A 57,671-nucleotide genomic window follows, 5' to 3' on the forward strand; every position below is an offset into this window, starting at 1 on the left:
ATTGGAAAGGCTACCATTGCAACCATTCAGCCGCATCGGCGAACTACTGCCACACAACTGGAAGCTTGCTCAATAATTTCCATCATCCATATCAGAACCGGTCAACCTGTGATGACCGGGCGCTTACAGAAAATCAATGAATTTGCTCTTTGTTTTATGGCGGTCCGGCACATCAAGCGACGTAAAAAGCTAGCAGCAGATTTCTGGCCCCGATACTCAGCTCAACACGGTAAGGTGCAATCCTAAAGTAGGGCGCATCACGATGCGCCGTATGAGGATGAGGTTTACAGCTACCCAGTTACACATGACTGAGTCGATAGCGTTTCAGATCGGCTTTATTTGAGTTTTCAGCGTTTAGTGGAAGCTGGCGTTTTTCATTACGACAGGGCGGGCTGTGGTTTGAAAAAACTTGGTGACAATAGCTAATGCATGCGGCGCATCGCGATGTGTCCTAGGTGCTGTTTTCTCTTCAGCTGCCGAAGAGGGAAGCATAACAAAAAAACAAAGAAGATTAGCAGGAATTTAAATGTCCCACATGTTACTCAGGCTTCCATACGGCGCATCTTGATGCGCCCTACCAAAGGCTTATGCCTTACGGCCTTAAGTTCCGGAAGATGGGTGACTGTCTCAACGTTATGACCGCAGTTGTGCACCCACACACCATACTTGCCCACAAAATAGGTATGAAATTCGTCGACTTTGATATTGTAAACTCGCGCCGTCCCATTGATTGGTTTGTTCTTACCTAGAATAACATTACCCCAATAACCCAACATCAGGACATGCCCGTACCTTAAGTCTTTAGCTGCCATCCAGCCATGTTTTTTCACCATAATCGGATGACTTGGCGTTACCTGCAAGTAACCATATTCTCCATCGGGTTGCACATAACGCAATTCAACAATTGGCATATCGTCAGTGACGAACGTTTCAATAACCTGACGATATATTGGATCCTGTGCATCTACTTGAAGCTTCGGCATAACGGAGTCCTCAGCATTCGTCATCACCCAATCACCAACCTCAATTTCCTCGATTGGTTTCAAACCTTCCTTCGTGTGCACCAATGTACCTGCAACAAAACAAGCTTCCGAGAGATTTTCCTTCGCAATATCTTTTGTAATCGCACCGCCAACACTCTCTTCCTGGCAATTCGAGTTATGCACCCAAACCCCAATCTCCCCAACATAGTAGGTATGCAGATCCTCTACTTCAAAGTTAAATACAGGCGAGGCAAACTCTTGCTGGCTCTCTAAAGTCGGCAAATCATAGTCGTTGTTATCAATCAGTGTGATTTCATTCTGACTCAAATCCAGAGTGACTTCCCACGCATTGTCGATATCACGGGCAACGCCAACGTTTGGTATCTGCGTTGTGAATATCTGCGCTGCGCCAATGACCTTCGCCGCGCTACCATCGGCCAGTTGAACAGACTGCCCAGCACGCAAAGACTCTGCTGCTGTCCAACCCTGTCCCTCAATCCAATAGGGATGGTCGTGCGTGGAAACCAAATAATCCAAGGTGTGCTGCTGCCCATACACATATTGAACCGCGTAGACTGATTTGGCATGGCTGATCATGGTATTTAAGACTGAGCTTCTCTCGGTAATTAGTTCACTATCAGGTGAAAGTTATGCACCCAAATTCTCTTGATTTTGTTTCTTCATCCAGTCCTCCAGATATTGAACTGGCGAACGATAGCCTAATGTTGAATGTTGCCGTGTTCGACTATAAAACACCTCAATATATGCAAAGCTCGCTGCCTTCATTGCATCACGGCTTGCATATCGAATTCCATGATAACGCACATTCTTGAAGTTGTTAAACCAGCTCTCGGTGGGCGCGTTGTCCCAACAATTTCCTTTGTGACTCATGGCGCAAACCATGCCGAATTCCTTGAGCTTGCCCTGAAATGCTTTGCAGGCATATTGACTGCCACTGTCTGAATGGTGCAACGCGGTAAGGTGCAATCCTAAGGAGGGCGCTTCACGATGCACCGTATGCGGATGAAGTTTACAGCTACCTAGTTACACATGACTGTGTCGATAGCGTTTCAGATCGGCTTTATTTGAGTTTTCAGCGTTTAGCGGAAGCTGGCGTTTTTCCTTACGACAGGGCGGGCTGTGGTTTGAAAAAACCTGGTGACAATAGCTAATGCATGCGGCGCATCGCAATGCACGCTATTTGTTGAGCTAAGACTCAGCGCGGCGCAGTAAACAGCAAACCAATCCACTGAAATCCTTGCCGTTCGCGCAGGCGATAAAACAGTACCGGTAACAGCACTGCAAACAGGCAGCCTAGTAGGAGGTGTAACTGGGCGGACTGTAGGTGGAATATTTTTTTAAGCACGATGCGTATGCCGCTGCCGGCCAGGATGTGCATCAGATAGATGGGCATGGAGTAGCTGCCGCATAGCAGCAGTGCTTGTGTGAGATGCGTGCGCAGACCGGGTTGGCCGGTGTGGCTGCGCTCCAACAGCATGGAGGCGCTGATCACCAGCAGTATGCCGCTCAGACTGAGTGGCAGTTTCAGCCAGTGGTTGCTGTCATAATGCAGGCCTAACTGGCTGTGATAAAACCAGGCCAGCGTACTAAAACTCAGCCCGCTGATTAACAGCGCGCTGAGTGCATGTTGCCGGAATAGTGAGCGGTATTGCTGAAATAGCGTGCCTGCGAGGAAGAACAGTAAAAAGGACGCGACAAAATCGAATGGGAATAACAATTGCCATTGGGTTTGTGCCCACCAGCCCGCCAATGCGAGCAGGAGGCCGGCCTTCAGGCGGGCTGGGTGGCGCTGCAATAATAGTACCGCCACCACAAACACGATGAACAGCACGTACAAAAACCAGAATTGCGCGCGTGGTTGCCAGAACAGGCGCAGCACCTCCGCCATGCTGGTCTGGCTGGTGGTGTAGCGCGACAGGAAGACTTCTACGCTACCCTGCAGTAGCGACCAGACCAGATAAGGATAGATCAGGGTGTCGAGTTTACTGCGGATCAGGCCGCCAGCGCCGTATTTTTGCAGCGAGCTCAGTAAGTACAGCCCGGACAGCCAGAAAAACAGCGGCATGTGAAAGTCATAGATCAAATTATCGATCAGCCGGAACCAGCCTGCATCCATGCCTAAGTCTGCATTGAATACGCCACGCGCCACGTGGCCATACACCACCAGCAGTATGCCTATACCTTTGGCGATATCTGCCCAATGGTCACGCGCTGTGCGTAGTTCGGTATCTTGCATAATCGTTCGGAGTTAGAAGCGGTAGCCGGGCATTGTATAGGATGGTGTAAAGATTTCCAGAATTAAAGTTTGTGGCGGTGAAATTGTTGCAATTCAGTAAAAGCAAGTGGGGTAAGCAAATAAAATTAAGGTAAATTATGCTTGTGACTAAGTCAAACTAGCGATAACTGACCAGGCTTAGCTTGACCTAATAAAAAAAACGGAGACCACTATGCAACAAAACCAGCCTTGGCTGTCCTCGTATCCCGCCGGTGTGCCGGCCGAGATCGATACCAGTCAGTACACATCGTTGACCGCCTTACTGGAAGAATCATTTCAACGCTATGCGACTCGTGATGCCTATTTGTGTATGGGGCAGCGGCTCAGCTATCGTGACCTGAATCTGTTTTCCGCCCGTATTGGCGCCTGGTTGCAAAGCCGTGGCCTGGCACCTGGTGCGCGGGTGGCAGTGATGATGCCCAACGTACTGCATTACCCTGTGTGCGTGGCTGGTATCCTGCGCGCCGGATATACCGTGGTAAATGTGAATCCACTGTACACGCCGCGTGAACTGGAACATCAGCTCAGCGATTCCGGTGCGGAAGCCATCGTGATATTAGAAAATTTTGCGCATACGCTGGAAAAAGTCCTGAGCCAAGTCCCTGTGCGCCACATCGTCGTTGCCAGTATGGGCGATCTGCATCCGGGACTGAAAGGACATCTGCTGAATTTTGTGGTCAGGCACGTCAAAAAAATGGTGCCCGCATTTCAGTTAGCTGGTGCAGTCAGTTTTACCCAGGTGCAGAAAGAGGGAAAGGGGTTGCATTTACTCAAGCCCTTGCAAACACATGAGGACATCGCCTTCCTGCAATACACCGGCGGTACGACGGGCTTATCCAAAGGCGCGGTGCTGACGCACAGGAATGTGATTGCCAACATCCTGCAGAATGATGCCTGGTCGCAGCCCGCGTTACAAAGCTTGCCTGCAGACCGGCCCTGGACGACGGTGTGTGCGCTGCCGCTGTATCACATCCTGGCGCTGAATGCCTGCATGATGATGGGTGCGCGCTGGGGCGCGATGAATATCCTGATTCCCAATCCGCGTGATATCGCAGGCTTTTTGAAGGTGCTGAGCAAGCACAAAGTGAATTTCTTCCCCGGCGTGAATACCCTGTTTAATGCCATGTTGAATCATCCTGACATCAAACAGGTGGATTTTTCTGAATTGCAGATCACGCTCGGCGGTGGCATGGCAGTACAGCAAAGCGTGAGTGAGCGCTGGCAAAAACTGACAGGAAAACCTATCCTCGAAGGTTACGGCTTGTCCGAGACTTCGCCTACCGCCACGCTGACACCACCGGATGCAAAGCAGTTTTCCGGCACCATAGGCTTGCCGGTGCCATCGACCGAGGTGGCGATACTGGATGATGCAGGCCAGCCAGTCGCACCAGGTATGCCGGGTGAAATTGCGATCCGTGGTCCGCAAGTCATGCGTGCTTACTGGAACCGCATCGATGAAACAGCCAAAGTAATGACTGCCGATGGCTATTTCCGTTCCGGCGATATCGGTACGATGGATGCGCGTGGATTCGTGCGCATCGTCGACCGTAAAAAAGACATGATCCTGGTGTCCGGTTTCAATGTTTATCCGAATGAGGTGGAGGCGGTGGTGGCTGCGCATCCGGGTGTACTCGAATGTGCATGCGTGGGCGTGCCGGATGCAGCTTCCGGTGAAGCAGTCAAATTATTCGTAGTGAAAAAAGCCCCGGCGCTGACAGTCGATGTGTTGATGGATTATTGCAAAGAGCAGATGACGGGATATAAAAAACCGAAATACATAGAATTCCGCACTGAACTGCCGAAAACCAATGTGGGCAAAATCCTGCGTCGTGAATTGAGAGATGAACAGAGAGGCTGATGACCGGGCCCCGTTCGTGTCGCACCTGGTCAAGACAAAATCACCACAAATCAGTAAAAAACGAAACGCGCTGCGGAGTTCACAGTGCGTTTTTTTGCATTCTACAGAGCGGCGTCAGGCTGAACGCGTTCTCTTCCTCACTTCATCGCGCGCCATACCATTGCGCTGTCGACGATTTGCTCGAAGGCGCTGATACGGCCATCGCGCAGGGTCCACAAATGCGCAACGCGGGCGCTGAATGGTAGTCCGGTTTTCAGATAGATACCGCTATAAGTGCCAATCGCAACGACCTGGTCTTGATGAGCAAAATACTGCTCTATCGTGACGCGGTAATTTTGCCATTCGCTAGCCAGGCGGGCGAACACATGCTGCTGTATCTCATCCCAGCCAATATAGGTACCGGCATAAGGAAAACCGGCGGCTTCAGTCCAACGTATGTCGCTGGTGACCGCATCGCGCAGACGCTGCGCATTTTCTGCTGCGTTGCGTCCTTCGTAAGTGCTGCGTACCAGTGCCAGATGCTGTGCAGTGTGTGGTGCATTGCTTGAGGTGTTCATCGCAAACTTTCCGACAGGGGTTAAGGTATTTGGAATTGCGTAATCAGCCAAAGGGGCTTCACTAAATGGGCTTCACTAATGGGACTTCCGCTAAGGGGACAGCAGCTTCCCGGCTGATGTATGGGGCGGCTGCTGTGTTCATAGGAATTGCCAGTCACACGGAGGCGAACGCTAATCGCTGAAGTTTGACTGCGTCCTGAATTACCACTTCATTTCGCCTTTAGTGACCTTGGCACCGATATCCAGCGACAGCGCACCATCTGCATCCGGATAAGCTTGCTGCATCTGACGGATCAGCTCTGCGCTGTTGGCTGATTTGGCTGCAAATTGCTCAAACTTTTGCAAATAGGTTTTGGTGTAGCTGATAGCACTTGCATCTAAAGCGCTGCCTGCACGCATATGGCCAGGCACGACCAGTGTCGGTTTCAGCGCTTGCATCTCGTCGAGCTGGGCGATCCAGGCCTGACGCTCTGCCACGCTCTGAGTATCTGCGGTCCATACATGCATATGGTTGAACACACCGATATCACCCACTATGGCGCGGATAGACGGTACCCACAGATACGGACGATGCGCGAGCAGGCCCTCGTTGCCACGGATTTCTATGGTTTGTCCATCCAGCGTCAGCGTATTTGCTGTATACGCAACTGGCAACACAGGTTTGACCGGTGCATTGACACCCATTTTCGGGCCCCAGAAAGCGACTTTCGCAGCGACTTTGGATGTCAGCTTTTCCAATACTGCTGGCGTCGCCAATACCTGAGCCTGCGGGAAATATTGCTTGAGCGTTTCCACACCAAAGTAGTAATCCGGATCTGCCTGGCTCACGAAAATCACTTTCAGTTCTTTGCCGCTGTCGAGCACATTGGCCGCAATACGCAGCGCGTCCGCACGGGTGAAACCGGCATCGATCACCATCGCTTCTTTTTCACCGGTGATCAGGGTGGAATTGACGTTGAAACTCTTGGCATCGGCGTTATACACACGCACTTGCAAAGCCTGTTCAGCCTGGGCTGCTTGTGCAGCATTAACGGTAAGGGCGATGGTGGCGGCGATCAAAGTCTGACGTAACATGGTTGGTTTCCTTTTTCAATAAGAGGATGCAGCGTTGGTAGATCTGCTTAATATTTGCTGTTAGTTGTATTCAAGGTTTTTTGAAACTGATGCCAGTGTATAGCGCTCTATTTGCACGATAAATCCCTTAAAATGCGCATCATTGTTTCAAAAAACGTGCGAATTCAAACCAGTGGGGGGCAGCATGGACAGATTGACGGCGATGCAGGTATTTACCGAGGTAGCGGCCAGTGGCAGTTTCAGCGCTACTGCTGACAAGCTCGATATGTCGCGTGCGATGGTCACCCGCTATGTGGAAGAGTTAGAAGAGTGGCTGGATGCGCGCCTGTTGCAAAGAACGACACGCCGTGTCAGTTTGACCGACGCGGGAGAACGCTGCCTGGCCCGCAGTCAGCAAATGTTGGTGATGATGCAGGACTTGCAGCAAGAGACGGCCAGGCCAGATGGCGAGTTGCATGGGCAATTGCGCCTGACCTCCAGTGTCTCGTTTGCGTTTGCGCAGTTAGCAGCCGCGGTCAGCGCCTTTTTACAATTGCATCCGCGTTTGCAGATTGATTTGAGTCTGGGCGATGGTGCCTTGAATCTGGTGGAGTCGCGCATCGATCTGGCGATCCGTATCAGCAGCGATCCTGACCCCATGCTGATCGCGCGCCCGCTGGCGCAGTGCGACTCGGTGCTGGTCGCGAGCCAGGCGTATTTGCAGCACATGGGCAAGCCCTTGCATCCTGAGGATTTGTTGCAGCATCGCTGTCTGAGTCATAGTAGTTTCGCCAAATCACCATGGCAACTCAGTCAGGGTGAACAGCATCTGGCGCTCAACATCAGCAGTCGTTTCACCGCTAACGATGCCACCACTCTGATGCAGGCGGCGCTGGCCGACGCCGGTATCGTCATGCTGCCCACTTATCTGGTCAGTCAGCAACTTAGCGAGGGGCGCTTGCAGCAAATACTGCCGCAATGGCAGTTGCCCAGTTTTACCATCAGCGCTCTGTATCCTTCGCGTCGTCACCTGTCGCCTGCAGTGCGTGCCTTGCTGGATTTTCTGGTGCAACGTTTTGCTGGTACGCAGTGGTGATCATGGAAGGGGGGAACCAAATTCTGTGCTGTGACTCCAAACAGCAATGAGTAAAAAGAATGTGGTAGCTAAGTATGAAATTGAATGAACAACGTCGCCAGTGGATGGGTTGGCTGGCAGCTGCGCCGCTGGGGATGGCCTTGCCAGCCTGGGCGCTGAATGATTCTCCGTTGATGGCTAGTCGTCAGGAGTTAGCCAGACTGGAAAAGAGTTTTTCGGGATCGATAGGGGTGTATCTGCTCGATACGCAAACGCGGCGTCACTTCAGTTATCAGGGCGAAAAGCGCTTTGCATTTTGCAGTACGTTTAAAGCCATGCTGGGTGCCGCGATTCTGCATAAAAGCAGTCAGGATACGGATTTACTGGAGCGTGAAGTTACGCTCAATAGCAAGGATTTGGTCAGTTATTCACCGGTTACAGAAAAGCATCAAGATGGAAGTATGCGCATTGCCGATTTATGTGCAGCGACCATACAAACCAGCGATAACACGGCCGCCAATCTCTTGCTGCGCGAGCTGGGTGGCCCAGCGGAGCTCACCACCTACATGCGCAGTATAGGGGATAACACATTCCGGCTGGATCGCTGGGAAACCGAACTTAACAACGCGTTGCCGGGTGATTTACGCGATACCTCCACCCCGTCAGCGATGGCTAACAGCCTGCATAAACTGGTGTTGGGTAGTGCGCTGACCGAGCCGCAAAGACAACTACTCAAAGAATGGCTGATCGGGAATACTACAGGGAATACACGTATCCGTGCGGGTTTGCCGCAAGGCTGGACTGTTGGTGATAAGACCGGTACCGGTGACTATGGAAACGCGCATGATATCTCAGTGGTCTGGCCCCCATCACGCGCGCCGTTTGTACTTGCGATTTATACCAGCCGTAAGAAAAAAGACAGTGAAACGCGCAGCGATATCATCGCCGAAGTGACACGTGTAGTTGTGCAGCAATGGCTGCTGAAGCAGGGCTGAGTGCCAGGCAGCTAAGCTCGCTAAGGGGCAGCGCATAGCGCTGCCACGGTGTGGTTTAGCTTGCTGTCACTTACATCAAAATGATGTCGTACTGCTCCTGATGGAACATGGTTTCGACTTGCAGAGAAATCGGCTTGCCGATGAAGTCACCGAGCATGGCGAGGTGTTGCGATTCTTCTTCCAGGAACATGTCCACGATTACTTGCGAAGCCATGATACGGAATTCCTTAGGGTTAAATTGCTTGGCTTCGCGCAGCAGTTCACGCAGGATTTCATAGCAGATAGTGCGCGCGGTTTTGACCTGCCCCTTGCCGCTGCAGGCAGGGCAGGTTTCGCATAACACATGGGCCAGCGATTCACGTGTGCGTTTACGCGTGACCTCGACCAGACCCAGGGCTGAGAAGCCGGATACCGACAGTTTGGTACGGTCGCGTGACAAGGCCTTATTCAACTCGGCCAGCACGGCGTTGCGGTGCTCTTCATTCTCCATATCGATCAGATCGAGGATGATGATACCGCCCAGATTACGCAGTCTGAGCTGGCGCGCAATCGCGTGTGCCGCTTCCAGGTTTGTTTTGAAGATGGTGTCATCGAAATTGCGGCCGGCGACAAAACTGCCGGTATTCACGTCGATGGTGGTCATTGCTTCGGTCTGATCGACGATCAGGTAGCCACCCGATTTCAGATCGACGCGTCGGCCCAGCGCGCGTTCAATTTCTTCTTCCACACCATACAGATCAAACAGCGGACGTTCGCCCGTGTAATGCTGCAATTTCGGCAGCACTGAAGGCATGTAGTGTTGAGCAAATTCCAGCAGCATCTGATAATTTTCACGCGAATCAACCTGGATATTGCTGGTCTCTTCATTCACGAAATCGCGTAACACGCGCTGCGCCAGATTTAAATCCTGATACAGCAAGGTCGTCGGCGGCTGAGTCTTGGCCAGCTGGGTGATGGTAGACCAAGTGCGACGCAGGTAATCGACGTCGGCTTTCAGATCTTCATCGGAAGCATCCTCCGCCATGGTGCGTACGATGAAACCACCTTTTTCATCGGCTTGCTGCAAGCTTTGTACTTTGCTGCGCAGGGCTTCGCGTTCCGTCTCATTTTCAATTTTTTGAGAGATGCCGATGTGGGTATCTTGCGGTAAAAACACCAGCATGCGTCCTGCGATAGAAATCTGGGTCGACAGGCGTGCACCCTTGGTGCCAATAGGATCTTTGATGACTTGCACGGTAATCGCCTGGCCGTCGTATAACAGCTTTTCTATCGGCGTCGGTCCTTGCGCAGTACTACCTTCCTGAGGTTTTGCATCCCAGATATCGGCGACATGCAGGAACGCAGCACGCTCCAGACCAATATCGATAAATGCTGACTGCATGCCTGGCAGCACACGTACGACTTTGCCCAGATAGATATTGCCGACCAGACCGCGCGACAAGGTTCGTTCTATATGCAATTCCTGGACTGCACCCTGAAAAATCAAGGCAACCCGGGTTTCCTGCGGAGTGATGTTGATGAGGAGGTTTTCGCTCATAATGACCTGTCTGTGGTGGTGCGAACGCCAGCTGCTTCCAGCAACTGACATGTTTCGAAAATGGGTAAGCCCATAATGCCAGAATAACTGCCGCGTATGTTTGCGATATAGCGTGCTGCAGCCCCTTGTATGCCGTAGCCACCGGCTTTATCGTAGGGCTCGCTGGTGTCGCAGTAAGCTGCAATTTCAGCCTGATTCATGGCTGCAAAGCTGACGTCTGAGCATTGCGTGACGGTGTGCAGGCCCAGTGCCGAACGCACAGCGATGCTGGTTAATACCTGATGGGTTTGTCCGGCTAACTGGCTCAGCATGGCAATGGCGGCGTCGCGGTTAGCTGGTTTTCCGAGAATTTGCTCACCCAGCACCACCGTGGTATCGGCCGCCAGCACGGGACGTTGCGGCAAGCCGCGCAACTGGATGACTTTCCAGGCCATGTCGGCTTTTTCCTGCGTCACACGCGCCACATAGGCCTGCGGTTTTTCGCCGGGCAAAACAATTTCAGTGACATCCGGGCCACGTGGCGGGGCATCACGCAGCAGAAGAACTTCATAGGCGATGCCGACTTGTTGCAGTAATTCTTTGCGGCGCGGACTTTTGGATGCAAGATAAATGCGGTTTTCTGACATAGTTTTTACACTTTCATGTAGCAGGAATTCGGGACCGGCCAGTGGTTTTGCAGCGCTTGTCGTCAAACCCGGTGATAGGGATGATTCTGCGTGATAGACCAGGCGCGGTAAAGCTGTTCTGCCAGCAAAACACGTACCATGCCATGTGGCAGGGTCAGGCTGGAGATGCGCACCAGAGTATCGGCTTTGGCTTTAAATTCGGCATCCAGGCCATCGGCACCACCGATCACAAAAACCACGTCGCGCCCGTCCTGCTGCCAGTGCGTCAGTTGTTGGGACAGCGCGACGCTGGTCCAGTCTTTACCACGTTCATCCATTGCAATCACACGTGCATTTTTAGGGATGACGGCTTCAATTTTGGCTTTTTCCAGCGCCATTACGGTTTCAGCTGTTTTGCTGCCCGAGCGTTCGACAGGTTTAATCTCTTTTAAATGGATGCGACATTCAGGCGGCATACGTTTGGCATATTCCTGAAAACCGGTTTCTATCCAGTCCGGCATTTTGTGGCCTACGGCCGCGATTATCAATTGCATAGCTGTTTTGCGTGAAAGATCACTGACAAACAAATGGCTGCCCAGGGCAGCCATTGTCGGGATTTGCGAGGCAGGCATGTGCCGCCTCGCAGCAGCGCAGCTTATTCAGCCGCTTTTTTGCGTGGACGCTTGGCTGCTGCTTCTTTGGCAGAAGCAGTTGCTGTTTTTGTTGCTGCCACTTTGACGCGTGCACCGGTCGGTACTTTAGCAGCCTTAGGCGCAGCAGTTTTACGTGCCGGTTTGGCTTCTGCATCAGCCGCTTTGACGGTACGTGGTTTACGCGTCTTTTTAGGCTCGTCGTCCAGCGTCGTCTGGATCGCCATCATGTCATGCGTAACTTCTACCGGAGCTGCTTTAGCCGCCGTTTTACGCGGTGCGCGCTTAGGCTTGTCTTCAGCATCTTCGCTGACTTTTTTGGTGGTGCGTTTAGCTGCGCCCAGTTTGACTGGCTTATCGCCCCAGATTTCTTCCAGACGATAGTAAGCGCGGATCGCTGGCTGCATGATGTGCACGACCATGTCGCCCAGATCAACCAGTACCCATTCACCGGTGGTTTCGCCTTCCACGCTGACGATTTCGCCGCCGGCTTCTTTGACTTTATCGCGTACCGAAGCCGCTAACGCCTTAGTCTGACGGTTAGACGTACCGGAAGCGATCAGCACGCGGTCAAACAGGCTGGTCAGGTGAACCGTGTCGAACAATTGGATGTCCTGCGCTTTAACATCTTCGAGGGCATCAACGGCGAGGGCTTGTAATTTTTTAATATCCATTTTTTCAGTAAATTGAATGTTGTTGTATGTAGTCTAGCACCTTGTGAGGAACTAGTGATCTCATTGTCGGGTTATGCTGATGTAATCCTGCGCGCAGTTGGGTCGCTGACACATCCACCGCCAGATCCGGCTCCAGAAAACTCCCGCCACACGGGGTGTTCTGTATGGTGAGTGCACTGCTCGCCCTGCATCTCCATTCCTGTGCTACTTCCGGTGCGGCTATCTCCAGGCTGAATCCGGGGCGGGCTGCCGCACACAGATGAGCCAGGCCAAACAGTTCGCGCCACTGCCGCCAGGTATGTAAGTTCTGCAGCTGATCTGCACCCATCGCAAAGCTAATGGATGCCTGACTGCCTGATTCCTGCCGCAAAGCGCGCAGCGTGTCTATGGTGTAACTGACTTGCTGCTGCTTTGCTCTCTGGATTTCCTGTTCGTCGATGATGACCGGACAGAGGGTCCATGTTTCAAAAGCCAGTTTCAGCATACTGACTCTTTGCTCTGATGTAGCCGTCAGAGCGCTTTTTTGCCACGGCTGTCCTGCCGGGATAATTCTTAACTGTTGTGGTCTGAGTTGCAGACACAGACTGTGTGCAAGCGCCAGATGACCGGCATGCACCGGATCAAAGCTGCCGCCCAATACCAGCAGACGTGGTTCGCTTTGGTTTATACCCATTCCCGATGCGCCAGAAAATGGGTACTCAGTTGTTCTTCCGGACTACCGGCTTCCGGCGTCCAGTTGTAGCGCCATTTAACGATAGGTGGCATCGACATCAGTATGGATTCTGTGCGTCCGCCCGATTGCAGGCCAAAATGCGTGCCGCGGTCGAACACCAGATTGAATTCTACATAACGGCCACGGCGATAAGCCTGGAAGTCACGCTCCCGTTCACCATAGGCGAGTCCGCAGCGCTTTTCAAGGATAGGGCGATAGGCCGGGATGAAAGCGTCACCGACACTGCGCGTCATCGCAAAGCTTTGTTCAAAATCGAGCTGGTTAAAATCATCAAAAAAGATACCGCCAACGCCACGTGCTTCTTTGCGGTGTTTCAGATAAAAATACTCATCACACCATTTTTTGAAGCGCGCATGCAGTTCATCGCCGAATGGTGAGAGTGAGATTTTGCAGGTCTGGTGAAAGTGACGTGCATCCTCTTCAAATCCGTAATAGGGCGTCAGGTCCATGCCGCCACCGAACCACCAGACTGCTTCCTTGCCTTCTGCATGGGTCGTGAAGAAGCGTACATTCATGTGTACCGTTGGCGCGTAGGGATTGCGCGGATGCAGTACCAGCGAAACGCCCATCGCTTCCCATTTGCGACCTGCCAGTTCCGGACGGCTGGCCGCAGCGGATGGTGGCAGGTTATTGCCCATCACATGAGAAAAATTGACGCCGCCGCGTTCAAATACCTGACCTTCTTCGATCACACGCGAAATACCGCCGCCACCTTCCGGGCGTTCCCAGCTATCGGTGAGAAAAGCCTTGCCATCGACGGCTTCCAGCGCTTGCACGATGTTAGCTTGTAAGGACAAGAAGTAAGACTTGACTGCCTGCGTATCCGTCATCGTATGTGTCATCGTATCCGTCATCAGATTGCTTAGGTTGTGCCTGGAAATATCTGGGTTAAAAAGCAAGACGGGCTGGACTGCGTCCAACCCATCCAGGTGAGTCACGGAGTACACACTCCGTCACGTATCAGTGTTTGCGGTTTAACGCGCGCCAGCCTATGTCGCGGCGATATTGTGCGCCATCAAAGTGAATTTTTTCCACCACGTCGTAAGCATGTTTCTGCGCCAGTTTGACGGTATCACCCAGACCCACCACACATAATACGCGGCCACCGCTGCTGTGCAGGGTTTTGTCGTTCAGGCTGGTACCGGCATGGAAAGTCACACTATCCGCGGTTTCCGGCGGAATTCCGCTGATCACATCGCCTTTACGCGGTGCATCCGGATAGCCCGCGGCTGCCATTACGACACCCATGGCGGTGCGGCGGTCCCATTCCAGCTCCACACTGTCCAGTGTGCCGTTGACTGCATGTTCCATCACTTGCACCAGATCGGTTTTCAGGCGCGCCATGATAGGCTGGGTTTCCGGATCGCCCATGCGGCAATTGAACTCCAGTGTCTTAGGATTGCCGTGATCATCGATCATCAGGCCCGCATACAGAAAGCCAGTGAATACGATGCCATCTTTGGCCATACCTTGTACTGTCGGCACGATGATTTCACGCATCACGCGAGCATGCAATTGCGGCGTCACGATAGGGGCCGGGGAATAGGCGCCCATACCGCCGGTATTCGGACCCGCATCCTGATCGAGCAAACGCTTATGATCCTGGCTGGTGGCCAGTGGCAGAATGTGTTTGCCATCGACCATCACGATAAAGCTGGCTTCTTCGCCTGCCAGGAATTCTTCGATCACAACGCGTGCACCGGCATCACCGAGCTTATTGTCGGACAGCATCATGTCGACTGCGGCATGTGCTTCATGCAAATCCATTGCAACCACCACGCCTTTGCCGGCGGCCAGGCCATCAGCCTTAATCACGATAGGCGCGCCTTTGGCGTCGATATAGGCATGAGCTGCCTGCAAGTCAGCAAAGGTCTGGTATTCGGCAGTCGGAATATGATGGCGTTGCATAAAGGATTTAGCGAAATCCTTAGAGCTTTCCAGTTGTGCGGCTTCTTTGGTCGGGCCAAAAATCTTCAGGCCGCGGGCTCGGAAAATATTCACGATACCTGCTGCCAGTGGCACTTCCGGGCCAACCACGGTCAGCGCAATATGTTCCTGTTCAGCGAAGTCTGCCAGCGCGGCCGGATCGCTGATGGCGATGTTTTTCAGACGGGCATCCGTTGCTGTGCCGCCATTGCCCGGCGCCACAAAAATAGTTTGTACCCGCTCAGACTGAGCAAGTTTCCAGGCAAGAGCGTGTTCGCGGCCCCCTGAGCCGACAACCAGAATTTTCATATTATTCTTCAATGATGGCGTTGGTATAAACTTCCTGTACGTCGTCCAGATTTTCCAGCGCGTCGATCAGTTTTTGCATTTTGATCGCATCGTCGCCGGTGAATACGGTTTCTGTGCTCGGCTTCATGGTGACTTCGGCTACTTCCGGTTTGAAACCGGCGCCTTCCAGTGCGGAGCGGATGTCAGACAGGCTGAACGGTGCGCAAACGACTTCGATACCGCCTTCATCGTCGGTAATCACGTCATCTGCACCGGCTTCCAGCGCGGCTTCCATTAGTTTGTCTTCATCAGTGCCTGGCGCAAACAGCATTTGTCCGCAATGCGTAAACAAAAAGGCGACGGAACCTTCCGTGCCCATATTGCCGCCGAATTTATTGAAGGCATGGCGTACTTCCGCAACGGTACGTACCCGGTTGTCTGTCATACAGTCGACGATGATGGCCGCGCCGCCTATGCCATAACCTTCGTAACGCACTTCTTCGTAATTCGCACCTTCCAGCGTGCCAGCGCCGCGCTGTATCGCACGCGAGACGTTTTCTTTCGGCATATTGGCATCGGCTGCTTTTTCAACCGCAAGACGCAGACGTGGATTGGAGTTGATATCCTCGCCGCCCATTCTGGCTGCAACGGTAATTTCTTTAATCAGACGGGTCCAGATTTTGCCGCGTTTTGCATCGGTCGCAGCTTTTTTATGCTTGATATTGGCCCATTTACTATGTCCTGCCATGATCGCTCTTTCCTGAATCGGCATTTGCACACGCAAAGGTGGCTGATTTGCCTGGCTTTTTAGATATTGAAGGGCAGCATTCTACCATATCGCCCTGAGAGAACATTTCCAAATCCTGTACTCAGAGATGAAATGTTGATTAGATGCAAAGTTGTTGTATCGTGGATTTCCTGATCAGGCGCCCTGTCTGGTTTGGTGTCTGGTGCAGTGCATAGTTGGCTGGCGTCATAAAGTTCCCTCCAAACAGCGGGAATTCGCGTATAAATTGTAAGCAAATGTACGCGTCTTGCAAGGGGTATGTTGCAGCGTGGATTGCTTGAATTTTCTGATAGCGCTCAGCACGCTTGATGTGTGGCCGGTGCCATCTGTAACACACGGATGGCAGCTGTTTACCTGCGCATTATCTACACATCTTTGTAGATTGGCGCTAGTTAGCTTGTTTTCAGCGCAGCATGGATAGCGCTTACAATGACTGGTATGAACACCACTTCTTCACACATTATTTCCAGACGGAATTATTTATCTGGGCTTGCGATGGCGATTGCAGGCGCTGTCCTGTTTTCCACGAAAGCAATTGTTGCAAAACTCTTGTACCGCTACCAGTTGGATGCTGTTACCGTAATCGCTTTCCGGATGGCATTTTCATTGCCCGTGTTTGCTGTCATTGCGATCATGCAGATGCGCCAGCCCTTGCGCCTCACTAAGGGCGAAAAATGGCGTTTGGTCTTAGTGGGGCTGACTGGTTATTACCTGTCTTCCTTTCTGGATTTTCTGGGTTTGCAATATATCAGTGCCGGATTGGAGCGTTTGATTCTGTTTCTGACACCAAGCTTTGTATTATTTTTCTCACTGATTTTGTATCAGCGTAAAGTAACACGACTGGAGTTGGGCGCTTTATTGCTCAGTTACTCAGGCATTGTGCTGGTATTTTTGCATGACTTGCACTGGGGCGCGGAGCATGTTGTTTTAGGGGCAGCCCTGGTGCTGGGGGCGGCAGTGTCATATGCAGCTTATTTGATGCAGTCAGGGCAATTGTTGGTGCGTTTCGGTACCTTACGGCTGGTATCGTATGCGATGTGCATCGCCAGTGTTGCATGCATTACACAATGTTTTGCAGTTCGGCCAATTTCTGTGTGGAATCAACCTGACACCGTGATTTATCTGTCATTGTTCAATGCCTTGTTTTGTACGGTGTTGCCGGTATTTCTGACGATGATGGCGATCAAGCGCATCGGTGCCGCCACGGCTTCTCAGGCTGGCATGATAGGCCCGGTTTCAACGTTGTTGATGGGGGCATGGTTGCTCGCTGAACCTGTCACTGGCTGGCAATTACTGGGGACGGCGCTGGTGTTGAGTGGTATGTATTTGTTATCAACCAAAAAATAGGGAGGTCGTGATGGTGAAGGCAATCCGTATGTACCGTACCGGTGGTCCGGAAGTGATGGCGTACGAGGACGTGGAGCTGGGTACGCCGGGACCGGGGGAGATACTGGTTCGCCATCACGCCTGTGGTTTAAATTTTATTGATGTCTACTTCAGAACCGGTTTGTATCCGCAGGAATTGCCGGCCGGACTGGGTATGGAAGCCGCTGGTGTAATTGAACAGGTTGGCCCGGATGTAAACGGCTTACAAGTGGGCGATCGGGTGGCTTACGCGGCACGTCCGAATGGTGCTTATGCCGAAGCGCGTGTCATGCCCGCCGCACATGTGGTCAGGCTGCCAGAGGGAATCAGTTTTGAGACCGCTGCCGCCATGATGTTGCAGGGGTTGACGGTGCAATATCTGTTTCACCGTACTTTTCATTTGCAAGGTGGTGAAACCATTTTGTTCCATGCCGCAGCCGGCGGCGTAGGCCTGATTGCCTGTCAGTGGGCGCGTGCGATGGGTGTGCAAATGATAGGAACAGTCGGTTCCGATGACAAGGCAGAACTGGCCAAAGCCCACGGTTGTGCCCATGTGATCAATTACAACAAAGAGAATTTTGTGGACAGGGTCAGGGAAATCACGGACGGCAAAGGTGTGCCCGTTGTTTATGACTCCATCGGTCAGCAAACCTTTAAAGGATCACTGGATTGCCTGTCGCCGTTAGGTATGATGGTCAGCTTTGGTAATGCCTCAGGACCAGTACCGGATTTTTCCCTGTCGGAACTCGCGTCACGTGGTTCTCTGTTCATCACCCGCCCCAGCCTTTTGCATTATACGGCGCAGCGTGCCGATCTGGAGCATATGGCGGCACAGCTGTTTTCTATGGTGCAGGGCGGTAAAATTAAAATCGATGTGCGGCAGCGCTATGCGCTGGCTGATGTGGCGCAGGCACACCGCGAACTGGAAGCCAGAAAAACGACAGGCTCGAGCCTGATCATACCGTAGCAGGAATTGAACGTGTTTTTCCCGAATTGTCCGCATTACCGGCATCGTCCCGGGCGTCCGGACTATCCCGCTAAATCAGAGAGGAGTTGTGATGGCCGAGCCGCATTTTGAAGATGATGAGGAAGAAAAACCCCAGTTTGGGCGTTTGCTGATAGTCTTATTTCTGGCTGTGCTGACAGTCGTCGCAATTACCGTCGCATCCGAAGCATTCTATTCGCGTTGATGCGACTCACGCTGGTCACGGTCATGGCCAGAGCCCGCATGGGTTTTGCAGGGCGGGCCGGGTAGCGCAGACCGCGTAGTACAGAGCAATTTTGAATTGAATTTATGGACACCATTCCTTTACATATCGCCAAAAAAAATGAGTTTTCTAACTCCAGCCGCTTGTTGCTGCTGCAAAGTCTGGTACCAGTGGCGACCAATCTGGTGTCATCCCAGCTTGAGGCTTTTGCTTCCCGTCTGACGCAGGCCTTGTTTAAGGTATCGGATCAAAATGTCAGGCCGGACGAAGCAGCCAATAGCTTTCAAACCTATCAGTTATTGAAACGCAATCACACCAGTTTTTACCGCATTGTGGCGTCGCAGATTAATGCGGCATTGGCCAAAGAAGTCAGCGTGGTCAATACACGGAAAAAATTCAAAGAGGCGGGTGAGGCGCAGGATATCTCACTGGTGACGTTTGAAGAGATGGAAAATAAAGTATTGACCACGAACCTGGCGAAGGCATTGGAAGTCAATAATGCTGATCATCTGGTGGCGCTGAATATCCGTATCGGGCATGTGCTCCGGCGCACACCGATCAGCGTCTCGCAAAATCCATTCCGGCCGGAAGTGTTTATTTCTGCATTTCTGCAAGCCTGGCAAGAATTCGACAGCAATAAGGAAAGCCAGCATCTGGTACTGCGCCTGTTGCAACCCGAAATTTTTTTGCAGCTGGCAAATGTGTATCAGGGTTTGAATGAGGCCTTTATAGAACGTGGTGTTCTGGTCGATATCGATGAGGCCAAGCGCGAAAGTAAAAAACGCGGACGTTTCAGCCGGCGTGAAGATCTGGAGTCCACCGATCCTTATCTGGAAAATAAACTCAGAAATATTTTCTCGCCCAAGCCGGGTCATGTCAGGCCGGAGCTGGCACATGACATGCAGGAGCAGGGAATGTCAGCGTCGCCCTTTGGTGCGTCCGGTGCCGAGATGGTGACCATAGATCGCCAGTTTTTTGATTACCTGACCAGTTTGCAACGTCAGCAGCAAGCCGCAAGCCAGAGTGGACAGGGTATTTATCTGCGTCAGCTGAGTCAGCAGGCCAATAGCAGCGAGCTGACGCATATTGATCAGAATACGATAGAACTGCTGGCGCGTATTTTCGATTATGTGTTTAATGATCCGAGTATTCCATCCGATATCAAAGCGCTCATAGGACAGTTACAGATACCCACTTTAAAAGTGGCATTGATGGATAAAGACTTCTTTTTTAAAGACAGTCATCCGGCGCGTGTATTGATTGATACGCTGGCCAAATCCAGTGTGCTATTAGGCAGCGAGGCGACGCCGGAAGATCCTTTATATCAAATGATAGAAGGCGTGGTCGAACGCGTACAGCAGGAATTTGATCAGCAGATTGACCTGTTTTCTGATGTGGTGGCGGACCTGGAAGCGTTTCTGAAAGAAGAGGAACAACAGGCAGAGGAAGCGATTTCTGAGCCGGTGGCGCTCGCCCTGAAACAGGAAAAAATGCGGCTGGCGCGCGAGTTTGCTGAAAACGATGTCGCAATCCGGGTTGAAACCGGCGAAGTAGCTGGCTTTCTGGAAGATTTTTTGCGCAATCAATGGATACGCATTCTGACCATTGCGCATAACGTCAAGGAAGAGAAGCCGAACGCGCTGGAAAATGCGCTCAGAACCATGGATGATCTGATCTGGAGCCTGAAGCCCAAGAACAGTTCGGAAGAGCGTAAAGAGCTGGTGAGCAAGCTGCCCGCTATGCTGACTTTGCTCAATGCCTGGCTGAACGCGATTAAATGGGATGAACCAGACCGTGTGCTGTTTTTTTCCAAACTCGCAGAACGCCATGCTGCCATTGCGCGCGCACCACTGGAATTGTCACCGCGTCGTCAATTGGAAATTGCAGTCAATATTGCGCAACGCGCCAGTGAGAAACGTCTGAACCGGCATGTGCTGGATCAGGGGGATCAGGCGCCGGATGAATGGCTGCAACTGGTGGATGAACTGGAGCGCGGCGTATGGGTTGATTTTACCAACAGCACCGATGTCACGACCCGCTTCAAACTGGCCTGGGTCAGTCCTAAGCGTACCCGCTATATTTTCACCAGCCGCCTGGGACATGACTCATTTTCGATTTCCAGCGACGAGCTGATTACCCAGTTCCGACATGGTGATGCAGTCTTGATTTCTGCCAGCTCTATCGTGGATCGCGCGCTGGTTGAAGCCCTGCGCGACCCACCGGCCTGATCATCAGGCGAAAACAGGCGTAGCGGCCAGAGCCGCAAACGCTGTTATTTTTTGGATGGCAGTTCGACTTGAGTCGTGCTGCCATTTTTTTGCGGAAAACCGAGTAGTGCGGCTTCGATCAGGTCAGGCATGTACAGCGAAATCTGTGGACTCAGTTGCTCGGTGGAGGCGCGGATGTCAGCCAGTTTTTTATTGGTGACAGCATCGGAGATATTGATTTCCAGCTGATGCAGATAATAGCGGCGCAGGTTCAGATCCGAGGCACGTAATGGGAAATAAGGATCGCTTGCGAAGTAATAAGGGCGATAGAAATAGCCACGGCGGAAGTGCAGACTCCAGAAGGGGTCATATAAAGCCGGATGTCCAAAGCCTGTGAATTGCACCTCACTCAGATTACTGCCATAGATGATGGCGACCTTCACTTGCGGTACAGCGCCAGTGGCAACCGGCTGAAATCCTTTGGCATCCAGTTGTCTGCGCAGTTCTTCTTCATAGAATTTGTACTCAGGATTGTTTTCCTGAGCCGGGGCGCGTTCTACGATATACGATTTACCCTGGTTGGCAGGCCATTCCTGAAAAACGCTGACCTGGCTGCTGAAGGTGGTCGCACAGGCGCTCAGTATCAGTGCCGAAGCAAGTAATAAAAGGGGACGTAACAGTTGTTTCATGATTTTCTCCGGATTACGCGCATCAACATGCGTATTACTATGATAGCCCCAGGCGGGGTTTTGTTCCGTTTCGTTTTGTAATCAGCGAGGCGTTACCAGCAATCGTGAGCGCCACGCAATGTCAGCGTGTTTGCAGAGCGATGGCAAGACAGCCGCTATTTGCGGCAAAAACAGCGGACTTTCCCGAATTTTCTTCATTTCGCTTTATGAAACTCAATGCAAATTGCCTTGATCAGGTCTGGTATTGGTAAAATGCAGCTCTGATCAAAGCGCTTGACTCTCAGGCAGTAAGTGCGTCCTTTGCCCGTCAGATATGGGCTCAGGTCGCCTCAGACATCAGATGCGGCCTCAGGGCGAAAGCTGCCTGCAGCGCCGCCAGTGTCCAGCCTGAACAGCAGGGCTTTGCTATTCTAACTTTTTTCACGAGACAGCCAGCATATGCGTAACGATACCGCAGCGACTCCACAAGCCATTTTCCGCAAAGACTATGTTGCGCCCGGTTATTGGGTCGACACCGTAGAAATGGGCTTCGATTTAGATCTCGATGCTACGCATGTGGCAACCCGCCTGACCATGCGCCGTAACCCTGACAGTGCCGAAAAAGATCTGGTTTTGTTCGGTGCCGAACTGAAGACGCTGCAATTACGTCTGAATGGCGTGAATCTGAAAAAATCCGCTTATACGATAGATGGCGAAACCATGCGCATTCCCAATGCGCCGGATGAGGTCGTGCTGGAAATCGAAACGCTGATCAAACCGTCTAAAAACACCTCTTTGTCGGGTTTGTATGCTTCCAACGGGAATTTCATTACGCAATGTGAAGCAGAAGGTTTTCGTAAAATCACCTGGTTCCCGGATCGTCCCGATGTGATGGCTAAATACACCGTCGTTTTACGTGCCGATAAAAAGAAATTCCCGGTCTTGCTCGGTAACGGCAACCTGATTGAGCAGGGTGATCTGGGTGATGGACGTCATTTCGCCAAGTGGGAAGACCCGTTCAAGAAACCGTCTTATCTGTTCGCCCTGGTGGCGGGTAGCCTGGTTTGCCAGGAAGAGAAATACAAGCTGGGTTCGGGCCGCGAAGTCTTGCTGCAGGTCTGGGTGGAGAAGGGTAATTTGGATAAGACCCAGCATGCGATGGATTCCCTGAAAAACAGTATACGCTGGGATGAAGAGCGCTTTGGACTGGAACTGGATCTGGACCGCTTCATGATCGTGGCGACCAGTGACTTCAATATGGGCGCGATGGAAAACAAGGGCTTGAATATTTTCAATACCAAGTATGTACTGGCCAACCCAAGTATCGCCACCGATATTGATTATGCGGGCATAGAATCTGTGGTCGGACATGAGTACTTCCATAACTGGACGGGTAACCGCGTGACTTGCCGCGACTGGTTCCAGTTGTCGCTCAAGGAAGGTTTGACGGTATTCCGCGATCAGGAGTTTTCTGCTGATCTGGTTGGCACAAGCACCGGCCGCGCCGTGAAACGTATCGAAGATGTACGTGTATTGCGTCAGGTACAGTTCTCCGAAGATGCAGGACCGATGGCGCACCCGGTGCGACCTGACTCCTTCGTGGAAATCAATAATTTTTATACTGTGACGATTTACGAAAAAGGTTCGGAAGTCGTACGTATGTATTACACCTTGCTCGGTCATGATGGCTTCCGCAAGGGCATGGACCTGTATTTTGCACGCCACGATGGCCAGGCTGTGGAATGCGATGATTTCCGTGCCGCGATGTCGGATGCGAATGGACGTGACCTGACTCAGTTTGAACGCTGGTACAGTCAGGCTGGTACACCACGTGTCGATGTGCAAACGCACTACGACGCTGCTGCGCAAACCTATGAAATCACATTGAGCCAACGTTGTCCGGCAACGCCGGGTCAGCCTGAAAAACTGCCTTTCCATATTCCGGTTGCGATGGGCTTGCTGAACAGTGCAGGTCAGGATATGCCTTTGCATTGTGAAGGCTATGAAGCGCAGGCAGGTGTCAATAGCCTGGTACTGGAACTGAGCGCAGCCAGCCAGACTTTCCGCTTCACTCAGGTGATTGAGCAGCCGGTTGCTTCGCTGCTGCGTAATTTCTCTGCGCCAGTCGTGCTCAATATCAGTTACAGCGACGAAGAGCTGGGTTTGCTACTGGCGCATGACAGCGATCCATTCAATCGCTGGGAAGCGGGGCAAAGGCTGGCGACCCGTCGCTTGGTACGCCTGACCAAAGCCGTGCAGGCTGGTGAGCCGCTGGCGCTGGATAGTATGTTTATCGAAGCGCTGCGTGCCACGCTCAATAATGACACGCTTGATCCGGCCTTCCGCGAGCTGGTACTGACCTTGCCATCGGAAGCGATGATTGCAGAAGAATTTGAAGTGGTTGATCCGCAGGCCATTCATACTGCACGTCAGTTTGCACGTGCTCAGATCAGCCAGCATTTGCGTGCTGATTTACTGTCCGCCTATGAACAACACCTGACTCCGGGCAAATTCAGCCCGGATGCGGTATCGATGGCGAAACGCAGCCTGAAAAATCTGGCCTTGTCCTATCTGTTGGAATGGGTGGATGAGTCCACCTTTGAACTTGCGAAAACCCAGTTTTACGATGCAGAAAATATGACCGATCGTTTGGCTGCATTGGCAGGTATCAGTAATTTCCGTGGCCAGCCTCAACAGCAGAAAGAAGCGGCGAAAGCATTGCAGCACTTCTACAAAGAGTTTAAGAAAGAAGCACTGGTGATTGATAAGTGGTTTATGCTGCAGGCGACCGCACATACCACCGACGTCGCTAAGGTCAGGGAACTGATGACACATAAGGCCTTCACACTGGGCAATCCTAACCGTGCGCGTAGCCTCACATTTAATTTCTGTAATGCGAATCCGGCGCAATTCCACGTGGCTGATGGCAGTGGTTATGCCTTATGGGCTGAGCTGGTGATTGCATTGAATAAGATTAACCCACAAGTTGCGGCCCGCCTGGCACGCAGTCTGGATCGCTGGAAAAAATACCCTTTGCATTTGCAGGAAAAAATGCACGCCGCATTGGAAAAAGTAGCGGCTGCCAAGAAGCTGTCTAAGGACGTTGCCGAGGTTGTGACCAAGGCGCTGGCCGCATAAGCCTGGCGCTGCATTCTGCGGTGCGGCAAGTAGCGCACCGTAAGCCGATTTTTAATAAAGGAGCATCATGAAACGTGTAAGTCTGACCCAATATCTGGTCGAAGAACAAAGGCTGAATAACTCTATTCCAGCCGAATTGCGTTTGCTGATTGAAGTGGTTGCGCGTGCTTGCAAAACCATCAGCCATGCAGTGGGTAAGGGCGCGCTGGGTGAAGTGCTGGGCACCGCCGGTAGCGAAAACGTGCAGGGTGAAGTACAGAAAAAACTCGATATCCTGTCGAATGAAATTCTGCTCGAAGCCAATGAATGGGGCGGTCATCTGGCAGCGATGGCATCGGAAGAAATGGAAAGCATCCATCCGATTCCTAACCGCTATCCGATGGGCGAATATATGTTGCTGTTCGATCCGCTCGATGGCTCCAGCAATATCGATGTGAACGTCTCCATCGGGACCATTTTCTCGGTGTTGAAAGCACCGGAAGGCATGGGCACACCGACTGAGCAAGACTTCCTGCAGCCGGGCAGCAAACAGGTTGCAGCAGGCTATGCTGTTTATGGACCGCAAACCGTATTGGTGCTGACCACCGGTAATGGTGTGAACTGCTTCACCCTGGATCGCGAAATGGGTTCCTGGGTACTGACTCAGCGTGGCATGCAGATTCCTGCGGATACCAAAGAATTCGCGATTAATGCGTCCAACAGCCGTCACTGGTATCCGCCAGTCACACGCTATGTGGATGAAATGCTGGCGGGTGAAACTGGTCCACGCGCAAAGAATTTTAATATGCGCTGGATTGCTTCCATGGTGGCTGATGTGCACCGTATTCTGAACCGTGGCGGTATTTTTATGTACCCGGCAGATCAGCGTGAACCCGATAAAGCGGGCAAGCTGCGCCTGATGTATGAAGCGAATCCTATGTCCTTCCTGGTCGAACAGGCGGGTGGTGCAGCCACCAATGGTAAGCAACGTATGCTCGATATTCAGCCGACATCCCTGCATCAGCGCGTTGCGGTTTTCCTGGGTTCGAAAAATGAAGTGGAACGCGTCACCAGCTACCACCAGGAATAAAACCTGAACGGCAGACTTGGCGGCACTATGCTGCATTCAACGGGTCTGGTAAAGGCGAAGCACTCAGCTTCGCCTTTTTTATTTTCTACACTGGGCGGTAAAGCGTGATGCCATTGTGAGCAGTCATCAGCTGCAAGTGACATCCAGTTTTATGCGCATTAACAACAGTGCTCAGGTTTTTTTTCAGATTCATGTCTGTGTCACATTTTCTACATACAGTTCCGTACTTTTACCCACCATGTACCATCGGAAGGCAAGTAGTATGAAAAACTGTGATAGTAAAATGATCAAACGTAGCCGTATGCATCTGCACGTTGTGCTGGCGTTGACGGCCTTAGGATCTCAGGCCAGCAGTAGCTGGGCCGCTGAAGCTGAACCAGCTGTAGTTGCAGCGATACCTACGGCTGCCGCCACAGGCGATAACACAGCGCTGGATGCTGAGGCGATTAAGGCGAGGGTGGTGATCAGCGGTAATGCTGTTGCTAACCGTGCGCCGGTACAGTCCTCGTTAAAAGCAACGCAGCCGCAATCCATTATCACAGCGACCTTTATCGAACAGTCAGTGACGCCGCTGGCTGACTATAACGCTGTCAGCCGTATCGCACCCAGTGTCGGCGCCGGCGTATCTCCGAATGGTCCTGGTCTGGCTGAAACGAAGGTCACACTGCGCGGCTTCCAGGATGGTGAGTACAATATGACTTACGATGGTATTCCATTCGGCGATACCAATGATCCTACGCATCACTCCACATCATATTTTCCAGCGCGGATTATTGGCGGTATGGTCATCGAGCGTGGACCTGGCAATGCAGGCAATCTGGGACAGGCTACATTTGGCGGCTCGGTGAATTTGTATTCCAAAGAATTGTCCGCTGATTTCGCTTTTTCACCCTATGCCACTTATGGTACCTGGAATACCCTGATGAAAGGATTTCAGATCGATAGTGGTCACATCAGTAATTGGGGTGACGCGAATATGATGTTTAATGCGTCGCGTCTGTCTACAGATGGCTATCTGACGTATAACGCTGTCAGCGAAGAAAATTACCAGTTCAAGTTGAAGAAAAATTTTTCTGACACGACTTCACTCACAGTTTTTTCTACCTATAACACCATTACCAGTTACACGCCCGATAAGGCCGGCGTTACCTTAAGTCAGGTGGCGCAGTTTGGTAAAAACTATTCGCTGAATAATGATCCTGCCAGTCAGAATTACTGGGGATATAACTTCAATCATAAAACGACAGATTTTGATTACATCAAACTGGAATCCTATATTCTGGGCTGGAAAATCAGTAATCAGCTGTACACCTATGCCTATACCAATGATACCTATTCCGGGCAGGATGCCAGTGGCGCGACGGCTAACGGCACCAAAGCGGGGGCGAAAGGGAATACCAATGTTCCAGGTTATAACAAGCTCAATGCTTATCGTGTGAAGGGCGACATTTTGCGCGCGGATAAAGAGGTTGCATTGGGATGGCTGCGTACCGGATTGTGGTATGAAGTCTCCAATAGCAATCGTCATACCTATGATCTTGACTGGACTTTGGGTAAGCCAAATCCTAAAGAGGCCAGTGCGCCATTGAACGTGTCTTATGAGCAGCGTTCCTCATGGAAGCAATATCAGCCCTTTGTCGAATTCGAATGGCTGGCAATGCCTGATTTACGTATTACGCCGGGCCTTAAGTATCTGCATTTCACGCGAGAGGTGGATGCAGCCGTTAATCAGGGAACCCGCATTCCCACGCAGGCATCGGAAACCTATACCAGCACTCTGCCATTCCTCACTGCGAACTATCAGTTCGATAGCAAAAATGCGGCCTATGCGCAGTATGCGAAAGGTTTTCTGGTTCCGGCTTTATCCGTGTTCTATGTGAATAATCCTGGCCTGAGTACACCACAGCCTCAGACATCCAGTAACTACCAATTGGGATGGGTACATCAGTCGTCCAACCTGGCCTTAGATGCCGATATGTACTATATCGATTTTAATAACAAGCTGGCATCCAGCGGCAGTGGGAATGATCTGGTGTATTTTAATCAGGGCGGTGTGGTGTATAAGGGCGTGGAAGCTGCCGCAACCTATTATCTGGGACAGGGTGTGTCTATCCATTGGAACGGCTCTCTCAACATTGCCAAATCTAAGTCGACGCAGTTACAGATCGCCAAAGTACCGGCCAGTACCACTGCCTTAGGCTTGCTGTATAAATTAAATGGCGTTTTCAGCTCCTTAATCTTGAAGCGCGTAGGTGAACAATACGCCCAGGATGGTGAGCCTGCTGCGTATAAAATTCCTTCCTATAACACGGTGGATTTAACCGCTGGCTATCAATGGCGTCAGGCTGGCGCAGTAGTGAAAAATGTGAAGCTGCAGATAGGTGTAAATAATCTGCTCAATAAGCAGGATGTGTTATCCATTTCAGCTAGCAGTAAAGGTAGCCAGTTTGATCAATATACCTTTGCGCCACCGCCTAGCTGGAATCTCTCACTGAGCCTTGATTTCTGAGGGTACAGTCAATAGTGTAAGCCTGCCCCAACTGGTTTGTGGGCGGGCTTTTTTGTCGTCAGTTTAGGGCCTGTTAACATGAATGAAAAAGTTCATTGAATATTAGGGCCTGTTAACATTTAAATTACGTGTGCGAAAGGGGTAAAACAGTTGCAGGGCTAGGCGCAGCCCGCGCAGCAGTGTGATCACTGTCAGCGGGATGCAACAACGCCATGCGGCTGTTTTACCCCTTTCCCTTTGGGTTCAAGCCAAAACGCGCGCTGGACTGCGTTGTGTGTCTTGTCAGGGGCACCAGCCCTGACTGCGACACGCGCCTTGCCAGCCCACGTTTTGGCTTGAACGCATCTCGCAATTTAAATGTTAACAGGCCCTAATTGCATATAAAAATAAAAGCGAAATGCCTGAGTGCGGACGGGTCATCTATCAATAAGAAAGTATGGATTTCTGTCAATTGGCCTATTGCTCAACGCATGTACGCAATTGCCTCCACCATCGGCACAGCCAGATTGCGGGTCTGGTCGTATGCTATTCCCCAGCCTTCCAGTACTGACCTGATTTTTTACGATAACGAGGTGGACCAGCGTTCGCATCACCTGCGTTTGCAATGCAGGCAGCTCGCTTCAGCTAGTTCAGAGTACGTCGATAAAACGGTGACGGCGAGTGTTGATAAGGTGAGTGCCCGTAGAATAAAACTGAACCATGATATACAGCTGGATGTGACAAATTGTTGGGAGGCAGCGACTTCACCGACACCCTTGTATTCGTACTTCATGAAAAACTGGCAGGCCAATGCGGCCTTGTCTGTTGCGGTCTATGAGCAGAATCTTTTGCTGGTCTGGTCAGGTAACCGGAATGCGCTGTATCAGCGGGTAGAGGCGCAACTGAGTGAGTTTGTTGCGGAGAGATTTGAATGGCTTGTCATTCATGGAAACAAAGTATCCGTGTTTGAATATATGGGTAAAGATCATATCGCGCAACAGCCTTTAGGTTTCATGGTGGCGCATTACCGTATCGCTAAGCAAAATGTCTACCTGAGGATGTGGAGCCGGCCCGCTGACTATGCAGCGAACCGTATAGAATTTGCACATATTGCGGTCTGTGCAGCGTCCTGAATCAGAGCAGTATTGACTGGTCTGCTGTTGGACAGACAAAGAAAAACAGGCTTGCTGCAAGGAGATGCAGACAAGCCTGAAAGGGGAGAAACCTGAGTGAGGGGTAATGCACTTATTTCATTTTCTTGTGAGTGCCGCTAAATTTCAAAACACTTAAAAAAATCAGAATGAGTAGTTGACTGTGCTGATCAACAGCAAATTGCCACTCATTTTGCTAAGCGGACTCTCCGCTGCATCATTCAGCATGTGCTGAATGCCAGCCAGTGTGCGGACAGACCAGTTCTGATCAATCACATGGGTCCATGCAACGCTGCACAAGCTGCGATTCCAACCCGCACTACTGGCCATCGCGGGCAGACCGCTGCGCAGACTTTGCGTGGTACTGATACCGAAATAGCGTTGGTTATAGCTCGCATCTCCATAATGCAGCGTTGTCTTCAATTCAATCTGATCATGCATGCTTTGCCAGATCGCGGCGCTAATGCCTAACTGCAGGCTGTTGCCATTGTCTTCTTGTTTCAAATCGAAGCTGGCCATGCTGCTCAGTGTCACGCTATCGCTCAGGCGCGCACTGGCGCCCAGATTTGCCGTCATGCTGCCACTGATGTCATCCATGCCGCGCAGCGCTTCGGTAGGCGATAAATACAGTAGTGCAGGATGCTCAGGGCGTCCGGCACGGTATGATAGTGCGATGCTGCTGGTCCAGTTGGCATGGCGTGTCAGCTTGCCCAAACCGCGCGTGGTGCTGGCAAAAAAACCTTCTTCATTCTGGTATTCAGCAAACAGTGCAGGTACCAGACGGCTGTTCGCTGCACCGGCATAGTCGGGTACATAGGCCGTTCCCAGGCCAAGTAAATGACTATGATTGCCCACCGGTGCGCTGATCTCCTGTGCACTGGCGGATGAGAGCGAGCCTAGCATCAGCGCCGCTGTGCTGCATACACTACCTGTCATCCTGAAGCATTTCACTATCTCTCACCTGTGTGGGTTCATCCAGCTGGCAGTCCGGTTCAGCCGGCTGTGTGCTGTGGAAGTGCACAGTGTGGTGGCTTGAAATTCTTCAGGCAAGACGGGATTGCAAAGCGTAACCTGCTAGTGCGCGAAGGGTTAGCAGGCAGGACTTTGGCTAGGCATGCAGCATTCCGCAACTGGCGCTATTCAGGCACAGGCATAGGCACAGGAACAGGCCGTCAGTGCTTGTCAGCTGCTTAAGTTACTTAAGTTGCTGCCCAGTTCCTGGATTTTTTGTGCGTGTTGATAGAGTGGATAAAAGCGCCAGAACAATACACCGATGAAGCCGAATAAGAGCAGGAAAAATACGCTGCGCTCCAATATAGCAGGCAATATCAAAGCGGCGAGTACAAATGCAATCAGTACGTCGCGCCCCAGCCAGCCTTGATTTTCGATGCGTCGTTCAGACAACTGATCGAGCAAAGTGGTCATGCGCTGGCACTGTCGTTCAGTGCGGGTGACGCGTTTTTTGAACTCCATCCAGTCCGGCGAAATATGCTCCATCGCGCGCAGCTGTATCGCTTGCGTGAACAGGCGATCCAAGGCCAGCTGCAGTTCGGCCGCAGCATCGCCCAGCATCAGGTTGCGGCGGCAGGCAGCACGGACATCGCTGATGATGGAATCCAGATTGCTCCTGGCGATTTTCAATTCTTCGTCTGCTGCTTCCACTTGCCGCAGTTGTGCTTTTTTCTGCTTGTCGACGGCTGCACGTGCATCAGGCAGCAATGCATCCATCACCAGTAACATGGATGCTGGCGCAACTGCGATGTCGCCCAGTGCAGACAGCCAGGGACAATAGGCTTGCAAACCGGTATAGGCTTGCTCCAGCCGCAGTCTTAAGCGTTCTGCCCATTTAGGGTCATAGGAAATTGCCAGCAATTGCGGATGCAGCTTGAGCAGTGAGGGGCTGGCTTGGCGCGTGCTGCCATACATCAGTTGATCGATGTTCACATATTCACCCGGAATATACTTAGGGCTATTCTCTTTGATCAGGGTCTGTGCATCACGCCAGCTCTGCACATAGGCTTTGGTGGCCAGCTGCCACTTTTGTACGATATCCTGACTGGCCGCATTGCCTGCATTGGCATAGATCTCCAATACATCATGGATGTAAAGCTGATGCAGCCAGGAGGCGGCGGCTTCATCTCCCTTCAGTGCCGCATTCGCTTTGCGCAGTATATCCGGCAGTTCAATTGATTCGCCGCGCCAGACCGGGGGGATGCCAGGCGCCAGGAACAGGATCAGGATCAGCAATTGCACATCAATCGATAATTGCTGATCACTGCGTAAATCGATGAGTACCCTGACTGCATTCTGATCTTTTTGCACATCACGGAACCAGGCCAGTAACTGACCATTCGCAATATCGCCGGCTGCTTCTGTCCAGTGACGTGACAGTGCCACTGCTAACTGCGGTTTGGTATGGCAGATGTCGGTACCGATATGATAAGGCGACTGAAAGCCCGCCATCGTCTGCGTCTCCACCGGGGCAGGCAAACTGGGATCACGAGCCAGCCAGCGCAGCACTTCAGCCTCGCCCCAGCGTTGTTGCGGGTCGCGTAGCAGTAAGCCTTGCAGCAGCTTGCGCAGATAGCCATCCTTGATGAGGTTCAGATCCAGATCGCGAGTGGTCAGCTGATGCAGGATCACGGCTTCCGACAAGCCGGCAAATGGATGGCGTCCAGCCGCGATTTCCAGCACGACCATGCCCAGCGCCCAGAAGTCCGTTTTCGCGCTAAGTACGCCAGATAAGCTTTCCGGAGCCGCATAATACAAAGTGCGCGCAGCACCGGTCAGCTTTTGGGTAGCATCCATGACGGAAGAAATGCCGAAATCGGTCAGCACCAGATCGAGCGGATGCGTGGTGCGTAGCAGGATGTTTTCAGGCTTCAGATCGCGGTGTAACAAGCCGGCCTGATGCACGCTGGCGATCGCCGTGGCGAGTTCGCGGATGATGTGTTCGAGCTGGCTTAAAGCCTGCCCCTCAGACATCATCTGGCGCAGCGAGCCGGATGCACAGTATTCAAGTACCTCGAAATGATGGCCCTCTGAACGGCCGGATTCCAGCTGCACCACTTTATGGGCGGCCGGAATCTTTGCCATACGCTCCTGTACCGCTGCGCTGACCTGCATGCCATGCCGGTATAGCTTGAGCACAAACTGCTGCTTATCCTCTCGTCTCTCGATCAGCAGTAATTCAGCTTCCGCACCTTGATATGCCAGCGGCGCCAGAATTTGATAGCGTGATGCCAGTTCTGCGGGTAGTCGCAGCAGGCCCTGAATCTGGATCTGGCTGGAGCCCGCATCTGCAGGCTGCATTACGAGCGGCCGATTGCAGTACAGGCATGCCGTGCTGCCTGGCGGATTGTCCTGCTCACAATCTTCGTAAACGCAATGCAGGCTGGCAGGTGTAACCGGGTTTACGGTACTGGCTGGATATCCGGTTGCCGGCAAACTGGCAGGTAAAGCTTGCGGCAGACTCAGATCAACCCCAGTCAGCAGCACACCGCACGGACAGCGCAGGCTGCTGGCCGGATTCTCAGCCTGACAGCCCGGACACAGCCGTATGTATTCACTACTCATATTGGTGACTCATTCAACACTCACTTATTGTCTCCAGCTGACCTGCTCAAAATGCAAGCCGCGTTCTTCGCACTGGCTGGCCAGTGCTTCCATGTCGCCACGCGCCGGTATGCCTATGTACCAGATGCGCTGCCCATCGAGCATGGTCTGTATTCGTTTGGGCTGGCTGTTCAGTGGCAGTTCGGCATATGCATCGTAAATTGCTTTGCCACGTTCCGAACATGCGATCAGTGCCTGATTGGCAGAGCCGCGCCAGACCCGGTCCGGCGGCTGGCTGGCTATATAGGGCTCCGGTATCAGTGCATCCAGTTTGCCTATGATTTTGCTGTGCTTCTTTTGCAGGCTGGGCAGTGGATAACCGCTGTAGCACAGGATATCAAAGTCGCGTTGTTCCTGCGCGCGCCAGAAATGCAGTGCGTCCAGTAAAGCAGACAGCGCGGCAGGCTGATCGAAGGGTTCACCACCGGAGATCGTCACGCCATCCAGTCCGGCGGCAGCGACCCGGCGGCACCAGCTCAGCAAACTTGCTACTGACATTTGCTTACCCGGATCAATGGCCCAGGTATCCTGTGACACACAGCCTTTGCAGCCTATGCTGCACCCCTGTAGCCAGATGCCGATGCGCTTGCCAGGTCCGAGTACGGTGACCGGATAATGGGCTTTGTTAATCGCGATTTTCATGCGCTTTGTATTTGCAGGCTGATGACTTTATCGTTTTCCTGGATACCGGTCACGATCAGTTTTTGTTTGCCTTCCAGGTCCTGCTCAAACATGGCACGCGACAAAGGATTGATGAAACAGGATTCAAGCTGATTGCCTATGCCACGGCCGCCATGACTCAGGTCTTTGGTACAGCGTGACAGCAATTCCTGTCTTACCATTGCGGGCATAGACAATTGAATTTTGCATTCTTCAAATAAACGGCGCGCCACATTGCGCAGCATGCCATCAAAAATACTGGCTGCGACTTCAGGATTGATAAAGTCGAAGACCACGATGTTATCGCCTATGCGATTGAGTAATTCAGGACGGGATAATTTGAATTTGAAGTAATTGGCGATGGCATCGCGCACCTTGCTCTCAACTGCATCATAGGTTTCACCTGGCTGCACATTTTGCCTGCGCTGCCCATGCTGGTCTTCGACAAAAATGCCGAGGTTGGAGGTGAAGACCAGGATGGTCTCAGAAAAATACGCTGTATCGCCACGTCCGTCGGTCAGGCGGCCATCTTCCAGTATCTGTAAAAATTTATCCAGAATGCGCGGATGGGCTTTTTCAATTTCATCGAATAACACGACAGAAAATGGCTTCTGCCTGACCGCATTAGTGAGTTCGCCACCAGCGTCGAATCCGACATAACCAGGCGGTGCCCCCAGCAGACGTGCACTGCTGTGTTCTTCGGCAAATTCACTCATATCAAAACGCAGATACGCACGTTCATCGCCGAATACGAGTTGTGTCAGGGTCTTGGCTAACTCCGTTTTGCCTACCCCGGTTGGTCCGGCAAAAAACAGTACGCCACGCGGACGGCTGCCGCCGGATCTGGCTTGTGCGCCGGTCAGTCCCATCACCGAACGTTTTAGTATATCCAGAGTTTTGACAACAGCCGGATGCTGGCCCTTGACACGGTCTTCGATGAACTGATGTGCATTGCGGATTTTTTCACGCAGGTAGTCTTTGCGCCAGGGATTGTCGAGTGCACCGACTTTGTAGCAACGCACCGCATCATCAATCATGCGTATGCCCAGTTGTTGGCGGTCGGCCAATTCTGTGATGTCGGATAAAGCAGTCAGCGACATGCCCTCAGTCCCTTCAGTAAAGGATTTCAGGAATTGCTCACGTGTTGCCGGGCTGGCTTCGTTATAGCCAGCGAACAGCGGTGCCAGCTGAGTCGCTGCCGCATGCCGCGTTTCGTAATCCGGCCTGGCGATGACCAGACTCGCAATCTTTTCACTGTCCAGTGTCAGCCAGGAGGGCAGATCCTGGGCCCGGTTCACCAGCCAACAGACTGGATTAAATAAAGGCTGGCCGCCAGTTTCACGCGGCACCACCGGCGCCGCATACAGGGATAATTTTTCAGCGGCGACGAAGAACCTATGTTCGGCTTCGCTCAGTTGCTCGCTATGGCGGGTCAGACGCGAAGCGAAGTCCAGAATCAGCGCGCAGCGTGCATCGCGTTCTGCACTGACGCGTTTCATCAGTTTTGCGAGACTCTCCAGACTCATCATCTGATAGCCATCACATAGCTTCAAATCAAATAAGCGGCAAGCCAGTTCTTTCGCAACCGGCTCGTCCGGGTACACGCGCAAACCGTCTGCCGGATCAAAAATCAGCAAGAAACGGAAGTCGCGCTGCCTGAGTGCTTCCCACAAGGCGCGCGCCAGCGGCACCAGTGCCTGGGTCTTGCCGACTGGCGTCAAAAAACTGTCGCGTATGCTGCCTGAAATCACAAATTGCGAGCGTATTGCTAACAGGCGCTGCAGATCCTGTAACCAGCGGGCTTGGCTAAGACTCATGGTATTTGTCGTGTTTTCAGTTGACGGTGATGCAGCACAGGCGAGGCATCGGAGAAGACTGGCAGTTTATGCGCCGCGACCAGTTGTACCGGCAGCTCGCCTGCTTCCAGGCGGCGCGTGACTTGCAAATGTAAGCCGCGTGCTTCGAGCGCTTTCAGCAGCGCCGGGAATTCGCTGCACCAGCGGTCTTCGGCTAAATGATCGAGTACGCTGCGTTCGTTATCTGCTTCGCTGACGGCACGTATCACATTAAAGTTGGCGCTGCTGGTTTTCGGATCGATACGCATGCGCACCATGTAATTGCCCCAGCTGGACTGGCGGAAATGCACGGTGCCGCCGTCGACAAACAAAGTCTCGGCGATATCCTCGACCTGATAACCCAGGTCTTGCAGGGTTTGTCCTAAGATCAGTGCGTTGGCTTCCTGTAGCTGACGCTGCAGGTCGGCTTCTAACGCAGCCTGTATCTGTAAGCGTAGCTCGGTTGCCAGCAAATCTGCTTGCGCGCCAGGCAGAGATCGCGCCAGTTGCGCGGCCAGACCGGTGACGCTGGCAGGAATTTGCGGCAGATGTGCCACGCGGCGCAGCAGGCGTGCAGCCAGTGACTGCGGTATTGCCGCTGCGGCCGCTTGCTCCAAATCCACATCGGCCTGTGCTTCCAGACTGCGTTCGCGGCGCAAGGCTTCGGCTTCAATTAAGGGTTGCAATTCCTGGTTCAGGGTTTGTAATTGAAACGCATAGGCTGCCAGCGTTTGCTCATCTTCTTGCTGTGGCCGTTTTGGCTTGCTGGCGCCAATTTGGGACGCAAGTCCTATCTTGTCGGCCAGCGTAAGCAGATGCGTGAACAGTTGCTCAGCCTCGTTAAGCTGCTGTTGTACCGCATTTTGGCTGGCGGCACCGGCCAGATCCATGAGCAGGGTTTGGGCATCGCGTTGACGCTGATGCTCGCTGGCCAGCTCCGCAGCCGCTGTGCGCGCACCGGCTACCGAGATGGCGGCGCGCAGGATTGCCGCTGACAGTAAAACGGTGAAAGGATCAGAGGTGGTGAAGATCGCAGTAATTGGTCCGCTCATGACTGAACAAAGTTCGTAAATTGGCCAGAACAGTCTTCAAAAGAAGACAGTCTTTCAGGACTTTGCAATATATCACGATCGTTTCAAAACACACACAATAGCGCGCATGCTGACCATGGTCGTACAGGTTAAGGCTTAGATCGCTTGCGGCCCATGTCATTCATGGCAGGCGAGGCACCAGAAGCTGCGACGGTTGCTGCCGCGGGTTGAAGGGAATAACCACCAGCGCCGCCCTTGCTGTGGTTCTGCGATATCCACCGCCTCGCCCATTTGCGGCGTACTCAGGCGCACACCTTGGCGGGCTGCGAGTTGTGTGATGCGTTCAAACGGCTCATACCAATGATGCATGGCCAGATCAAATGTGCCATTATGAATCGGCAGCATGGTACGCGCACGCAGATCGAGATGGGCTTGCAGGCTTTGCTCAGGCTGCATATGGATGTCAGGCCACATAGGATCATAGGCGCCGGTTTCGATCAGGCTCAGATCAAACGGGCCCAGTTTGTCACCAATCTCCTTGAAGCCTGAAAAATAGCCACTGTCACCGCTGAAAAAAATCCGCAGCTCTGGGCTGATGATGCTCCACGAGGCCCACAGCGTCTGATCTCTATCGTGTACCGAGCGTCCCGAAAAGTGCTGTGCCGGCGTCGCTACAAAACGGATGCCGTCGATGTCGCTACTGTCCCACCAGGCGTGTTCGCGTACCTGACTGGGTGCTACTCCCCAGCGTATCAGTCTTTGTCCTACGCCGGTCGGAGTCAGGAAAAAAGCAGTCTTGTCTTTCAATTGCAGAATTGTGGCGTAATCCAGATGGTCGTAATGATCATGCGACAAAATGACGCCACGCAGTGGCGGCAAATCCTGCAGGCTGATAGGCGGCTGGTGAAAGCGTTGGGGACCCAGCCATGAGAAAGGCGAGGCACGTTCGGAAAATACCGGATCTGTCAGCCAGAAGCCGCCGCCTATCTTCATCAGCAGCGTGGAGTGGCCAAGCCGGTACAGCGTGTTATCGGGTGCCTGCAGTAATTCGCTCTGGCTCAGCTCACGCACCGGGATGCTGCCTCCGGGTATCGTGTGCGCGGTATCTTTGGTCAGGAAGCGCCATGCAATACGCAAATTCTGTAGCAAGCTGGGTTGAGTCAGCACGCGGCTATTTAGAAAGCGTTTGCCATGGCGCCGGCTCTGGCTGACGTCGCTTGTAGCGCTTGCTGACGGTGCTATTTGTGCTGGAATATCGGATGCAGACATAGAAACTCCTGTGCGTCACTTGAGACAATAGGGAAATACTTCAGTAGACTGGGGATAAATTACACTACACAGTGTAGTTTCATTTTCTGAAAAGTAAACTGCATGGTGTAAAATTCTAATCTGATTCCTGTTTTCCATTTTTCTTCGTTAAAACTGACTGATGTCGACTTCTTTACGCCAGACTGACCGCAAACGTGCAGCAATACTGAATGCAGCTATCTGCGAGTTCCGTCAGCTTGGCTATGACGCTACCAGCATGGATAAGATTGCTGCTACCGCTCAGGTATCCAAGCGCACTGTGTATAACCACTTTCCATGCAAAGAAGATCTGTTCACTGCCATATTAATGCTGTTGTGGCAGCGCGCTGCCACGCAGGATGATCTGGTGTATCGCAGCGATTGCAGCCTGGAGCAGCAATTGAGCACATATTTACAGCATAAGCTGAGCTTGTTCAGCGATCCCGACTTCCTCGATCTGGTCCGGGTAGCGATCGCTGCGACGATTCATACACCGGATCGGGCTAGGGAGGTGGTGGATAAGTTCAGACAAAATGAGCCTGCTATTGTCAACTGGATGCGCGCTGCACAAGCCGATGGCAGGCTGGCGGGCACGGACCCGCACTGGATGAGCGAGATGCTGATCGCGCAAATTAAGGGACTGGCATTTTGGCCGCAAGTGACTATGGGGCAGCCAGTCTTAAATCCTGAGCAGCGTGACAATCTGCTCAAGCAGGCAGTGTGGCTGTTCCTGAGGGGATATGCGCAGGGCGGCGCCTAGCTGGCTATGCTGGCAAAGCGGCTGTCCGACAGCCGCAGTTTGTAGTGGAAACTTCGTATTTCTATATTCTTATCAGGGTCTACGTTTATAATTTCAAGCTCAAGCCAGAGCGGGTAGATATTTGCTCTGCCAATTTAGTGTGTTCAGGGAACTAACTCGCCTGAAAAAAATCGAAGTGACTTATGAATTCCGTTTCTCAACCTGCTCACTTGTCGTTTCAGCAGCAAAAGCCCTTGCCGGTGCGTGGTCTGGCGCTTGCGATTGCCGTGCATATGGCCTTACTCGGGTTTTTGTGGGTGGGCGTCAGCTGGCAAAACCAGGCATCTACTGCGGTCGAGGCGGAAGTTTGGGATCTGACCAATCGCGAGGCAGCACCGCTGCCAACGCCGCCCGCACCCGAGCCGGAGCCGGAACCCCAGCCTGTAACCAAAGCCCCTGCGCCACCTGTGGAAGCGCCGCGTGAAGATCCTGATATCGCCTTGCAGCAGGAAAAAAAGCGTCAGGCAGAGCTGAAAAAGCAGGAGTTGGAGCGTCAGCGTGAACTGGCTGAAGAAAAACGCCAGGCTGAAAAAGAAGCCCAACTGAAAAAAGAACGTGAACGTGAAAAAGAACGCGAACGGGAAAAAGAACGGGAACGTGAAAAGGAGCGCGACAAGCTGAAAGAGCGCGAAAAAGCGGATAAGCAAAAACTGGCCGATCAGAAAGCACGCGAAGCGAAAGATAAAGCCGCTTCCGATAAGCTGTTCAAAGAGCAAATGCAGCGTTTGAATGCGCAGGCAGGCATGACCGGCAGCGGTGGCAGCGGTACGGCAGAAAAATCGACGGGTAATAATCGTGGCGACCCGAGCTATCTGGCCAAAATTGCGGCTAAAGTCCGTTCGAATATGAGTTATGGAGCGGCTGAGACGGCGGGTAGTAATCCCACTGTAGAGTATCGTATCGAGCTGTTCCCGGATGGCTCTTTGCGTGGCGGTCTTCGCAAATTGAAGTCTTCAGGGATACCCGCATTTGATGATGCGGTGGCCAAGGCGATAGAAAAATCCTCGCCGCTGCCGAAAGATAAGTCGGGTAACGCACCGTCCAGCCTGGATCTGGTCTATAAAATGAAAGAAGAGTGATTAATGATGCGCCCTAATTTTGGATATTCCCGTCTGTTTAAGAAATTCGCCCTGTCCGCACTGGTGTTGGGTCTGGGCAGTGCACTGCCGTTTGCACCTGCGCAGGCGCAATTGCGGGTCGAAGTGTCAGGCATAGGATCGAGCCAGATTCCGATTGCGATTGCCGGATTTACCGATGAGGCACTGACGCCGCAGCAGGTGACCGCAATCATCCGTGATGACCTCGCACGTAGTGGTTATTTCCGTTTGATCGATGCCGGTGCCGTGATTGGTGAAAACAGTGCAGTCAATTTTGAAGAATGGAAAAAACGCGGTGCCGAAGCGCTGGCCGTCGGCAGTGTGCAGCGCCTGGCCGATGGTCGTTTTGACGTGCGTTACAAATTGCTCGATACCGTCCGTGGCAGCACGCTGTCCGGCTTTTCTGTCGCGGCGTTGCCGACCAATACCCGCGTTACTGCGCATAAAATTGCAGATGATATTTACGAAAAACTGACTGGCGTACGTGGTGCATTTTCTACCCGTATCGCCTATGTAACGAAAGCTGGCAGCGAATACCGGCTGGAAGTGGCGGACGCCGATGGGGAAGGTATCCGGGTCGCGCTGCGTTCGAATGAACCTATTATTTCGCCAGCCTGGTCGCAGGATGGCAGTAAGGTTGCCTACGTCTCGTTTGAAGAGAAAAAGCCGGTGGTCTGGACCCAGAATCTGTTGACTGGTGAGCGACGCAAAGTCGCAAACTTCAAAGGTAGTAACTCAGCACCAGCCTGGTCGCCGGATGGCAGCAAGCTGGCGATCGCATTGTCGCGTGACGGTCTGACGCAGATTTACACTATCAACGCTGATGGCACCGGCTTGCAGCGCCTGACCAGTAGCAGCTCTATCGATACTGAGCCGCAGTTTTCTGCCGATGGACAATCGGTGTACTTCCTCAGTGATCGCAGTGGCGGCCCACAGATTTACCGTATGAACGCGAATGGCGGAGAGGCGAAACGGGTGACCTTTAATGGTAGTTATAACATCACCCCGCGTATTTCGCCAGACGGCCGCACACTGGCCTATATCTCACGCCGTGAAGGAAAATTCCAGTTATATGCGCTGGATCTGGGCAGTGGCCAGGAACTCAAGCTATCTGATACAAGCAAAGACGAGTCACCAAGCTTTTCCCCTAACGGCCGCTACATTATGTATGCAACGGAAACTGGCCGCCGCGCCACCCTCGCAGTAGTGTCCGTGGACGGCAAAGTGAAGCAAACTATTTCGGTCCAGGCCGGCGATATACGTGAACCCACCTGGGGGCCGTATTTGAAGTAAAGCAGTACTGCGATTGTTTTTCTGGCGCAATACCCGCTGTCAGCGTTACACTAGCTGACGCGGAATTTGCTCCCGGTAGCAGTCTCAATCCAAATAACTTGTTGTCTATTTTTGATCAGGAGAGAAAATGCAATTCACTTCCCAAACTAAAACTCTGGCAATGCTGGTATCCAGCGTTGTATTGTTGTCTGCCTGCGCATCCAAAGTACCGCTGGAAGAAAAAGCACCTATCGTTGAAAAGCCAATCGCACAGGCAGTGACTCCAGCTGCAGATCCAAATGCAGTGAAAGAAGTGAAAACTGTGTCGGTTGATCCGCTGAATGATCCTAACGGTGTTCTGGCTAAGCGTAGTGTGTACTTCGACTTTGATAGCTATATCGTCAAAGATGACTACAAATCTGTGGTTGAAAATCACTCTAAATACCTGAATACGAATAAAGCACGTAAGATCCTGATCCAGGGTAATACCGATGAACGTGGTGGTTCTGAATACAATCTGGCTTTGGGTCAGAAACGTGCAGAAGCAGTGCGTAAAGCGATGAGCCTGCTGGGTGTACCTGAGTCCCAGCTGGAAGCGGTTTCTCTGGGTAAGGAAAAGCCAAAAGCAACGGGCCACGATGAAGCATCTTGGGCAGAAAACCGCCGTGCTGATATCGTTTATCAGTAATCTGCGCTTCACCCTCACGGTGAATTAAGTTGACTGGCGCCGCTTGTTCTCTGACAGGCGGCGCATTTTATTTTTAGAATGCTATGAAACTCACTTCTACCCGTAAATCCCTGATTGCCGCAGCGTTTTTGGCTGCCTGCCTGCCATCGGCTGCGACCGCTGGTCTGTTCGATGATGATGAAGCGCGCAAAGCGATTCTGGATCTGCGCGCCAGGCTGGATGCTGTGAATGCTCGGCTGGACAACCGGCTCGATACCAAGGCAGATAAAAGTACCGCACTGGATCTGGCGAATGAAAATGAAAAACTCAGAAGTGAAATGGCGAAGCTGCGTGGCCAGTTAGAAGTGCTAGCGAATGACCTCGCCAACGCGCAACGCCGCCAGCAGGATTTCTATGTCGACCTCGACAACCGTGTACGTAAACTCGAACCTAAGCGCGCGGTGATTGATGGCCGTGAAGTGGTGATAGAGCAGAGTGAAGAGCGCGCTTATGAAGCTGCGATGACGACCTACAAATCCGGCGACTTCAAAAATGCTGTGACTGCGTTTTCAGGTTTCCTGACCAGCTATCCGCAATCCGCGTATGCCGGTTCGGCGCAATACTGGATGGGCAACTCTTACTACGCGCAGCGTGATTGCAAAGGCATGATTCCGGTAATGCAGCAGTTGTTAAAATCCTTTCCAGATCATCCCAAATCGCCGGAAGCGATGCTCAATATCGCGACTTGTCAGATCGAATTGAAAGAAAAGCCAGCAGCGAAGAAAACCCTGGAAGGCCTGATTGCACAGTATCCGGGAACGGAAGCGGCGCAGGCCGCCAAGAGCCGTCTGTCGGGCCTGAAGTAAGCATTGAAATAAACAAGAAACGGGATTTAATCCGGCTCAGCCCATTGACATCAGGGCTGAAGCCTCATACAATCTCGTTCTTCTTCGGGTCGTTAGCTCAGCTGGTAGAGCAGCGGACTTTTAATCCGTTGGTCGCAGGTTCGAATCCCGCACGGCCTACCACGAATACAGTGAGCTGAGTATGCAGATCATCATGGTCGCAAGTCGCAGCTCCTACGAAGACATTATCCAGGTTTTGGGTCGTTAGCTCAGCTGGTAGAGCAGCGGACTTTTAATCCGTTGGTCGCAGGTTCGAATCCCGCACGGCCTACCAAAATCATCGAAGTTTATGTTGCGAATAAACTTTCAGGCAGTTCAGCAAGTTTTGGGTCGTTAGCTCAGCTGGTAGAGCAGCGGACTTTTAATCCGTTGGTCGCAGGTTCGAATCCCGCACGGCCTACCAAAATAAGAAGGACTCAGGTGTAAGCCTGAGTCCTTTTTCTTTTCCGGTAACCATTGATAGTGACAGCATTTGCCTGCTCCCGCAGGACAGGTAAACTTCCCCACCGGGGCCGGAATGGATTTATGATGCCAGATCAGTACACCGGATACCGCCATGAAAAAGTCTGCAAAAAAATCGGCAACACAGCCGACCCAAGTTCAAGCCACTGCAGCTGCAAGCACAAGTCAGGAAAAGCATGAAATCCGACCCGGACAATCGCTGGAACTGCTCAAGGAGCTACACATCCTGACACGTGACGGTAAGCTGAATCAGGACAGCCGTCGCAAGTTAAAACAGGTGTATCACCTGTATCAATTCATCGAACCGCTGCTGCAGCAATTGCAAGAGGAGCGCAGTGATATCAGCCTGGTCGATCATGGTGCGGGCAAGTCCTATCTTGGCTTTATTCTGTACGACTTATTTTTTAAAGCCGGTCAGGCCCAAAGCAAGGCGCATATCTATGGCATAGAAACCCGCGACGAGCTGGTGAAGCGCTCGACCGAACTCGCGCAGCGGCTGGACTTTCCTGGCATGTCATTTCTGAATTTGTCGGTCGCGGAGGCTACCCGTTCGACGCAGTTGCCGGAGCAGATCGATATCGTCACGGCTTTACATGCGTGTGATACCGCGACCGATGACGCGATAGAATTTGCGCTCAAAAAGAAAGCCCGTTTTATGGTGCTGGTGCCTTGTTGTCAGGCTGAAGTCGCTGCGGAGTTACGCAAACATAAAGGCGATGCGGTACGCAATAACCCGCTGTCAGAAATGTGGCGTCATCCGATTCATACGCGCGAATTTGGCAGCCAGATCACGAATGTACTGCGTTGCCTGCAATTGGAAGCACATGGCTATCAGGTGCGTGTGACAGAGCTGGTTGGCTGGGAGCATTCGATGAAGAATGAACTGATCATTGCCGAATACAAGGGTAAGCCGGTGCGTCGTGCGGCAGAGCGGCTGGCTGAAGTGCTCAAGACCACAGGCCTGGATCACATGAACAGACGCTTCTTTGTTGCAGATGGCACAGCGAACAGTGAAAACGTCACCGCTTAGTCACAAATAATGATTAATATCATTTCAGGCGCTGTGATTTCAGGCAGGACACTGACCCGCAGCGCATTGTGTGAGCAGTGGCATATGATGAAACGATAAATTTAACGATAAATTTAACGATCAATTCAGCGATCAATTCACTGATCAATTCATCGATAGATACTAATAAAGGATAGGAAACATGCTGGCTGCCGTTGATCTGGGTTCCAACAGTTTTCGTATGCACATAGGTCGTCATGAAGGCGATGTGATCAAAGTCGTCAAAAGCGCGCGTGAGCCTATACGTCTGGCCGCCGGGCTGGATGCGGACGGCAATCTGACGCCGGAGTCTATGCAGCGTGCGATTGATTGCCTGAGCCGCTTCAAAGAAGTACTGAAAGCCTATCCTGTGGATTCTGTGCGGGTAGTCGCGACGAATACTATCCGTATCGCGAACAATGCTGCAGAATTACTGCCACGTGCAGAAGCAGCGATAGGCTGCCCTATCGACGTGATCTCCGGTGAAGAAGAGGGGCGGCTGATTTACATGGGTGTGGCCAATGCCGTCAGTGTACCCGGTGAACGACGCCTGGTGATGGATATCGGTGGCGGGTCGACCGAGGTGATACTCGGGCGCGGACACGAAATCATTAAAGTGGAATCGTTTAGCGTAGGTACAGTTGGACACAGCGCCACGTTTTTTCCGGATGGACGTTTGACTGAGGCGGCGTTTGAAGCCGCCATCCTGTCAGCGCGTTCCGTGTTTGAAGACGACGCACCTTTCTATCAGCCGCAACACTGGCGTAAGGCTTACGGCTCTTCAGGCACCATGCGCGCAATTTCTGATGCGATTGCCAAAGGGGGCTTGGGTGACGGCAAGCTCACGCTGCAAAGCCTGACCACGCTCAAACAATACTGCATACAAAGCGGACATCTGCAAACGCTGGAGCTCAGCGGCATTAAACCTGAACGGGTAGCGATGGTGGTGGGCGGGCTGGCGATCCTGATCGGTCTGATGACAGAGTTTAAGATTGAGGTGTTGTATCCGGTGGAAGCCGGTTTGCGCATGGGCGTGATGTGGGACTTGCATTTACGGGCGACCAAGCGTGACCGGCGTGAAGTGTCGGTGCAAAAAATGGCGCAGCTGTTTCATGTCGACGTATCACGGGCACATCGTGTGGCAGAGATGACGAAGTCGATTTATCAGCAGCTTAAACCCGCCAGCGACAATTACAATCGCTTGCTGGTCTGGAGCGCACGTCTGCATGAAGTTGGCATGGTGGTGTCGCATACCGGTTTTCACAAGCATGGTGCCTACATGATAGAGAACGCGGATATGGCCGGCTTTACCACGCTGGAGCAACGCATCATGAGTAAGCTGATCCTGAGTCAGAAAGGCAATCTGCGTAAAGTTTCTGAAGGACTGGCCGATGCGGATTTCGCCAAAGCAGTGCTGGCCTTACGGCTCGCGATTATGCTCATGCATTCTCGCGCGGAAATCGAATACGAAGATATCCGCCTGAAGATGAAAAAAGCCATAGAGCTGGAGATGCGGCGCGACTGGGTCAGCGTACATCCTACGGTGGCGTACTGGCTGCAAAAAGAAATTGAATGCTGGCGCGAAATCGGGGTCGACTTCCTGGTCAGAACCAATGTGTAAGCAGTGATCTTCACATAAAAAAGGCTGTCTCCGTTCGCGGGAGACAGCCTTTTTTCATTCGTATGCAGGCCGTGGTTTCGATGTTCTGGGGACCGACTAAAAAACAAAAGTCCTGATGTAATCTGGCCTGCAGGCCAAAAAAGCTTGGAAAGCCGCGTCTTTACTGGGTTTGCTGTTTATCTTCGCTCAGATAAGCCCACAGGGTATAGGCACCCAGAGCGGTGCCGAACGGGAATTGGAAAACTTCAAATGCGGCGATCATCAGCAAAGGAATTCTGACCCAGGGCTGGCCCGCGAGTCCGGCAAAACCGATGATGATCTGTGCCAGACAAAATACACTGGCGAGTATGAAAAATGCACCAACAAACTGCGTGAACAATGCAGGGATCTCACCGTCACTGAACAGCCCGAACAGCTGACTGGCAAACACATACATGCCCAGCAGCATAACGACATGTATCACACCTAATGCGGCATGCAGGGCGGAAGAGAGTTTGCGGTGGGATTCCATATCGGCGTCGCTTGTAAATAAAAAAGAAAGCTATTGTACAAAATTTAGCCAGCACCTGTGCGTTGCTGAATATGTCGGATCTTCAACAAAAAACGACGGCAGCTGGCCGTCGTTTTTATACCTCGTTGCACGCAATTTTACGTGCATTACACTTAGTGCTGCGCGCTTCAGAAATCGAATTGCGCAGATATTTTGTAGGTACGTGGCGCACCAGGCAGCAGATAGCCGCCCAGCGATTGGGTCACATCGCGCCAGTAAAATTTATCGCCCACATTATCGATATTGAAGCGCAGCGTGGTCGCTGTACCAGCGATTTGTGTGCTGTAGCGTGCACCCAAATTCCAGACCTGATACCCTGGCACGATCACGCTGTTATCCGGGGAAAAGGCTTTATTGCCTGAATATTGCCAGGCAGCTTGCAGGTTTAAGCCTTTCACCGCTACCACAGCATAGTCGGCATAGATACTGGCTTTCAGCTCCGGTACGTTCAGTACCCGTTTGCCATCCATGCTGGCCAGGCCCGTATCCTGCTGCTCGGCGCGCAGGCTGGTCAGGCTGGCACCCAGGCTCAGGCTGCTGCTCAGTTTACCTTGTGCTGATAATTCCAGGCCCGTGTGTTGTGCTTCGCCATTTTGTACATAGACATTCGCGGCATTCGTATATTCCAGCGGTTTTTTGATCTGGAACAGTGCCGCACTCAGGCTCAGGTCGCGCAGCAGATCGGCTTTGATGCCGAGTTCGAGCTGGCGTGAACGGGCCGGATTGAGCATGGTATTGGCATTAACTGTACCGAAAGGTGCGATACCACCGTGCTCCAATCCTTGTGCAAACGAAGTGTAGATCGAGACCGCAGCTTGTGGCTTATATACCAGCGCGGCATTTGATACCCAGTGCGCATTGTTATAGCCCGGGTTGTCTGACTGGCTGCGCTCCATATTCAGGTGACGCAGGCCTAAGTGCAGCGTCCATGCTTCAGATATAGTCATGACATCCTGCAGGAAAGCTGACCATTCTTTGTCGGTGCGGCGCAGATAGGCGGCACCTGGTACTTTGCTGGTGATGCCAACTGCCACCGGACGGAACAGATTGCTGGACCCTGCGTATTCATACACATAGTCACCGAAATAATCGCGGCGACGCGATGTCGACAGGCCCGCTGCGATTTGATGACTGAAGTTACCCGTGACCAGTTTGCCTTGCAATAAAGCCTGGGTGCCGATCAGCTTTTTGGATTCATTCAGGCTGCGATAATCGTACACATCATAATCACCGTTGGCGCAATAGCCCGGATACAGGTTGGCAGCGCCGCAACCATAAGGAAACGCGGTGTAATCATCACGATGGAAATCATGCAGATTGGCCGCAAGACTGGCGCTCCAGCCCGCATTCAGGCGTGTCTCAAAACGCAAACCCAGATTACTGCTGCGTGTATCGACAGGTTTGGCCCAGGGCTGATCATTGAGCATCATCTCTGCATTTACACCGCGCGGCAGGGAGGTGCCGTTAAACAGCTGAAAGCCGGGTACGGAGAGCTGGGATTTATGCTGATAATCCAGATCCAGTTGCAGCACCGAATGAGGATTCAAATGCCAGTCAAACGCCGCAGAGACAAACTGACGTTCACCATTGGCACCCTTCACATAAGAACGCAGTCGCTCACCGGCGGCATTGATGCGGTAGCCAAACTGCTTGTCGGCGCTCAAATTGCTAAGATCTGTCGCGCCATACAGCGTGCCGCGTTCCGATATTTCTGTGGTCACCGTGCGTAAGGTGCTGTTGAGCGGACGCTTGGTCACGTAGTTGATCACGCCGCCCGGTGTGGCAAAGCCGGACTGGAAACCAGCGATCCCTTTGAGGATTTCGACGCGTTCTTTATTTTCCAGCGGAATTGAGGCGTCGCCCGGAATCGCGAAACCATCTTTGCGATAGCTGCTCGCATTGTCGAGCGCAAAACCACGAATGGAAAACTGTTCGGCATAGCCAACTGCGTTATACGCGTCGTTGACACTGGCATCAAATTTCATCGCATCGGTGGTTTGACGTATGCGTAAGTCCTGCATTTGTTGCTGAGTCCAGCTGCTGACTGAAAACGGGGTATCAAGCAAAGGTGCGTCGATGAAACCGGCTGCCTTGCTGCGCTCAGCTTTGCCATCTTTATTTTTGCTGGCGCTGACCACGACTTCCGGTAAGCTGCTGTCATTACTCTCTGCATACGCGGTGTGGCATTGCGCAATCGCCAGCGCAAGCAGGGAAAGGCGAAAAGCAGGCTTAAAAATGCTGTGCACAGCAGGGCGGGAGGTAGATGTCATGGTTACTCTTGATGGTCAGTGAGACCTGCGACCCGCTGCACGGTAGCCGCCAAAGCAAACCAGAACTGGCTGTAGACTTTGCGCTTTCCTACGCTGGCATGATCCAGATCAGGTATAAGGGTTTTTCTCACCCGGCAAAAGCGGGACCCCTAGCGAAGCCGCGATTTTACCCTGAATTGCTGTCGGCTGTCCCTGCCGGATATAGTCTGCTGCAGACTGGTGGGAAAATGAGTTGAAGTTTAATTGGAATTATTGCTTTATTTGCCACATAATTGGCCATATAATATCCTGTGTTCTCATTGCTGCGCGCAGTGGCTGTGCAGTGTCTACAGACATACATTCAGGAGTTTTGATGCGCCATCTATTCATTTCCTCTACTTGTGCAATCGCTTTGCTGTTGCAAAGCCCTTTGAGTCTGGCCAGGCAACAGTCTTCGGCAACTGCCAGCGTGAGTGCAGAGCAAGCTGTACCGGTGTCGCTGACTGTGTCTGACGCGGTGTTTGACAGCTATGTGGGTGACTATCAACTGGCGCCGAATTTTGTGTTGAATGTCAGGCGTGAGGGCAGTCGTTTTTTGATTCAGGCTACCGGACAGCCAGCAGTAGAGGTCAGGGCTAAGGCGCAGCAAGTATTTGTATCGGATAAATTTGGTGCTGAAATCCGCTTTGAAAAAGACAGTGATGGCAAGTTCAGCAAACTGGTGCTGAGGCAGGGGGGGCGCGAGCTGCCTGCGCAGCGTGTAGTACCGCAGTCCTCAACTGACAAACAGGCAGGCAAAGCGCTGTCGCTGTCTGCTGCGGTATTCGACACCTATGTGGGCCAATACCAGTTGGCACCGAACTTTGTGATTACCATCAGTCGTGACGGTGAGCGTTTTCTGGCGCAGGCCAGTGGTCAGCCGCAGTTTGGTTTAATCGCGGTGTCAGAAACGGAATTTGATGCCGTTGGCGTGGCGGCCCGCATACAGTTCGAAAAGCTGGCTGATGGCAGTGTGAAGCAATTAATACTGCATCAGCATGGTCAGCATTTACCGGCGGCCAGGCTGCGCTGATACAAGGATTTTGAAGGTGCAGAACTTGCGTCAGAAAGAAAAGTCCGCATGAACACTGACTATGCAGCCCAAATCAGGCTGTGAGCCAGTATTCATGCGGACCTTACTTTAAATTAATTAGGTTTTTGCGCCAGATTGGGTGCGGAAATTCATCCACAGTCCCTCACCCGAATAGACCAGCAGTGCGGCCCAGATCAGTACGAAGCCCAGTAATTTATGCTGATCGAAAGGCTCATGGAATAACCAGACTCCCAGCATCAGTTGCACCATCGGTGCGATGTACTGCAGCAGGCCCAGCGTGGTCATAGGAATGCGGCGTGCACCGGCGGCAAACATCAGTAAAGGAATCGCAGTCACCGGGCCACTGAGCATCAAAATCAGCTTGAGATCAGTGCTTTGGGTAATCAGCGCATTTTGCCCATGCCAGGTCAGCCAGCCCAGGTAGCTGAGCGCAAACGGAAACAGGATTGCCGTCTCCAGCGATAAGCCTTCGAGTGCCCCCAGCTTGGACGTTTTACGTAACAGTCCATAGGTGCCGAAGGTCAGTGCCAGGAACAAACCCACCCAAGGCAGATGGCCGGTTTGCCAGGTCAGCCAGGCGACACCGGCTGCTGCGAAACCCACCGCCAGCCATTGCACTGCGCGCAGACGTTCACGCAGCATGATGGAGCCGAGCAGGATATTCACCAGAGGCGTGATGAAATAACCGAGGCTGGCATCAATCACATGACCATCATTGACTGCCCAGATATACACAAACCAGTTGGTCGACAATAGAATAGCGCTCAGCGTAAAGCTGGCAATCAGCTTAGGTTGTGCCAGCGCTTCCCGGATCCAGCTCCATTGCTTACGCCAGACCAGTACCCCAATCAGGAAAAATAGCGACCACAGCATGCGGTTCAGCAAAATTTCCAGGGCAGGTACTGCTTGTAAAGCGTGAAAGTAGAGTGGAAACAAACCCCATATGACGTAAGCGGAGCCTGCCAGTAAAGTGCCTTTGCGCATAAATCTATCCAGAAGTGAAAAGGCCAGATAACACTGGCCAGTGCGCTATTATCGCAGCAAATTCTGTAGCAGGTGTAATGGTATTTTGCCTGGTACATCGTGCTTCGTGTCCGGCGCACAGTGCTCAATGCAGAATCCCTGATACCTATTGTCGGGCGGAAGCAATCGCCTTACAGAGGGCTTCTGTGCCTTCCAGGATGCGCGGTCCGGCTCGGTTGAGCCAGTCGCCCTTGACGGTATAGATATGATTTTTCTTCACGGCATTCAGGATTGCGTACGGCTTCCACTGTTCACGCAATTTATCCGGGCTGTCACCGGCGCTAATGATGGCATCAGGATTGGCAGCCAACACCGCTTCGAGGGAAATGCTGGGACTGATTTCTTTTAGTTCGGCAAATACGTTGCGGCCGCCACATAGCCGGATCGCCGCAGACACCATATGCGTATCATTGAGTGTCATCAGCGGTTTTTGCCAGACTTGATAAAACACGCTGACCGGTTTCGTATCGGATTGGTACGTCTTGCGCAACTGGGTCAGGCGTTCGCGGAATTGCGCTGCTGCTGCCTTGCCCTGTGCGTCGGTGCCAGCCAGGTGAGCCAGCCGCTCTATCGAGGTCGCCACCATGTCATAATCGCGAGGCTCACTTTCAAACACATTGAGCTTGCTGTTACGTAGCTGATTGGCCAGATTTTTTGCATTGCCCGTGCCCCAGATGACAATCAGATCCGGCTTGTAAGCGACGATACGTTCTAGGTCGAGTGCGAATACATTACCCACCGAGGGCAACTGACGCGCCGCATCCGGATAGTCGCTGTAATCGCTGACGGCGACCATACTTTTGCCCGCACCGGCCTGAAACAGCAATTCAGTCGCATGCGGTGCCAGGCTGATGATGCGTTGTGCCGGCTTGTCCAGCGTGACCGTGCGTTGCGCATCATCCTTCACGCTGACTGCCGCCAGCGCGGAGGCGGCAGTCAGGCTGAAGCCAAGTGCCAGGCTGAGGCCGACTAAGCTGCGCAGGCAGAACGGACGCAGCTGCATCAAATTTCCAGATTATCGATCAGTCGGGTGCCGCCGAGTTTCGCGGCAGCCAGCACGACCAGCGGCGCACCTTGCGCCAGGTCACCGGCTGAAGGTGGTTGCAGATTGTCGCGCTTGCGGATGGAGACATAATCCGGATTCCATTGACGTGCACGCAGCTTGTCCATGGCGGCGCGTTCCAGCGCAAACATATCGAGATGGCCGCTGCGTACTTCCTGCGCCACTTCATGCAAGGTCTGATACAGCGCCGGTGCTTCTGCACGCTCTGCAGGGGACAAATACATATTACGTGAAGACAGTGCCAGTCCGTCATCGGCGCGGTAGGTGTCGGCCGCGATGATTTCGGTCGGCAGTGCGAATTGCTTACTCATATTCCGGACTATCATCAATTGCTGGTAGTCTTTTTTACCGAAGACCGCGACCTTAGGCTGTACGCAAGAGAAAAGTTTTAGTACGACTGTGGTCACACCCGTGAAGAAACCTGGGCGGAATTCGCCTTCCAGAATATTGCCCAGATCATCCGGTGGACGCACACGGAATTCCTGCGGTTCTGGATACAAATCTTTTTCGGTCGGTGCGAAGAGGATGTAGACGCCTTCTTTTTCCAGCTTTTCTACGTCAGCCTGGAAGGTACGCGGATATTTATCGAAATCCTCATTAGGGCCAAATTGCAGGCGATTGACGAAAATCGATGCGACTACCGGGTCACCATGTTTTTTGGCCAGACGCATCAGTGACAGGTGGCCTTCATGCAGATTGCCCATGGTTGGTACGAAAGCCGTACGCAACTGACCACTCAGGTGGTCGCGCAATTCTTCTATGGATGAAATGATTTTCATGGTGAATAAAGAGAGAGTAAGTTCAAAAAAGTATTCAGCATCAGGCTGGGGTATAAGCCAGACGGACGTAGATGGGAGCAAAGGCTTCAGCCTGAGTGATTTCGATCAGGGTTTCCTTGGCCAGCTCCAGCAAAGCGACGAAGTTCACCACCAGCACCGGCGCACCACGGCTGGGGTCGAACAGTTCAGAAAATTCGACAAAACGTGTTGACTGCAGCTTACGCAAGATACCGGTCATATGCGCACGCACCGACAATTCCTCGCGGCTGATTTTGTGGTGCTGTACCAGCGTCGCGCGCTTGAGTACATCGGCCCAGGCGGCCTGGATATCGGCAATCTCGACTTGCGGCCAGTGCAGGACGGTCTGGGTTTCGATAAAGACCTGGGCATGTAAAAAGTCACGTCCCAGTTGCGGTACCGTATTCAGATCATAAGCGGCCAGCTTGATTTGTTCATATTCCAGCAAACGGCGCACCAGTTCTGCGCGCGGATCGTCGGCTTCCTCGCCCTCAGTGCTCTTGGTGGAAGGCAGCAGCATGCGCGACTTAATCTCAATCAGCATCGCTGCCATCAGCAGGTATTCTGCGGCCAGTTCGAGATTGTGTTTGCGGATCTGGTCTACGTATTTCAGATACTGCAGGGTGACATCCGCCATGGGGATGTCGAGGATATTGAAGTTCTGTTTGCGGATCAGGTACAGCAGCAGATCGAGCGGACCCTCGAAGGCTTCCAAAAACACTTCGAGCGCATCGGGCGGGATGTACAGATCGTTAGGCAGCTTGAATAAAGGCTCACCATACAGCTTGGCAAACGCCAGGCCGTCAACGACGTCCGGTGTGGTGTCTGTAGCACCGACCAGGGGCAGGCCGGCGTTGCTGGTTTCGCTGTCAGTCACAAGCGGTATCAGTCAATGAGCGTCGATGAGCCAATGGCGACAGAAAGATCAGCCTTTGTTCTGATAGACATAGGCCTGTTGAGCAACGCGCGACTCTTTATTGCGGCTCGCTACATCCAGATCGATCGGTGCTTTATCCCACAGCAAAGCACGGCCGTCGCGCTGGCTTTGTTCCAGATGTGGATTGGCCTTCTTCAAATTTTGCAGAAAGTTGGTCGCTTCGGACTCGTACAGGGAGAATTGCTTGGAGAATTTCATTTTGAAATAAACACTTAAAAGAACGGATGAAGCGGCATTTTACTCTGGTTTTAAAGGAAATATAGGAAATCCCCTTCTATTACCGCCACAGATTCCGGATTGTGACTGTAGCGCCTGTTGCAGGCGCTAAATTTGCCTTTTACAGATCGCACTGCTGTAGCCATTTATGGGTATCTACAGGGTGATAAGCCGCGAGCAGGTCGAGTAGTTGTGCCGGGTTCGCACTTGCTTGCAGAATGGCCTGATGCGTTGGGCGCAAGAAGCCTTGTTCAGTTGTATGTTGTAGGAATTGTATTAATCCGTCATAAAATCCCTGAATATTCAGCACGCCCACCGGTTTGTGGTGGAAGCCTAACTGCGACCAGGTCATAACCTCAAATAATTCTTCCAGTGTGCCTATGCCGCCGGGCATGGCGATAAAGCCTTGCGCCAGTTCCGCCATCATGGCTTTGCGTTCATGCATATTGGCGACAACATGCAACTGGGTGAGCCCGCGGTGACCGACTTCTTTGTCCATCAAGGCTTGCGGGATGACGCCGGTAACACGGCCGCCCAGGCGCATGACTTCATCGGCAATCACGCCCATCAGTCCGACATTGCCGCCACCATAGACCAACTCGTGACCGCGTGCGACCAGCTCCGCTGCCAGCTGACGGGCTGCCTCGGCATAGATTGGCGAAATGCCAGGCGAAGAGCCGCAATAGACGCAGAGTGCGCTCATTCCTGATTCATCTTACGTAGATAATCGGCAGATAATTTTTCAAATACCTGTTTTGCTTCGCCACGCAGGTAGGGGCTGATCAGTACGATGACCTGATAGCAGCCACGCGCTAATGAGTCTGACATGGTTTGTAGTTCGGTGTATTTGCGCGGATTACGTACGTACTCATACGATAGCCAATACGTTGCCACCACCACCATGTTGGTGGCGAGTGCATCGATATCCATGTCGGTCGCTTCGAACTCACCGTCCGCCCGTAAGCCGGTGCACAAGCCAGTCGCAACCTTAATTTTGTGGGTCAGAATTTCTTTGAAATTCAGTTCCAGCTTGCGATTGCGTGACAACAGATCATTGAGGTCGCGATAGAAAAAACGATAGCGCCAGACCAGCTCAAAGGTCAGATGCAGGTAGGTCCAGACATCCTGAATATTTGCTTTTCTTCCCTGGGGAAAGGCCAGTTTCTTATTAATTTCTGCTTCAAATTGAGCAAAAATAGAATTGACGATATCGTCTTTATTTCTAAAATGATAATAAAGATTGCCGGGGGAAATATTCATTTCCTCCGCTATCACGGTCGTTGTGATATTCGGTTCACCAAATTCATTGAATAAGCGCAGGGAGAGCTCGAGGATGCGTTCCCTGGTACGGCGAGGAGCTTTGTGTTGCATGTCATTCTTCTCGATGGATGATTTCGTAAGAATATCATCCTTCGCTCTAACATCAAAACTTCACTGGTCTGTAGTGCTGTCCTGACTGACTGCAGGAATATGTAGTAACCGTGTTTTCGCCAGGTGATCATGCAGAAACTGGTGGTCAGGGCGCAGTAGGGCTGTCGCACCCCAGGCAGCGGCACCTGCGCTTACTGCTATCACCATGGGCCATTGCTTGAGATTAAATTGATACACCAGCGCCATCGCCGGTAAGAACCACATCCAGGCCAGGCAGTAGCGTACGATAGCCTTGATAACTGGTATGCGCCCGCCATTGTCGTCAGTCACTTTAATGCGCCAGGTTTGCATCGCCAGCGTCTGTCCGCTGCGGGTCCAGCAATACACAAAATAAACGCCGAACACCAGAAACAGCCAGGCTTGCCGTCCGGCGCGCAAACTGAGCGCATGGCGGCTTTGGGTCAGCACATCAAATAAAAAGTCAGCAACAAAAGCTATGCCAAACAGCAACATCGCTTCGTACACCATACAAATTACCCTGCGCTTCAGCGGTGGGGCCATCAAAATCATCGTTGACATCTTACTTCGTCTGAGGCTGGGAGGCTGGGCTGGCGCTGGTATTGACAGGAATTGCTTCCACTGCCACCGATGCCGGTGCTGCGTTGCTCAGGCTGGCGGGCGCAGCCTGTAACACTGGCTTGGGTGCAATTGCCGGTTTGGGACCCAGTTTAATGGGTGACAGTGGATTGGGATTTTTAATCGCGTCCGGGGATAGATTGGTCAGGCTCTTTTTCTTTTCATGCTCAGCCGCCAGGCGTTTCTTTTCTTCATCGCTCAGTTGCTGATACTGTTGCCATTGTGCTGACTTCTTTTCAGCTGGCAACTGTGTCGATTTTGCGTAGTTTTCCCGGGCTGCCATACGTTGTTCTGGTGTCAGCTTGACCCAGTCACGCATGCGCTCTTGCAGGCGAGCCTGTTCATCCGGCTTCATGCTGTTGTAACGGGCAGCGATTTCCAGCCATTTTTTCTTACTGAGCTCAGGCAGCTTGTCCCATTCGCCAGCCAGCGGGCTGAGTGCCTGCTTCTGAGTGGCACTTAATTCCGTCCAGAGTGGCTTGGTCGCAGCCTGGGGCTGCGTTGCCTTGACCGTGGAGGTATTGCTGCTGGCAGGTAAGGCGCCACCTATAGCATAGGCCAAAGGCAGCGCAGTCGCTGTAGCGATAAGTATGACTGTGATACGCGGCAAGGCTTTCAACAACACGCTCAATCCTCCGGTTTATCTTTATTGTCTTTATTGTTCAGGTAAGCCGTAAAGCCAGTATCCACATAGGCGGCAGGAGGTAATTCATCGACCAGCATGGTCGCGTCTATATCTGCCAGCTCGTTGATATTTTGCTGTTGTTCATATTCATAGATGCCGAACATGCCAATAACCAGTACCAGTGTCGGTAAAGCCAGCCCCAGTTTGCCCATCCAGGAGCCGGGTCCACTGAAGGAGTAGCCATGATTGCCGGCGAAAGCCCCTTTGAATACGCGCACTGCAACCGGCGCTTCTTTTTTCTTGCGCGCCATTGCCAGCTTACGCGCCTGAGCGAGCCGGTCCAGAGTCGGGGCAGGGAGTTGTTCCGCCGACTCATTGAGCGCACGTCTTACCTTGTAGGCAAAATCGAGATCCTGCGATTCTTTTGAGTAGTTCATAGCTGTATTCCTTTAGCTTTGAGCGATGCAGCCAATGCGTGAGTGGCACGCGAGCAATGCGTTTTGACACTGCCTTCAGAGCAGCCCATTGCGGCAGCTGTCTCTGCTACATCCATGTCCTCCCAGTAACGCATGAGGAAGGCTTCCCGTTGACGTGCTGGAAGTTTTTTTATTTCTTCATCAATAATGTTGAGAACTTGCTCACGCTCTATTTTATCAGCACTGGATTCTGCTGCTTCTGTTCCTTCTTCGGCGGCATAACTTTCCAGCAAATCGAAGTTGTCATCTTCGCGGTTATTATCCGGCGTGATGCTGGAGAACAGGCTGACCCAGGTATTTCTGACTTTTTCTCTGCGGAAGTAGTCCAGCGTTGTGGTTTGCAAAATGCGCTGAAACAGCATGGGTAATTCGGCCGCTGGCTTGTCGCCGTATTTTTCGGATAACTTGATCATCGCTTCCTGCACGATGTCGAGCGCGGACTCTTCATTCCTGACGGCATACATCGCATGCTTAAAAGCACGCCGTTCCACGCCCTCAAGGAAACTGGATAATTCTCTGTCGGTGGCCATTGTTGGCAATATTCGCTTGGTAATTCAGATAGTCTGATCCCGGTCACGGGACCGGAATTGGCGGTTTTTGTTCCGTAAAAGTGCGCACATGCTAGCAAAAATGACTCTACATGTCCTTAACTTTGTCAAAGTTCTGTAATTTGCACCTTTTTGTCTCAAAGAAATTGTAGAAGAATATAAGAAATTCACATAATTCCACTTGACCAAAATGCTGCGACGCAGTACCGTATAAGTCCGCTCCAAAATCTCGGAGCACCAAATATCTGCGTGGCTCAACCCACAATGTTGCCGCCAGCAGATGCGCTTTAAATGAAGCTGTTTGTTCTGACCCATGCCACAAGCGTGAGAAGTCTGTCTTTGCAAAGCCTTACCACTGATTGAACGAGTGCCTCAAGTATTGCCTGGAACCATGTCCAACGGATATGCGAAGGGGAATATGCCCGCACATAAAGGGATTTCAGCTTACCGGACCTGCATCGCGATTTCGCCAGGAAA

53 protein-coding genes, 3 tRNA genes and 1 riboswitch are annotated in these 57,671 nt (G+C 52.3%); of the genes, 23 read left to right on the forward strand and 33 right to left on the reverse strand.

Annotation, left to right across the window (positions count from 1 at the left end):
- Positions 1-246, forward strand: a 246-nt coding sequence (locus H8K47_RS18160) for a hypothetical protein (RefSeq protein ID WP_222612722.1), incomplete at its 5' end; no start/stop codon positions are given.
- Positions 247-542: 296 nt separating this feature from the next.
- Here the strand turns inward: H8K47_RS18160 and H8K47_RS03215 are convergent.
- From H8K47_RS03215 to H8K47_RS03225, 3 genes are all read right to left on the reverse strand, one after another.
- Positions 543-1,580, reverse strand: coding sequence for a polymorphic toxin-type HINT domain-containing protein (locus H8K47_RS03215; RefSeq protein ID WP_186880002.1), 1,038 nt, complete (start codon positions 1,578-1,580; stop codon positions 543-545).
- A gap of 51 nt (positions 1,581-1,631) precedes the next feature.
- Positions 1,632-1,997 (reverse strand): IS3 family transposase, encoded by a 366-nt coding sequence (locus tag H8K47_RS03220; RefSeq protein ID WP_186880003.1) that lies wholly within the window; start codon positions 1,995-1,997, stop codon positions 1,632-1,634.
- A gap of 202 nt (positions 1,998-2,199) precedes the next feature.
- Positions 2,200-3,240: an acyltransferase family protein gene (locus tag H8K47_RS03225; protein WP_186880004.1), complete on the reverse strand. Its 1,041-nt coding sequence runs from the start codon at positions 3,238-3,240 to the stop codon at positions 2,200-2,202.
- A gap of 211 nt (positions 3,241-3,451) precedes the next feature.
- On the opposite strand from H8K47_RS03225, the gene H8K47_RS03230 reads away from it, so the two are divergent.
- Positions 3,452-5,137: a long-chain-fatty-acid--CoA ligase gene (locus H8K47_RS03230; protein ID WP_186880005.1), complete on the forward strand. Its 1,686-nt coding sequence runs from the start codon at positions 3,452-3,454 to the stop codon at positions 5,135-5,137.
- A 137-nt stretch (positions 5,138-5,274) separates the two neighbouring features.
- Here H8K47_RS03230 and H8K47_RS03235 read toward each other — a convergent pair whose 3' ends face one another.
- A complete protein-coding gene (locus H8K47_RS03235; RefSeq protein ID WP_186880006.1) occupies positions 5,275-5,694 on the reverse strand; it encodes a nuclear transport factor 2 family protein in 420 nt (139 codons plus the stop codon).
- Positions 5,695-5,895: 201 nt separating this feature from the next.
- A complete protein-coding gene (locus tag H8K47_RS03240; RefSeq protein ID WP_186880007.1) occupies positions 5,896-6,768 on the reverse strand; it encodes an MBL fold metallo-hydrolase in 873 nt (290 codons plus the stop codon).
- A 184-nt stretch (positions 6,769-6,952) separates the two neighbouring features.
- Here H8K47_RS03240 and H8K47_RS03245 point away from each other — a divergent pair, with 184 nt between their 5' ends.
- Positions 6,953-7,843 carry a LysR family transcriptional regulator gene (locus tag H8K47_RS03245; protein WP_186880008.1) on the forward strand — a complete coding sequence of 297 codons (891 nt, stop codon included), beginning with the start codon at positions 6,953-6,955 and terminating at the stop codon, positions 7,841-7,843.
- Positions 7,844-7,917: 74 nt separating this feature from the next.
- The gene (bla, locus tag H8K47_RS03250; protein ID WP_186880009.1) at positions 7,918-8,817 is read left to right on the forward strand and encodes a class A beta-lactamase; all 900 of its coding nucleotides are present in this window, start codon (positions 7,918-7,920) and stop codon (positions 8,815-8,817) included.
- Between the two features lie 70 nt (positions 8,818-8,887).
- Here the strand turns inward: bla and rng are convergent, their stop codons facing one another.
- From rng to H8K47_RS03290, 8 genes are all read right to left on the reverse strand, one after another.
- Complete coding sequence (gene rng / locus H8K47_RS03255; protein ID WP_186880010.1) at positions 8,888-10,354, reverse strand: ribonuclease G; 1,467 nt, start codon at positions 10,352-10,354, stop codon at positions 8,888-8,890.
- Positions 10,351-10,980, reverse strand: a complete 630-nt coding sequence (locus H8K47_RS03260; protein WP_186880011.1) for a Maf family protein — start codon at positions 10,978-10,980, stop codon at positions 10,351-10,353. Before H8K47_RS03260 ends, rng begins: the two co-directional genes overlap by 4 nt.
- A gap of 62 nt (positions 10,981-11,042) precedes the next feature.
- On the reverse strand, positions 11,043-11,513 hold the full coding sequence (rlmH, locus tag H8K47_RS03265) for a 23S rRNA (pseudouridine(1915)-N(3))-methyltransferase RlmH (protein ID WP_186880012.1): 471 nt from the start codon (positions 11,511-11,513) through the stop codon (positions 11,043-11,045).
- 101 nt (positions 11,514-11,614) lie between these two features.
- A complete protein-coding gene (rsfS, locus tag H8K47_RS03270; RefSeq protein WP_186880013.1) occupies positions 11,615-12,283 on the reverse strand; it encodes a ribosome silencing factor in 669 nt (222 codons plus the stop codon).
- Positions 12,284-12,287: 4 nt separating this feature from the next.
- Complete coding sequence (gene nadD, locus H8K47_RS03275; RefSeq protein WP_186880014.1) at positions 12,288-12,956, reverse strand: nicotinate (nicotinamide) nucleotide adenylyltransferase; 669 nt, start codon at positions 12,954-12,956, stop codon at positions 12,288-12,290.
- Entirely contained in the window at positions 12,947-13,858 is a 912-nt protein-coding gene (gene hemF / locus H8K47_RS03280) for an oxygen-dependent coproporphyrinogen oxidase (protein WP_186880015.1), read from the reverse strand. Before hemF ends, nadD begins: the two co-directional genes overlap by 10 nt.
- A gap of 118 nt (positions 13,859-13,976) precedes the next feature.
- Entirely contained in the window at positions 13,977-15,251 is a 1,275-nt protein-coding gene (gene purD / locus H8K47_RS03285; protein ID WP_186880016.1) for a phosphoribosylamine--glycine ligase, read from the reverse strand.
- 1 nt (position 15,252) lies between these two features.
- Positions 15,253-15,978: a YebC/PmpR family DNA-binding transcriptional regulator gene (locus H8K47_RS03290; protein WP_186880017.1), complete on the reverse strand. Its 726-nt coding sequence runs from the start codon at positions 15,976-15,978 to the stop codon at positions 15,253-15,255.
- Between the two features lie 468 nt (positions 15,979-16,446).
- Here H8K47_RS03290 and H8K47_RS03295 point away from each other — a divergent pair, with 468 nt between their 5' ends.
- From H8K47_RS03295 to H8K47_RS03305, 4 genes are all read left to right on the forward strand, one after another.
- Positions 16,447-17,364, forward strand: coding sequence for a DMT family transporter (locus tag H8K47_RS03295; protein ID WP_186880018.1), 918 nt, complete (start codon positions 16,447-16,449; stop codon positions 17,362-17,364).
- A gap of 10 nt (positions 17,365-17,374) precedes the next feature.
- Entirely contained in the window at positions 17,375-18,349 is a 975-nt protein-coding gene (locus H8K47_RS03300; RefSeq protein ID WP_186880019.1) for a quinone oxidoreductase family protein, read from the forward strand.
- A 91-nt stretch (positions 18,350-18,440) separates the two neighbouring features.
- Positions 18,441-18,572 (forward strand): hypothetical protein, encoded by a 132-nt coding sequence (locus tag H8K47_RS18485; RefSeq protein ID WP_268895141.1) that lies wholly within the window; start codon positions 18,441-18,443, stop codon positions 18,570-18,572.
- Positions 18,573-18,676: 104 nt separating this feature from the next.
- Positions 18,677-20,818 (forward strand): DUF1631 family protein, encoded by a 2,142-nt coding sequence (locus tag H8K47_RS03305; RefSeq protein ID WP_186880020.1) that lies wholly within the window; start codon positions 18,677-18,679, stop codon positions 20,816-20,818.
- A gap of 44 nt (positions 20,819-20,862) precedes the next feature.
- Here the strand turns inward: H8K47_RS03305 and H8K47_RS03310 are convergent, their stop codons facing one another.
- A complete protein-coding gene (locus H8K47_RS03310) occupies positions 20,863-21,486 on the reverse strand; it encodes a DUF4136 domain-containing protein (protein ID WP_186880021.1) in 624 nt (207 codons plus the stop codon).
- 438 nt (positions 21,487-21,924) lie between these two features.
- On the opposite strand from H8K47_RS03310, the gene pepN reads away from it, so the two are divergent.
- From pepN to H8K47_RS03330, 4 genes are all read left to right on the forward strand, one after another.
- Positions 21,925-24,603 carry an aminopeptidase N gene (gene pepN, locus H8K47_RS03315; protein ID WP_186880022.1) on the forward strand — a complete coding sequence of 893 codons (2,679 nt, stop codon included), beginning with the start codon at positions 21,925-21,927 and terminating at the stop codon, positions 24,601-24,603.
- Positions 24,604-24,670: 67 nt separating this feature from the next.
- Positions 24,671-25,672 carry a class 1 fructose-bisphosphatase gene (locus H8K47_RS03320; RefSeq protein WP_186880023.1) on the forward strand — a complete coding sequence of 334 codons (1,002 nt, stop codon included), beginning with the start codon at positions 24,671-24,673 and terminating at the stop codon, positions 25,670-25,672.
- Between the two features lie 262 nt (positions 25,673-25,934).
- A complete protein-coding gene (locus tag H8K47_RS03325; RefSeq protein WP_186880024.1) occupies positions 25,935-28,181 on the forward strand; it encodes a TonB-dependent receptor in 2,247 nt (748 codons plus the stop codon).
- Positions 28,182-28,651: 470 nt separating this feature from the next.
- The gene (locus tag H8K47_RS03330; protein ID WP_186880025.1) at positions 28,652-29,293 is read left to right on the forward strand and encodes a hypothetical protein; all 642 of its coding nucleotides are present in this window, start codon (positions 28,652-28,654) and stop codon (positions 29,291-29,293) included.
- Positions 29,294-29,455: 162 nt separating this feature from the next.
- Here the strand turns inward: H8K47_RS03330 and H8K47_RS03335 are convergent, their stop codons facing one another.
- The 6 genes from H8K47_RS03335 to H8K47_RS03360 all read right to left on the reverse strand — a co-directional run bounded on the left by H8K47_RS03335 (position 29,456) and on the right by H8K47_RS03360 (position 37,721).
- On the reverse strand, positions 29,456-30,214 hold the full coding sequence (locus tag H8K47_RS03335) for a MipA/OmpV family protein (RefSeq protein ID WP_186880026.1): 759 nt from the start codon (positions 30,212-30,214) through the stop codon (positions 29,456-29,458).
- A gap of 279 nt (positions 30,215-30,493) precedes the next feature.
- Complete coding sequence (locus H8K47_RS03340) at positions 30,494-32,887, reverse strand: serine/threonine protein kinase (protein WP_186880027.1); 2,394 nt, start codon at positions 32,885-32,887, stop codon at positions 30,494-30,496.
- A 24-nt stretch (positions 32,888-32,911) separates the two neighbouring features.
- Positions 32,912-33,568, reverse strand: coding sequence for a 4Fe-4S single cluster domain-containing protein (locus H8K47_RS03345; RefSeq protein ID WP_186880028.1), 657 nt, complete (start codon positions 33,566-33,568; stop codon positions 32,912-32,914).
- Positions 33,565-35,403, reverse strand: coding sequence for an AAA family ATPase (locus H8K47_RS03350; RefSeq protein WP_186880029.1), 1,839 nt, complete (start codon positions 35,401-35,403; stop codon positions 33,565-33,567). Before H8K47_RS03350 ends, H8K47_RS03345 begins: the two co-directional genes overlap by 4 nt.
- Positions 35,400-36,473, reverse strand: a complete 1,074-nt coding sequence (locus H8K47_RS03355; protein WP_186880030.1) for a hypothetical protein — start codon at positions 36,471-36,473, stop codon at positions 35,400-35,402. The genes H8K47_RS03350 and H8K47_RS03355 overlap by 4 nt, the downstream gene beginning before the upstream one ends.
- 156 nt (positions 36,474-36,629) lie before the next feature.
- Positions 36,630-37,721: an MBL fold metallo-hydrolase gene (locus H8K47_RS03360; RefSeq protein ID WP_186880031.1), complete on the reverse strand. Its 1,092-nt coding sequence runs from the start codon at positions 37,719-37,721 to the stop codon at positions 36,630-36,632.
- Between the two features lie 160 nt (positions 37,722-37,881).
- On the opposite strand from H8K47_RS03360, the gene H8K47_RS03365 reads away from it, so the two are divergent.
- From H8K47_RS03365 to H8K47_RS03410, 10 genes are all read left to right on the forward strand, one after another.
- Positions 37,882-38,499, forward strand: coding sequence for a TetR/AcrR family transcriptional regulator (locus tag H8K47_RS03365; RefSeq protein ID WP_186880032.1), 618 nt, complete (start codon positions 37,882-37,884; stop codon positions 38,497-38,499).
- 182 nt (positions 38,500-38,681) lie between these two features.
- Positions 38,682-39,617, forward strand: coding sequence for a cell envelope integrity protein TolA (gene tolA / locus H8K47_RS03370; protein ID WP_186880033.1), 936 nt, complete (start codon positions 38,682-38,684; stop codon positions 39,615-39,617).
- Positions 39,618-39,620: 3 nt separating this feature from the next.
- A complete protein-coding gene (gene tolB / locus H8K47_RS03375; protein ID WP_230410143.1) occupies positions 39,621-40,928 on the forward strand; it encodes a Tol-Pal system beta propeller repeat protein TolB in 1,308 nt (435 codons plus the stop codon).
- 127 nt (positions 40,929-41,055) lie between these two features.
- Complete coding sequence (gene pal / locus H8K47_RS03380; protein ID WP_186880034.1) at positions 41,056-41,595, forward strand: peptidoglycan-associated lipoprotein Pal; 540 nt, start codon at positions 41,056-41,058, stop codon at positions 41,593-41,595.
- A gap of 83 nt (positions 41,596-41,678) precedes the next feature.
- Complete coding sequence (gene ybgF / locus H8K47_RS03385) at positions 41,679-42,440, forward strand: tol-pal system protein YbgF (protein WP_162020047.1); 762 nt, start codon at positions 41,679-41,681, stop codon at positions 42,438-42,440.
- Positions 42,441-42,526: 86 nt separating this feature from the next.
- A tRNA-Lys gene (locus tag H8K47_RS03390) sits at positions 42,527-42,602 on the forward strand.
- A gap of 75 nt (positions 42,603-42,677) precedes the next feature.
- Positions 42,678-42,753, forward strand: a tRNA-Lys gene (locus tag H8K47_RS03395).
- Between the two features lie 53 nt (positions 42,754-42,806).
- A tRNA-Lys gene (locus H8K47_RS03400) sits at positions 42,807-42,882 on the forward strand.
- A gap of 153 nt (positions 42,883-43,035) precedes the next feature.
- The gene (locus H8K47_RS03405; protein ID WP_186880035.1) at positions 43,036-43,971 is read left to right on the forward strand and encodes a class I SAM-dependent methyltransferase; all 936 of its coding nucleotides are present in this window, start codon (positions 43,036-43,038) and stop codon (positions 43,969-43,971) included.
- Positions 43,972-44,152: 181 nt separating this feature from the next.
- Entirely contained in the window at positions 44,153-45,610 is a 1,458-nt protein-coding gene (locus H8K47_RS03410) for a Ppx/GppA phosphatase family protein (RefSeq protein ID WP_186880036.1), read from the forward strand.
- 160 nt (positions 45,611-45,770) lie between these two features.
- Here H8K47_RS03410 and H8K47_RS03415 read toward each other — a convergent pair whose 3' ends face one another.
- Together H8K47_RS03415 and H8K47_RS03420 are read right to left on the reverse strand one after the other, a co-directional pair.
- A complete protein-coding gene (locus H8K47_RS03415; RefSeq protein ID WP_186880037.1) occupies positions 45,771-46,121 on the reverse strand; it encodes a hypothetical protein in 351 nt (116 codons plus the stop codon).
- A gap of 167 nt (positions 46,122-46,288) precedes the next feature.
- A complete protein-coding gene (locus H8K47_RS03420; protein WP_186880038.1) occupies positions 46,289-48,430 on the reverse strand; it encodes a TonB-dependent siderophore receptor in 2,142 nt (713 codons plus the stop codon).
- Positions 48,431-48,498: 68 nt separating this feature from the next.
- A riboswitch (TPP riboswitch) is annotated at positions 48,499-48,591 on the reverse strand.
- 191 nt (positions 48,592-48,782) lie between these two features.
- On the opposite strand from H8K47_RS03420, the gene H8K47_RS03425 reads away from it, so the two are divergent.
- Complete coding sequence (locus tag H8K47_RS03425) at positions 48,783-49,481, forward strand: DUF3471 domain-containing protein (RefSeq protein WP_186880039.1); 699 nt, start codon at positions 48,783-48,785, stop codon at positions 49,479-49,481.
- A 117-nt stretch (positions 49,482-49,598) separates the two neighbouring features.
- Here the strand turns inward: H8K47_RS03425 and rarD are convergent, their stop codons facing one another.
- The 11 genes from rarD to H8K47_RS03480 all read right to left on the reverse strand — a co-directional run bounded on the left by rarD (position 49,599) and on the right by H8K47_RS03480 (position 57,176).
- Positions 49,599-50,486 carry an EamA family transporter RarD gene (gene rarD / locus H8K47_RS03430; RefSeq protein ID WP_186880040.1) on the reverse strand — a complete coding sequence of 296 codons (888 nt, stop codon included), beginning with the start codon at positions 50,484-50,486 and terminating at the stop codon, positions 49,599-49,601.
- A gap of 145 nt (positions 50,487-50,631) precedes the next feature.
- Positions 50,632-51,528 (reverse strand): cobalamin-binding protein, encoded by an 897-nt coding sequence (locus H8K47_RS03435; protein WP_186880041.1) that lies wholly within the window; start codon positions 51,526-51,528, stop codon positions 50,632-50,634.
- A complete protein-coding gene (gene panC / locus H8K47_RS03440; protein WP_186880042.1) occupies positions 51,528-52,367 on the reverse strand; it encodes a pantoate--beta-alanine ligase in 840 nt (279 codons plus the stop codon). The genes H8K47_RS03435 and panC overlap by 1 nt, the downstream gene beginning before the upstream one ends.
- Before the next feature lie 40 nt (positions 52,368-52,407).
- Complete coding sequence (locus tag H8K47_RS03445) at positions 52,408-53,262, reverse strand: segregation and condensation protein A (RefSeq protein ID WP_329604134.1); 855 nt, start codon at positions 53,260-53,262, stop codon at positions 52,408-52,410.
- A 48-nt stretch (positions 53,263-53,310) separates the two neighbouring features.
- A complete protein-coding gene (locus H8K47_RS03450) occupies positions 53,311-53,520 on the reverse strand; it encodes a DUF3460 family protein (RefSeq protein WP_186880043.1) in 210 nt (69 codons plus the stop codon).
- Positions 53,521-53,659: 139 nt separating this feature from the next.
- Complete coding sequence (locus H8K47_RS03455) at positions 53,660-54,241, reverse strand: LOG family protein (RefSeq protein WP_186880044.1); 582 nt, start codon at positions 54,239-54,241, stop codon at positions 53,660-53,662.
- Entirely contained in the window at positions 54,238-54,909 is a 672-nt protein-coding gene (locus H8K47_RS03460; RefSeq protein ID WP_162020058.1) for a TetR/AcrR family transcriptional regulator, read from the reverse strand. The genes H8K47_RS03455 and H8K47_RS03460 overlap by 4 nt, the downstream gene beginning before the upstream one ends.
- 60 nt (positions 54,910-54,969) lie before the next feature.
- Positions 54,970-55,488, reverse strand: coding sequence for an RDD family protein (locus H8K47_RS03465; RefSeq protein ID WP_230405003.1), 519 nt, complete (start codon positions 55,486-55,488; stop codon positions 54,970-54,972).
- A 1-nt stretch (position 55,489) separates the two neighbouring features.
- On the reverse strand, positions 55,490-56,170 hold the full coding sequence (locus H8K47_RS03470; protein WP_186880045.1) for a DUF3106 domain-containing protein: 681 nt from the start codon (positions 56,168-56,170) through the stop codon (positions 55,490-55,492).
- A gap of 2 nt (positions 56,171-56,172) precedes the next feature.
- The gene (locus H8K47_RS03475) at positions 56,173-56,607 is read right to left on the reverse strand and encodes a DUF3619 family protein (RefSeq protein ID WP_186880046.1); all 435 of its coding nucleotides are present in this window, start codon (positions 56,605-56,607) and stop codon (positions 56,173-56,175) included.
- Complete coding sequence (locus H8K47_RS03480) at positions 56,604-57,176, reverse strand: RNA polymerase sigma factor (protein WP_186880047.1); 573 nt, start codon at positions 57,174-57,176, stop codon at positions 56,604-56,606. The genes H8K47_RS03475 and H8K47_RS03480 overlap by 4 nt, the downstream gene beginning before the upstream one ends.
- Positions 57,177-57,671 lie beyond the last annotated feature (495 nt).

Origin of the sequence: Cognatundibacterium rugosum, assembly GCF_014284365.1 — a bacterium.
In the GTDB taxonomy this organism is placed as follows: domain Bacteria; phylum Pseudomonadota; class Gammaproteobacteria; order Burkholderiales; family Burkholderiaceae_D; genus Undibacterium; species Undibacterium rugosum.

What these genes read in the sequence shown, in the direction of transcription:
- panC (WP_186880042.1), bottom strand. Translation starts at nt 52,367, where the DNA reads ATGAAAATCATTTCATCCATAGAAGAATTGCGCGACCACCTGAGTGGT.
- H8K47_RS03450 (WP_186880043.1), bottom strand. Translation starts at nt 53,520, where the DNA reads ATGAAATTCTCCAAGCAATTCTCCCTGTACGAGTCCGAAGCGACCAAC.
- tolB (WP_230410143.1), top strand. Translation starts at nt 39,621, where the DNA reads ATGATGCGCCCTAATTTTGGATATTCCCGTCTGTTTAAGAAATTCGCC.
- H8K47_RS03420 (WP_186880038.1), bottom strand. Translation starts at nt 48,430, where the DNA reads ATGACATCTACCTCCCGCCCTGCTGTGCACAGCATTTTTAAGCCTGCT.
- rarD (WP_186880040.1), bottom strand. Translation starts at nt 50,486, where the DNA reads ATGCGCAAAGGCACTTTACTGGCAGGCTCCGCTTACGTCATATGGGGT.
- tolA (WP_186880033.1), top strand. Translation starts at nt 38,682, where the DNA reads ATGAATTCCGTTTCTCAACCTGCTCACTTGTCGTTTCAGCAGCAAAAG.
- H8K47_RS03310 (WP_186880021.1), bottom strand. Translation starts at nt 21,486, where the DNA reads ATGAAACAACTGTTACGTCCCCTTTTATTACTTGCTTCGGCACTGATA.
- rlmH (WP_186880012.1), bottom strand. Translation starts at nt 11,513, where the DNA reads ATGCAATTGATAATCGCGGCCGTAGGCCACAAAATGCCGGACTGGATA.
- H8K47_RS03235 (WP_186880006.1), bottom strand. Translation starts at nt 5,694, where the DNA reads ATGAACACCTCAAGCAATGCACCACACACTGCACAGCATCTGGCACTG.
- H8K47_RS03410 (WP_186880036.1), top strand. Translation starts at nt 44,153, where the DNA reads ATGCTGGCTGCCGTTGATCTGGGTTCCAACAGTTTTCGTATGCACATA.
- H8K47_RS03350 (WP_186880029.1), bottom strand. Translation starts at nt 35,403, where the DNA reads ATGAGTCTTAGCCAAGCCCGCTGGTTACAGGATCTGCAGCGCCTGTTA.
- H8K47_RS03480 (WP_186880047.1), bottom strand. Translation starts at nt 57,176, where the DNA reads ATGGCCACCGACAGAGAATTATCCAGTTTCCTTGAGGGCGTGGAACGG.
- H8K47_RS03215 (WP_186880002.1), bottom strand. Translation starts at nt 1,580, where the DNA reads ATGATCAGCCATGCCAAATCAGTCTACGCGGTTCAATATGTGTATGGG.
- H8K47_RS03475 (WP_186880046.1), bottom strand. Translation starts at nt 56,607, where the DNA reads ATGAACTACTCAAAAGAATCGCAGGATCTCGATTTTGCCTACAAGGTA.
- H8K47_RS03435 (WP_186880041.1), bottom strand. Translation starts at nt 51,528, where the DNA reads ATGCAGCTGCGTCCGTTCTGCCTGCGCAGCTTAGTCGGCCTCAGCCTG.
- H8K47_RS03365 (WP_186880032.1), top strand. Translation starts at nt 37,882, where the DNA reads ATGTCGACTTCTTTACGCCAGACTGACCGCAAACGTGCAGCAATACTG.
- H8K47_RS03330 (WP_186880025.1), top strand. Translation starts at nt 28,652, where the DNA reads ATGTACGCAATTGCCTCCACCATCGGCACAGCCAGATTGCGGGTCTGG.
- rng (WP_186880010.1), bottom strand. Translation starts at nt 10,354, where the DNA reads ATGAGCGAAAACCTCCTCATCAACATCACTCCGCAGGAAACCCGGGTT.
- H8K47_RS03320 (WP_186880023.1), top strand. Translation starts at nt 24,671, where the DNA reads ATGAAACGTGTAAGTCTGACCCAATATCTGGTCGAAGAACAAAGGCTG.
- bla (WP_186880009.1), top strand. Translation starts at nt 7,918, where the DNA reads ATGAAATTGAATGAACAACGTCGCCAGTGGATGGGTTGGCTGGCAGCT.
- H8K47_RS03305 (WP_186880020.1), top strand. Translation starts at nt 18,677, where the DNA reads ATGGACACCATTCCTTTACATATCGCCAAAAAAAATGAGTTTTCTAAC.
- pal (WP_186880034.1), top strand. Translation starts at nt 41,056, where the DNA reads ATGCAATTCACTTCCCAAACTAAAACTCTGGCAATGCTGGTATCCAGC.
- purD (WP_186880016.1), bottom strand. Translation starts at nt 15,251, where the DNA reads ATGAAAATTCTGGTTGTCGGCTCAGGGGGCCGCGAACACGCTCTTGCC.
- H8K47_RS03355 (WP_186880030.1), bottom strand. Translation starts at nt 36,473, where the DNA reads ATGAGCGGACCAATTACTGCGATCTTCACCACCTCTGATCCTTTCACC.
- ybgF (WP_162020047.1), top strand. Translation starts at nt 41,679, where the DNA reads ATGAAACTCACTTCTACCCGTAAATCCCTGATTGCCGCAGCGTTTTTG.
- pepN (WP_186880022.1), top strand. Translation starts at nt 21,925, where the DNA reads ATGCGTAACGATACCGCAGCGACTCCACAAGCCATTTTCCGCAAAGAC.
- H8K47_RS03345 (WP_186880028.1), bottom strand. Translation starts at nt 33,568, where the DNA reads ATGAAAATCGCGATTAACAAAGCCCATTATCCGGTCACCGTACTCGGA.
- H8K47_RS03465 (WP_230405003.1), bottom strand. Translation starts at nt 55,488, where the DNA reads ATGTCAACGATGATTTTGATGGCCCCACCGCTGAAGCGCAGGGTAATT.
- H8K47_RS03415 (WP_186880037.1), bottom strand. Translation starts at nt 46,121, where the DNA reads ATGGAATCCCACCGCAAACTCTCTTCCGCCCTGCATGCCGCATTAGGT.
- H8K47_RS03360 (WP_186880031.1), bottom strand. Translation starts at nt 37,721, where the DNA reads ATGTCTGCATCCGATATTCCAGCACAAATAGCACCGTCAGCAAGCGCT.
- H8K47_RS03245 (WP_186880008.1), top strand. Translation starts at nt 6,953, where the DNA reads ATGGACAGATTGACGGCGATGCAGGTATTTACCGAGGTAGCGGCCAGT.
- H8K47_RS03425 (WP_186880039.1), top strand. Translation starts at nt 48,783, where the DNA reads ATGCGCCATCTATTCATTTCCTCTACTTGTGCAATCGCTTTGCTGTTG.
- H8K47_RS03335 (WP_186880026.1), bottom strand. Translation starts at nt 30,214, where the DNA reads ATGCTAGGCTCGCTCTCATCCGCCAGTGCACAGGAGATCAGCGCACCG.
- H8K47_RS03460 (WP_162020058.1), bottom strand. Translation starts at nt 54,909, where the DNA reads ATGCAACACAAAGCTCCTCGCCGTACCAGGGAACGCATCCTCGAGCTC.
- rsfS (WP_186880013.1), bottom strand. Translation starts at nt 12,283, where the DNA reads ATGGATATTAAAAAATTACAAGCCCTCGCCGTTGATGCCCTCGAAGAT.
- H8K47_RS03340 (WP_186880027.1), bottom strand. Translation starts at nt 32,887, where the DNA reads ATGAGTAGTGAATACATACGGCTGTGTCCGGGCTGTCAGGCTGAGAAT.
- H8K47_RS03240 (WP_186880007.1), bottom strand. Translation starts at nt 6,768, where the DNA reads ATGTTACGTCAGACTTTGATCGCCGCCACCATCGCCCTTACCGTTAAT.
- H8K47_RS03230 (WP_186880005.1), top strand. Translation starts at nt 3,452, where the DNA reads ATGCAACAAAACCAGCCTTGGCTGTCCTCGTATCCCGCCGGTGTGCCG.
- H8K47_RS03295 (WP_186880018.1), top strand. Translation starts at nt 16,447, where the DNA reads ATGACTGGTATGAACACCACTTCTTCACACATTATTTCCAGACGGAAT.
- H8K47_RS03405 (WP_186880035.1), top strand. Translation starts at nt 43,036, where the DNA reads ATGAAAAAGTCTGCAAAAAAATCGGCAACACAGCCGACCCAAGTTCAA.
- H8K47_RS03300 (WP_186880019.1), top strand. Translation starts at nt 17,375, where the DNA reads ATGGTGAAGGCAATCCGTATGTACCGTACCGGTGGTCCGGAAGTGATG.
- H8K47_RS03455 (WP_186880044.1), bottom strand. Translation starts at nt 54,241, where the DNA reads ATGAGCGCACTCTGCGTCTATTGCGGCTCTTCGCCTGGCATTTCGCCA.
- H8K47_RS03260 (WP_186880011.1), bottom strand. Translation starts at nt 10,980, where the DNA reads ATGTCAGAAAACCGCATTTATCTTGCATCCAAAAGTCCGCGCCGCAAA.
- H8K47_RS18485 (WP_268895141.1), top strand. Translation starts at nt 18,441, where the DNA reads ATGGCCGAGCCGCATTTTGAAGATGATGAGGAAGAAAAACCCCAGTTT.
- H8K47_RS03225 (WP_186880004.1), bottom strand. Translation starts at nt 3,240, where the DNA reads ATGCAAGATACCGAACTACGCACAGCGCGTGACCATTGGGCAGATATC.
- H8K47_RS03325 (WP_186880024.1), top strand. Translation starts at nt 25,935, where the DNA reads ATGAAAAACTGTGATAGTAAAATGATCAAACGTAGCCGTATGCATCTG.
- nadD (WP_186880014.1), bottom strand. Translation starts at nt 12,956, where the DNA reads ATGGGTATAAACCAAAGCGAACCACGTCTGCTGGTATTGGGCGGCAGC.
- H8K47_RS03290 (WP_186880017.1), bottom strand. Translation starts at nt 15,978, where the DNA reads ATGGCAGGACATAGTAAATGGGCCAATATCAAGCATAAAAAAGCTGCG.
- hemF (WP_186880015.1), bottom strand. Translation starts at nt 13,858, where the DNA reads ATGACACATACGATGACGGATACGCAGGCAGTCAAGTCTTACTTCTTG.